Source organism: Desulfocicer vacuolatum DSM 3385 (assembly GCF_900176365.1).
Taxonomy (GTDB): domain Bacteria; phylum Desulfobacterota; class Desulfobacteria; order Desulfobacterales; family Desulfobacteraceae; genus Desulfocicer; species Desulfocicer vacuolatum.
In genome coordinates, this window is record NZ_FWXY01000002.1 from 1 (window position 1) to 57671 (window position 57671).

General features: G+C 48.9%; 60 protein-coding genes, 1 rRNA gene and 1 other RNA gene (1 of these 62 running past the window's edge). 20 read left to right on the forward strand and 42 right to left on the reverse strand.

The genetic code is table 11. From position 1 onward, the window contains the following. Positions 1-89, reverse strand: a 16S ribosomal RNA gene (locus B9A32_RS01895); the annotation flags it as partial. Positions 90-503: 414 nt separating this feature from the next. Here B9A32_RS01895 and B9A32_RS21490 point away from each other — a divergent pair. Next, the gene (locus B9A32_RS21490; RefSeq protein WP_212637583.1) at positions 504-800 is read left to right on the forward strand and encodes a hypothetical protein; all 297 of its coding nucleotides are present in this window, start codon (positions 504-506) and stop codon (positions 798-800) included. Between the two features lie 77 nt (positions 801-877). Here B9A32_RS21490 and tyrS read toward each other — a convergent pair whose 3' ends face one another. The 28 genes from tyrS to B9A32_RS02040 all read right to left on the reverse strand — a co-directional run bounded on the left by tyrS (position 878) and on the right by B9A32_RS02040 (position 31054). Then, complete coding sequence (tyrS, locus tag B9A32_RS01905) at positions 878-2158, reverse strand: tyrosine--tRNA ligase (RefSeq protein WP_084066698.1); 1281 nt, start codon at positions 2156-2158, stop codon at positions 878-880. Between the two features lie 99 nt (positions 2159-2257). Then, a complete protein-coding gene (rny, locus tag B9A32_RS01910; RefSeq protein ID WP_084066699.1) occupies positions 2258-3823 on the reverse strand; it encodes a ribonuclease Y in 1566 nt (521 codons plus the stop codon). Between the two features lie 485 nt (positions 3824-4308). Further along, a non-coding RNA gene (gene ssrS / locus B9A32_RS01915) (6S RNA) lies at positions 4309-4497 on the reverse strand. Between the two features lie 39 nt (positions 4498-4536). Beyond that, complete coding sequence (locus B9A32_RS01920) at positions 4537-4887, reverse strand: hypothetical protein (protein WP_139795675.1); 351 nt, start codon at positions 4885-4887, stop codon at positions 4537-4539. Positions 4888-4893: 6 nt separating this feature from the next. Next, positions 4894-5142, reverse strand: coding sequence for a cell division protein ZapB (gene zapB, locus B9A32_RS01925; protein ID WP_084066701.1), 249 nt, complete (start codon positions 5140-5142; stop codon positions 4894-4896). 53 nt (positions 5143-5195) lie between these two features. Beyond that, positions 5196-5960, reverse strand: coding sequence for a sugar phosphate nucleotidyltransferase (locus tag B9A32_RS01930; protein WP_084066702.1), 765 nt, complete (start codon positions 5958-5960; stop codon positions 5196-5198). Between the two features lie 117 nt (positions 5961-6077). Next, entirely contained in the window at positions 6078-6482 is a 405-nt protein-coding gene (locus tag B9A32_RS01935) for a F0F1 ATP synthase subunit epsilon (RefSeq protein ID WP_084066703.1), read from the reverse strand. Positions 6483-6497: 15 nt separating this feature from the next. Next, a complete protein-coding gene (gene atpD / locus B9A32_RS01940) occupies positions 6498-7916 on the reverse strand; it encodes a F0F1 ATP synthase subunit beta (RefSeq protein ID WP_084066704.1) in 1419 nt (472 codons plus the stop codon). A gap of 45 nt (positions 7917-7961) precedes the next feature. After that, entirely contained in the window at positions 7962-8858 is an 897-nt protein-coding gene (gene atpG / locus B9A32_RS01945) for an ATP synthase F1 subunit gamma (RefSeq protein WP_084066705.1), read from the reverse strand. A gap of 68 nt (positions 8859-8926) precedes the next feature. After that, positions 8927-10441, reverse strand: coding sequence for a F0F1 ATP synthase subunit alpha (atpA, locus tag B9A32_RS01950; RefSeq protein ID WP_084066706.1), 1515 nt, complete (start codon positions 10439-10441; stop codon positions 8927-8929). Then, on the reverse strand, positions 10441-10992 hold the full coding sequence (atpH, locus tag B9A32_RS01955; RefSeq protein WP_084066707.1) for an ATP synthase F1 subunit delta: 552 nt from the start codon (positions 10990-10992) through the stop codon (positions 10441-10443). The genes atpA and atpH overlap by 1 nt, the downstream gene beginning before the upstream one ends. Further along, positions 10992-11594: an ATP synthase F0 subunit B gene (locus tag B9A32_RS01960; RefSeq protein WP_139795676.1), complete on the reverse strand. Its 603-nt coding sequence runs from the start codon at positions 11592-11594 to the stop codon at positions 10992-10994. Before B9A32_RS01960 ends, atpH begins: the two co-directional genes overlap by 1 nt. After that, positions 11594-12019: an ATP synthase F0 subunit B gene (locus tag B9A32_RS01965; RefSeq protein ID WP_084066708.1), complete on the reverse strand. Its 426-nt coding sequence runs from the start codon at positions 12017-12019 to the stop codon at positions 11594-11596. The genes B9A32_RS01960 and B9A32_RS01965 overlap by 1 nt, the downstream gene beginning before the upstream one ends. Before the next feature lie 169 nt (positions 12020-12188). Beyond that, positions 12189-13295 carry a rod shape-determining protein RodA gene (gene rodA / locus B9A32_RS01970; protein ID WP_084066709.1) on the reverse strand — a complete coding sequence of 369 codons (1107 nt, stop codon included), beginning with the start codon at positions 13293-13295 and terminating at the stop codon, positions 12189-12191. 38 nt (positions 13296-13333) lie between these two features. Then, positions 13334-15181 (reverse strand): penicillin-binding protein 2, encoded by a 1848-nt coding sequence (mrdA, locus tag B9A32_RS01975; RefSeq protein ID WP_232367000.1) that lies wholly within the window; start codon positions 15179-15181, stop codon positions 13334-13336. Between the two features lie 2 nt (positions 15182-15183). Then, the gene (locus B9A32_RS01980) at positions 15184-15711 is read right to left on the reverse strand and encodes a hypothetical protein (protein ID WP_084066710.1); all 528 of its coding nucleotides are present in this window, start codon (positions 15709-15711) and stop codon (positions 15184-15186) included. Further along, positions 15708-16544, reverse strand: a complete 837-nt coding sequence (mreC, locus tag B9A32_RS01985; RefSeq protein WP_084066711.1) for a rod shape-determining protein MreC — start codon at positions 16542-16544, stop codon at positions 15708-15710. The genes B9A32_RS01980 and mreC overlap by 4 nt, the downstream gene beginning before the upstream one ends. A 4-nt stretch (positions 16545-16548) precedes the next feature. Continuing rightward, positions 16549-17598, reverse strand: coding sequence for a rod shape-determining protein (locus B9A32_RS01990; protein ID WP_084066712.1), 1050 nt, complete (start codon positions 17596-17598; stop codon positions 16549-16551). A 227-nt stretch (positions 17599-17825) separates the two neighbouring features. Beyond that, positions 17826-18995, reverse strand: coding sequence for a serine hydrolase domain-containing protein (locus B9A32_RS01995; protein ID WP_084066713.1), 1170 nt, complete (start codon positions 18993-18995; stop codon positions 17826-17828). Further along, positions 18996-19892, reverse strand: a complete 897-nt coding sequence (locus B9A32_RS02000; RefSeq protein WP_084066714.1) for a S66 peptidase family protein — start codon at positions 19890-19892, stop codon at positions 18996-18998. A gap of 20 nt (positions 19893-19912) precedes the next feature. Beyond that, on the reverse strand, positions 19913-20620 hold the full coding sequence (locus tag B9A32_RS02005; RefSeq protein WP_084066715.1) for a 16S rRNA (uracil(1498)-N(3))-methyltransferase: 708 nt from the start codon (positions 20618-20620) through the stop codon (positions 19913-19915). A 167-nt stretch (positions 20621-20787) separates the two neighbouring features. Further along, the gene (gene serA, locus B9A32_RS02010; protein ID WP_084066716.1) at positions 20788-22368 is read right to left on the reverse strand and encodes a phosphoglycerate dehydrogenase; all 1581 of its coding nucleotides are present in this window, start codon (positions 22366-22368) and stop codon (positions 20788-20790) included. 153 nt (positions 22369-22521) lie between these two features. Further along, positions 22522-23607 carry a 3-phosphoserine/phosphohydroxythreonine transaminase gene (gene serC, locus B9A32_RS02015; protein WP_084066717.1) on the reverse strand — a complete coding sequence of 362 codons (1086 nt, stop codon included), beginning with the start codon at positions 23605-23607 and terminating at the stop codon, positions 22522-22524. A 340-nt stretch (positions 23608-23947) separates the two neighbouring features. Continuing rightward, on the reverse strand, positions 23948-25540 hold the full coding sequence (locus B9A32_RS02020) for a peptide chain release factor 3 (protein ID WP_084066718.1): 1593 nt from the start codon (positions 25538-25540) through the stop codon (positions 23948-23950). Between the two features lie 213 nt (positions 25541-25753). Further along, positions 25754-26629, reverse strand: a complete 876-nt coding sequence (locus tag B9A32_RS02025; protein WP_212637586.1) for a DMT family transporter — start codon at positions 26627-26629, stop codon at positions 25754-25756. A gap of 8 nt (positions 26630-26637) precedes the next feature. After that, a complete protein-coding gene (ettA, locus tag B9A32_RS02030; RefSeq protein WP_084066719.1) occupies positions 26638-28320 on the reverse strand; it encodes an energy-dependent translational throttle protein EttA in 1683 nt (560 codons plus the stop codon). 71 nt (positions 28321-28391) lie between these two features. Next, positions 28392-30497, reverse strand: coding sequence for a DEAD/DEAH box helicase (locus B9A32_RS02035; protein WP_232367001.1), 2106 nt, complete (start codon positions 30495-30497; stop codon positions 28392-28394). 341 nt (positions 30498-30838) lie between these two features. Beyond that, positions 30839-31054, reverse strand: coding sequence for a hypothetical protein (locus tag B9A32_RS02040; protein WP_212637588.1), 216 nt, complete (start codon positions 31052-31054; stop codon positions 30839-30841). A gap of 112 nt (positions 31055-31166) precedes the next feature. On the opposite strand from B9A32_RS02040, the gene B9A32_RS02045 reads away from it, so the two are divergent. The 15 genes from B9A32_RS02045 to B9A32_RS02110 all read left to right on the forward strand — a co-directional run bounded on the left by B9A32_RS02045 (position 31167) and on the right by B9A32_RS02110 (position 44448). Beyond that, positions 31167-32471: an ArsB/NhaD family transporter gene (locus B9A32_RS02045; RefSeq protein WP_084066721.1), complete on the forward strand. Its 1305-nt coding sequence runs from the start codon at positions 31167-31169 to the stop codon at positions 32469-32471. Next, complete coding sequence (locus tag B9A32_RS02050) at positions 32468-33352, forward strand: IF-2B domain-containing protein (RefSeq protein ID WP_170923666.1); 885 nt, start codon at positions 32468-32470, stop codon at positions 33350-33352. The genes B9A32_RS02045 and B9A32_RS02050 overlap by 4 nt, the downstream gene beginning before the upstream one ends. Positions 33353-33504: 152 nt before the next feature. Beyond that, positions 33505-35487 (forward strand): peptidase U32 family protein, encoded by a 1983-nt coding sequence (locus B9A32_RS02055; protein WP_084066723.1) that lies wholly within the window; start codon positions 33505-33507, stop codon positions 35485-35487. A 133-nt stretch (positions 35488-35620) separates the two neighbouring features. Next, on the forward strand, positions 35621-36121 hold the full coding sequence (locus B9A32_RS02060) for a Na+/H+ antiporter subunit E (protein WP_084066724.1): 501 nt from the start codon (positions 35621-35623) through the stop codon (positions 36119-36121). Next, a complete protein-coding gene (locus B9A32_RS02065) occupies positions 36121-36402 on the forward strand; it encodes an MrpF/PhaF family protein (RefSeq protein WP_084066725.1) in 282 nt (93 codons plus the stop codon). The genes B9A32_RS02060 and B9A32_RS02065 overlap by 1 nt, the downstream gene beginning before the upstream one ends. Then, positions 36399-36716: a monovalent cation/H(+) antiporter subunit G gene (mnhG, locus tag B9A32_RS02070; protein ID WP_084066726.1), complete on the forward strand. Its 318-nt coding sequence runs from the start codon at positions 36399-36401 to the stop codon at positions 36714-36716. Before B9A32_RS02065 ends, mnhG begins: the two co-directional genes overlap by 4 nt. Positions 36717-36735: 19 nt before the next feature. Continuing rightward, the gene (locus tag B9A32_RS02075; RefSeq protein WP_084066727.1) at positions 36736-36981 is read left to right on the forward strand and encodes a Na(+)/H(+) antiporter subunit B; all 246 of its coding nucleotides are present in this window, start codon (positions 36736-36738) and stop codon (positions 36979-36981) included. Continuing rightward, positions 36978-37802, forward strand: a complete 825-nt coding sequence (locus tag B9A32_RS02080) for a Na(+)/H(+) antiporter subunit B (RefSeq protein ID WP_084066728.1) — start codon at positions 36978-36980, stop codon at positions 37800-37802. The genes B9A32_RS02075 and B9A32_RS02080 overlap by 4 nt, the downstream gene beginning before the upstream one ends. A 2-nt stretch (positions 37803-37804) precedes the next feature. Continuing rightward, positions 37805-38293: a cation:proton antiporter subunit C gene (locus tag B9A32_RS02085; protein ID WP_084066729.1), complete on the forward strand. Its 489-nt coding sequence runs from the start codon at positions 37805-37807 to the stop codon at positions 38291-38293. A gap of 5 nt (positions 38294-38298) precedes the next feature. Beyond that, positions 38299-39828 (forward strand): proton-conducting transporter transmembrane domain-containing protein, encoded by a 1530-nt coding sequence (locus B9A32_RS02090; RefSeq protein ID WP_139795677.1) that lies wholly within the window; start codon positions 38299-38301, stop codon positions 39826-39828. Between the two features lies 1 nt (position 39829). Then, positions 39830-41314 (forward strand): monovalent cation/H+ antiporter subunit D family protein, encoded by a 1485-nt coding sequence (locus tag B9A32_RS02095; RefSeq protein WP_332308487.1) that lies wholly within the window; start codon positions 39830-39832, stop codon positions 41312-41314. Positions 41315-41317: 3 nt separating this feature from the next. Further along, positions 41318-41452, forward strand: a complete 135-nt coding sequence (locus B9A32_RS22265; protein WP_269748992.1) for a hypothetical protein — start codon at positions 41318-41320, stop codon at positions 41450-41452. A 97-nt stretch (positions 41453-41549) separates the two neighbouring features. Beyond that, the gene (locus B9A32_RS02100; RefSeq protein ID WP_084066731.1) at positions 41550-41798 is read left to right on the forward strand and encodes a hypothetical protein; all 249 of its coding nucleotides are present in this window, start codon (positions 41550-41552) and stop codon (positions 41796-41798) included. Then, entirely contained in the window at positions 41791-43602 is a 1812-nt protein-coding gene (locus tag B9A32_RS02105) for a Na(+)/H(+) antiporter subunit D (protein WP_084066732.1), read from the forward strand. Before B9A32_RS02100 ends, B9A32_RS02105 begins: the two co-directional genes overlap by 8 nt. 351 nt (positions 43603-43953) lie before the next feature. Next, positions 43954-44448, forward strand: a complete 495-nt coding sequence (locus B9A32_RS02110) for a Crp/Fnr family transcriptional regulator (RefSeq protein WP_084066733.1) — start codon at positions 43954-43956, stop codon at positions 44446-44448. Positions 44449-44524: 76 nt separating this feature from the next. Here B9A32_RS02110 and B9A32_RS02115 read toward each other — a convergent pair whose 3' ends face one another. From B9A32_RS02115 to B9A32_RS21500, 7 genes are all read right to left on the reverse strand, one after another. Then, entirely contained in the window at positions 44525-45478 is a 954-nt protein-coding gene (locus B9A32_RS02115) for a transposase (RefSeq protein WP_232367002.1), read from the reverse strand. 64 nt (positions 45479-45542) lie between these two features. Continuing rightward, the gene (locus tag B9A32_RS02120; RefSeq protein ID WP_084066734.1) at positions 45543-46832 is read right to left on the reverse strand and encodes a nucleotide sugar dehydrogenase; all 1290 of its coding nucleotides are present in this window, start codon (positions 46830-46832) and stop codon (positions 45543-45545) included. Positions 46833-47050: 218 nt separating this feature from the next. Continuing rightward, positions 47051-48457 carry an O-antigen ligase family protein gene (locus B9A32_RS02125; RefSeq protein ID WP_232367003.1) on the reverse strand — a complete coding sequence of 469 codons (1407 nt, stop codon included), beginning with the start codon at positions 48455-48457 and terminating at the stop codon, positions 47051-47053. Positions 48458-48545: 88 nt separating this feature from the next. Continuing rightward, positions 48546-48833: a Txe/YoeB family addiction module toxin gene (locus B9A32_RS02135; protein WP_084066736.1), complete on the reverse strand. Its 288-nt coding sequence runs from the start codon at positions 48831-48833 to the stop codon at positions 48546-48548. Then, the gene (locus B9A32_RS02140) at positions 48830-49081 is read right to left on the reverse strand and encodes a type II toxin-antitoxin system Phd/YefM family antitoxin (protein ID WP_084066737.1); all 252 of its coding nucleotides are present in this window, start codon (positions 49079-49081) and stop codon (positions 48830-48832) included. The genes B9A32_RS02135 and B9A32_RS02140 overlap by 4 nt, the downstream gene beginning before the upstream one ends. Before the next feature lie 219 nt (positions 49082-49300). Then, positions 49301-49585 (reverse strand): type IV toxin-antitoxin system AbiEi family antitoxin domain-containing protein, encoded by a 285-nt coding sequence (locus tag B9A32_RS21495; protein ID WP_212637595.1) that lies wholly within the window; start codon positions 49583-49585, stop codon positions 49301-49303. Positions 49586-49646: 61 nt separating this feature from the next. Further along, on the reverse strand, positions 49647-49919 hold the full coding sequence (locus B9A32_RS21500; RefSeq protein ID WP_212637597.1) for a type IV toxin-antitoxin system AbiEi family antitoxin domain-containing protein: 273 nt from the start codon (positions 49917-49919) through the stop codon (positions 49647-49649). Positions 49920-50571: 652 nt separating this feature from the next. Between B9A32_RS21500 and B9A32_RS02150 the strand changes: the two genes are divergently transcribed. Further along, on the forward strand, positions 50572-50877 hold the full coding sequence (locus B9A32_RS02150) for a BrnA antitoxin family protein (RefSeq protein WP_170923687.1): 306 nt from the start codon (positions 50572-50574) through the stop codon (positions 50875-50877). A 385-nt stretch (positions 50878-51262) separates the two neighbouring features. After that, positions 51263-51679 (forward strand): type II toxin-antitoxin system HicB family antitoxin, encoded by a 417-nt coding sequence (locus tag B9A32_RS02155; RefSeq protein WP_084066738.1) that lies wholly within the window; start codon positions 51263-51265, stop codon positions 51677-51679. A 270-nt stretch (positions 51680-51949) separates the two neighbouring features. On the opposite strand, the gene B9A32_RS02160 is transcribed toward B9A32_RS02155, so the two are convergent. Next, a complete protein-coding gene (locus tag B9A32_RS02160) occupies positions 51950-53239 on the reverse strand; it encodes a nucleotide sugar dehydrogenase (protein ID WP_084066739.1) in 1290 nt (429 codons plus the stop codon). Between the two features lie 255 nt (positions 53240-53494). Here B9A32_RS02160 and B9A32_RS02165 point away from each other — a divergent pair, with 255 nt between their 5' ends. Then, complete coding sequence (locus B9A32_RS02165; protein ID WP_084066740.1) at positions 53495-53821, forward strand: type II toxin-antitoxin system RelE/ParE family toxin; 327 nt, start codon at positions 53495-53497, stop codon at positions 53819-53821. Further along, entirely contained in the window at positions 53814-54104 is a 291-nt protein-coding gene (locus B9A32_RS02170) for a helix-turn-helix domain-containing protein (protein WP_084066741.1), read from the forward strand. Before B9A32_RS02165 ends, B9A32_RS02170 begins: the two co-directional genes overlap by 8 nt. Positions 54105-54172: 68 nt before the next feature. Here B9A32_RS02170 and B9A32_RS02175 read toward each other — a convergent pair whose 3' ends face one another. From B9A32_RS02175 to B9A32_RS02195, 5 genes are all read right to left on the reverse strand, one after another. Further along, entirely contained in the window at positions 54173-55054 is an 882-nt protein-coding gene (locus tag B9A32_RS02175) for a transposase (RefSeq protein WP_139795678.1), read from the reverse strand. A gap of 139 nt (positions 55055-55193) precedes the next feature. Then, a complete protein-coding gene (locus B9A32_RS02180; protein WP_084066742.1) occupies positions 55194-56180 on the reverse strand; it encodes a HipA domain-containing protein in 987 nt (328 codons plus the stop codon). Further along, positions 56167-56493 (reverse strand): HipA N-terminal domain-containing protein, encoded by a 327-nt coding sequence (locus B9A32_RS02185; RefSeq protein WP_084066743.1) that lies wholly within the window; start codon positions 56491-56493, stop codon positions 56167-56169. The genes B9A32_RS02180 and B9A32_RS02185 overlap by 14 nt, the downstream gene beginning before the upstream one ends. After that, positions 56481-56786, reverse strand: a complete 306-nt coding sequence (locus B9A32_RS02190) for a helix-turn-helix domain-containing protein (protein ID WP_212637606.1) — start codon at positions 56784-56786, stop codon at positions 56481-56483. Before B9A32_RS02190 ends, B9A32_RS02185 begins: the two co-directional genes overlap by 13 nt. Positions 56787-57407: 621 nt before the next feature. Continuing rightward, positions 57408-57671: the final stretch of a polysaccharide biosynthesis protein gene (locus B9A32_RS02195; RefSeq protein WP_084066745.1), read on the reverse strand. It continues 1779 nt past the right edge of the window; the window shows 264 of its 2043 coding nt (coding positions 1780-2043); the start codon falls outside the window, past its right edge; its stop codon occupies positions 57408-57410.

Sequence of the window (57671 nt, forward strand, 5' to 3'; positions counted from 1 at the left end):
TCCTGCAAGCAGGAACTTTCTCGTTCGACTTGCATGTGTTAAGCACGCCGCCAGCGTTCATTCTGAGCCAGAATCAAACTCTCCAGTTATAATTCCTTTAAAATGTTTTTTCATGTGCTTGGCTGCACTTAAAACATCTTTTTACTCAATTCATTCACTAACCAGTTTTCAAAGATCAATTTCTTAATTTTTTCAAAAAGCCGCCAAAGCGACTCACAAAACCCGATCTTTATACGCCTCACAAAAAACATTGTCAAGCTTTTTTTTGGACCGTTCGAAATTAATTAATTTGGCCACAAAAAAACCTGCAAGGAACCGTCGGGCGTGTTCCCTGTAGGTGAGAACGATTTATATAGAAAGCATCCAAGCTTGTCAACTGATATTTTTATTTTTTTTATATGTAAAAGTGGGTGCCGGGTTCTATGTATTAGGTTCCGGGTGCTCACAGCAACTACTTTTTCATTATTCGTTGTGGCTGGTGTTTACAGCCATGTATGTTTTATATGAAATACTCTGCAAATCAGGGGCGTATTTCAAGCTTTGTTGTGGGCGAAACGGGATCAGAATACGGTCCGCCCGTGGCGGTTATATACAATGCAGCCGCCAAAGCAACCTCAGCAGAGCCGTCCCCCCGATGGGCAATCGGTACCGGACAATTGGGCTGTCTACAGTTCCGGTCCGGGACCATTGCCCGTCGGGGGGGGCGGCGGCAGAATACCATTTGGCATGCTTCATTTTCCAGTTTACACTTTTCAAAAAAATATACCCATTTCCCGGGAAAAATTGATCGAAAAGTGTAAACTACTATTGAGGTTGGTGAAGGATGCCTACCATTTTCTATATTCGTTGTGGGCAGAACAAGATTTGCCCGTGGCAGTTATTTTAAAATAAGTTTATGGTATTTCTTTTTACCGGCCCGCAGCAGAATCTCTCCATCTGTGGCATGGGAGGTTAAAATCAGTTGATCAAAGGCAGCAATGCGTTCATCATTGAGGTATCCACCACCCTGATTCAGTAGACGTCGGGCATCACTTTTAGATTTACACAGCCCCACTTCCGCAAAGATATCCACCGCAGCAATCCCCTTGTCCAGGGCAGCCCTGTCATAGGCAGTGCCGGGAACCGCATCTGCACCGCCCTTGGCACTTCTGGGAATGGTGGAAGAAGAAAAACAGGTGTCAGGGATTTCCGGGGCACCAAACATGGCGCAAGCGGCCTCATAGGACGCCTTTGCCGCATCCATGCCATGGGCAATAACTGTGGCTTCCCAGGCAAGGACCGCCTTGGCACTGTTTAGCATGGCCCCTTCCATTTTTTTGACCTGTTCTATCTCTTCCATGGGCAAAAAGGTAAAAAGGGCCATAAATCGTGCCACATCGGCATCATCACAGTTCACCCAGAACTGATAATATTCATAGGGAGGGGTTCTTTCAGGATCCAGCCATACAGCTCCCTTATGGGTTTTCCCCATTTTTATGCCACTGCTGGTGGTAATCAATGGAAAGGTTATGCCAAAGGCTTTTTTCTGTTGAGTTCTGCGCACAAGATCAATACCTGCCACAATATTTCCCCATTGATCGCTTCCCCCCATCTGCAAAAGACAGTCGTACCGTTGGGACAATTCCATGAAATCATAAGCCTGGAGCAGCATATAATTAAACTCAATAAAGGTCAGCCCCTCATCGGAATTAATGCGCATTTTATAACTTTCCGCCTTGATCATGCGGTTGACACTGAAATGGCGGCCAATATCCCTTAGAAAAGGAATATATTCAAGTCCCTTTAGCCACTCACCGTTGTCCAGAAGCAGGGCCTTATCTTCATTAAAATCAATGAAGCGGGCCAGCTGTTTTCGGATACCGGCCCGATTCACATCAACCTCTTTCTGGGTGATCACCTTACGCATTTCTGTTTTACCACTGGGATCACCAATGAGACCGGTCCCGCCCCCCACAAGCCCTATGGGACGGTGGCCGTTGCGCTGCATATGGGCCAATGCCATGATACAGACCAGGCTGCCCACATGAAGGCTTGAAGCTGTGGGATCAAACCCGATATAACAGGTGGCTCTTCCCCCGTCCAGATAGGCGCTCAATTCCTCATCATGGGTCACCGCCTCTACAAAACCACGCTCCTTTAATATTTCAAGAACCCCCATTTTCTGTATCACTCTCCTTTTTCCATATTCGTTGTGTTCCACCGGCCACGCCCGTTATAAGGCACCCGCCATACAGGGGCGTTTCTATTTTTACTACGATTATTTGTTGGTATATTCCACAGCCCGTGTTTCCCGGATCACCACCACCTTTATCTGGCCCGGAAAGGTAAGATTTTCCTCTATTTTGGATGCAATATCCCGACTTAACAACACAGCATCGGTATCAGATATTTTTTTACTTTCCACCACCACACGAATCTCCCGTCCGGCCTGGATGGCATAGGTGTTGGAAACGCCATCAAAGGAATTGGCCAGTCCTTCAAGCTCTTCAAGACGTTTGATATAATTTTCCAGGGTCTCTTTCCGGGCTCCGGGCCGGGCACCTGAAAGGGCATCTGCCGCCTGCACCAGAAAATCATACACAGTGGCGGGCATTTGATCTTCATGGTGGGCTGCAATGGCATTAATCACTTCGTTGGACTCTCCGTGTTTTTTGGCAAGTTTGGCACCGATCAGGGCATGGGGACCATCCACCTCATGGTCCACGGCCTTTCCAATGTCGTGCAGCAGTCCCATTCTTTTGGCAAGCTTCACATTCAACCCCAATTCCGCTGCCATGATGCCAGCCAGAAAAGCCACTTCCACGGAGTGCTGCAGTACATTTTGAGCATAACTGGTTCTGAATTTAAGTTTTCCAATCACCCGGATCAACTCGGAATTAATGCCATGGACCCCCAGATCAAAGGCAGCCTGCTCTCCGGCTTCCTTGATGGTGACATCCACCTCATCGGTGACCCTCTGCACCACATCTTCAATGCGGGCCGGATGAATTCTGCCGTCGGAAATCAAACGGGTGAGCGCAATTCTTGCCACTTCCCTTCTAACGGGATTGAAACCGGACAAAATAACAGCTTCAGGGGTATCATCAATGATCAGATCAATACCGGTGGCAGCTTCCAATGCCCGGATATTACGCCCCTCGCGTCCAATGATACGTCCCTTCATTTCATCCCCGGGCAACTGCACCACAGACACAGTGCGCTCTGCAATAAAATCTCCGGCATAGCGCTGTATGGCTGTGGAAATAATTTTCTTGGCCTCTTTGTCCGCTTTTTCCATGGCTTCGCTGGAAATACGCTTTACCAGCTTTGCCCCATCATGCCGGGCTTCGTTTTCCATGCTTTTGAGCAATATATCCTTGGCCTCTTCAGAGGTAAGGCTGGCCACTTTTTCCAGCTCTTTCCGGGCATCAGAAAGCAATTTATTGTAGTCGGATTCCTTTTCATCCAGGGATTTAAGCTGTTGTTGAATCTTTTTTTCCGTTCGCTTGAGCTCAACTTCCAGGATTTCAAACTGCTCCTTACGCTTGTCCAGTCGTTCGCTCTGGTTTAATACACGACGCTCTTCTGTTTTCAGCTCAGCCCTGGCCTGGTCGGTTTCGGCATCAAAGGCCCCCTTCATCTCAAGCAGACGACTTTTTGCCTCCAACTGAGCCTCTTTAATCAGGTTACCGGCTTTTTTCCGGGCATCGTCAATCAATGCCATCTGCTCTTTTTCAACCTCTTCGATTCGGCTTTCAAGTTTTTTCTGGGTTAACCAGTAGGCCAGCCCGAAACCCGAGGCAGTTGAGATCAGCAGTGAAAAAAACAACACAGTATATTCCATTAATGACTCCCTTCAATATTTGGTATCAGATAATTATTATAACCGCCACGGGCGGACCTCATTGTGACTTCAGTCTGCCCATAACAAATCTTCAAAATCCGTTGGGTCTGCCGGAATTTTCGAGCAAAAGCATAACACCCAGCATCCAGCTATTACATGACAACAAAACCACAGGATGCAGCAATTATAAATTCCCGGGACGTATTCCATTTTTCCGGTTGAATGCTTCACCGGCATGACAACAAGAATGAATGGATCAAACATCACAAGATAGCCTATTTAACACGTAATGCAAGAAATATTATTTTGGAGGGGGACAAAAAAAGGAGGGGATAAGAGTAAAGCGGTGATGACGGCAAAAAAACCACCGGATAAGCGCCACGGCAGAGCTTATTTTGATTCAGCTCTACCCACAGCAAGAAAAAAACCATGGCGTCTGCCGTGGTGTTTTTTCCCGGAAGGGGAAATCAGAAATAAAATCAGATACAGCCCCCACAGCATACCGTGTTGCCCATGTCTTTGAACCAGTAGTTCAAAAGGTCGGGCGCCCATATAATTAGCACCTTCAGGCTTTTCCATGCAATGTGGAACTTGCACACCGGCACCAGGGTGGGCTCCCTTGTATATAGCGTTAGGCAAAGCACTCTAAGCAATCACAAGTAGCGCAGGGGTGTTTCTGTTTTTATTTATGTGCAGGATAATCCTGTGTGGTATCACCCTGCATTTGAAGCAAATGCATTTAATTTATTCAGCAGCGCAGTGGATTTATGGTCAACACATTCATGGAATTCCAATAATTCAGATTCCGATGCAGCAAGGTCATTTGCCATATTCATACCGGCCAAAAGCAGTACAACCAAGGAATTTTGCACTGAAACAGAACCTTCCATCCCCTGTTCCGCCCGGGCAACATACTGCTTTAATTTTTCAACAACCTTTCCGGGGTCATCAAGGGCATCATCTGCCCGGAACTGAAATTGTCTGCCAAACAGGTCTATACTGACAATTTCTTCTGATGTTACATCTTTATTAATATCCGGAACTCCATTTTCCACTGGGTTCATTCTGTTTTAAGACGTCTCTGAAAAGGTGTTCAGTTTAGTCAAAAGACCATCAATCTTTGATTGAACAGCCGCCTCTTTTTTTGCAAAGTGCTCTTCAGACAAATCCTTTTCAGCAATCTGACCTTCAAGGGTCTTTACCTTGCCCAGCAATTCCTCATTTTCCTGTTGAAGTGTCTGACAAAGCTCTATTAAAAAATCGACTTTCTCGTCAATATCTTTAAACTTATCTTCTAACAACTCATGCTCGTTTTCCATTCCCTGAACCTCACAATATTTAGCTTAACTATAGTTCATAATATTTAACAAAGTCAAGACAATTCATTCGGCTTTTCAGCCATACAGCAAGCCACCCTATGGAGATCTGCCGGGGTATTGACGCCCATGACCTCAACGGCACTGTGTCCAGAAAGAGAGCCTGCCTTTCCACCCCGTGACACAGCAATTTTCACAATATCTGTCAAGTAATACTCCTGCTGGGCATTGTCACAATCAATTCCTTCAATAGCATCTATCAAAAATTCTTTATTTATGCAATAGATGCCTGAATTGATCCGCGTATTTTTTCGCTCAGCATCGGTTGCATCCACCTCTTCCCGAATACATGTGAGCTGGTTGTTTTTATCCAGTATCACCCGACCGTACCCCGTGGGATTCTCAAGGTGTACGGAAAGCACAGACACATCATTTTGTTCACGCCGATGAAATTCAATGAGACCGGCAAGGGTCCGGGGCTGGATCATGGGCACATCCCCACATAAAACAAGCACATGTGCCACTTTTCGGGGCAGTACGGGCAATGCGGACTTAACGGCATCACCGGTACCCAGAAGGGCTTCCTGGCGGGCAAACAAAACATCAAAATCCCGGGAGACTGACTTTTGAACAAGGGCGGCAGCATGTCCCACCACCACCACCACCTGCCTGCCCAGCAATGACACCGCACAGGAGAGCACCGAATAAATCATGCTTTGCCCGTTAATTTCATGAAGTACCTTTGGCAAATCCGATTTCATGCGACTTCCCTTACCGGCTGCCAGCACAATGGCTCCCACATCACTGTAATTATTTTTCATATTCAACCCCGAGTTTTAAAGACAGACGCTCAAAAAAAGGGGGTGCCCCAAACCACACAGAGCACCCCTTTATTCGATCATATATGTCTTAACAGACTATGTCATGCAATCACATCATCACATGGATGCAATATCCAGTCGATGCAAGGCCCGCCTTAAAGCGGCTTCGGCCCGGACAAGGTCAATGTCATCGGAAGCGGCAGAAATTCGCTTTTCAGCTCTATCCTTTGCCTGCCTGGCCCGATCCACATCAATGTCTCCCCTGCGTTCAGCTGATTCAGCAAGCAGGGTCACCTTGTTGGGCAGTGCTTCGGCAAATCCACCGTTGACAAAAAGATAACGTTCTTTGCCTGATGCGTCTTTGTACCGAAGTGTGCCAACCTTCAAGGAGGTCAGAAAGGTGGTGTGGCCACGAAGCACGCCAAATTCACCTTCCGTACCCGGAGCAACCACAATCTGAGCTTCTTCGCTGACCACCGCCTTTTGGGGGGTGACCACTTCCAGAAATATATTCTCAGCCATTTTATCCCCCTTGAGTTAGTTATCTGAACTCATTTTAGCAGCTTTCTCAACGGCCTCTTCAATAGAACCCACCATGTAGAATGCTGTTTCGGGAAGATCGTCATGTTTACCTTCAATGATCTCTTTAAAGGATCTTACAGTGTCTTCAACCTTTACAAACTTACCGGGCATACCGGTGAAGGTTTCTGCCACATGGAAGGGCTGGGACAGGAATCTTTGCAGTTTACGGGCTCTTTGCACCGTAACTTTATCCTCATCGGAAAGCTCATCCATACCCAGAATGGCAATGATATCCTGGAGCTCTTTGTATTTCTGCAGGGTCTGCTGCACGGTGTTGGCCACAAGGTAGTGTTCTTCACCGATGTAGGCAGCATCCAGAATCCGGGAGGTGGAGTCCAGGGGATCCACCGCAGGATAGATACCAAGCTCTGCAATCTGACGGGAAAGTACAACCGTACCGTCAAGATGGGCAAATGTGGTGGCAGGGGCAGGGTCGGTCAAGTCATCTGCAGGTACATATACACACTGTACCGCAGTGATGGAACCCTTATCTGTTGAAGTAATACGCTCCTGGAGCTCACCCATGTCAACGGCCAGTGTGGGCTGATACCCAACAGCGGAAGGCATACGACCAAGGGTGGCTGACACCTCTGCACCGGCCTGGGTGAAACGGAAAATATTATCAACAAAGAGAAGCACGTCCTGGCCTTCTTCATCACGGAAATATTCCGCACATGTCAGCGCGGAAAGAGCCACCCTTGCACGGGCTCCCGGAGGTTCTGTCATCTGGCCGTATACCAGGGCACATTTGGGAAGAACGCCGGAGTCTTTCATCTCATGGTAAAGGTCATTACCTTCACGGGTTCGCTCACCTACGCCGCCGAACACGGAGATACCACCATGCTGCATGGCAATGTTGTTTACCATTTCCATCATGATAACGGTTTTACCAACACCTGCACCGCCGAACATGCCCATTTTACCGCCACGGGGAAAGGGAACCAGAAGGTCGATAACCTTAACACCGGTTTCAAGTACCCTTACTGTGGTATCCTGGTTGATAAATTCAGGAGCTGCCCTGTGAATGGGAAGCGTTTTGGAGCGATCAATATCGCCCAGACCGTCAACGGGTTTTCCCACAACATTGAGAACCCGGCCAAGGGAGGCTTCACCAACAGGCATCATGATGGGAGCGCCGGTGTCCTTTACTTCCATTCCCCGCTGGAGACCGTCGGTGACGTCCATACCGATACATCTTACCACGTTGTCACCCAGATGTTGGGCCACTTCAATGACCAGATTATCTTCGCCTTCACCAATAACGGGGTTGGTCAGCGTCAGGGCCGTAAGAAGGGGGGGAAGCTTTCCAGGTTCAAATCTAACATCAACAACAGCACCCAGCACCTGTGCTATTTTTCCTATATTTTCAGCCATGTATTCCTCCTGTTAAAGCTGTTTGCTTTTTTATATTTGGTATGATTATCCGTTGAGCGCTTCAGCACCGCCGACAATGTCCATGAGATCTGCTGTAATACCTGCCTGACGTGTCTTATTAAAGATGGTCTGCAGTTCATCAATCATGTCTTCGCATGCCTTGGTTGCGTTCTCCATGGCCCTCATCCGGGAGGCATGCTCACTGGTTGAGGTCTGAAGCAGCGCATCATATATCTGAATAAAGATATTCTTGGGCAGCATCTCCCCCAGCAATTCATCGGAAGAGGGCTCGCAGATATGTTCTGCCAGATAGACACCGTCATCCGTTGCTGCACTTCCGTCTGTTTCCTCAACTTCTATGGGAGGGATGGGAAGGATCTGCTTTACCACCGGCTCCTGACGGGCCAGGGATTTAAACTCAGAACATACCAGATATACTTCATCAACAGCTTCTTCAAGAAAATTATTAATCAGTTTCTGTCCAGAAGTTGATGCCACACTGAAATCAAATTGTCCGCCCACAACATCGAGATATTCATCCTCAATGGTCATGCCGGATTTCCGGGCCCAGTCACGGCCCCTTTTGCCAAAACAAGTAAAAGACACTTCTTTATCCTGAAGGGACTCTTTGATAAACTTGTCTGCTTTTTCAATGAGATTTCCATTAAAACCACCGCAAAGGCCCCTGTCTGAAGTGCACAGGATGATGTTCACCTTTTTGGCTTCTTCCCTTGGAACAAGAAGGGGGCTGGCATCTTCACCGGCCTTACCTGCAATGCTCCCCAGTACTTCGGAAAATTTGGACGCATAGGGCTTAAAGGCCTCCATACTCTCCTGGGCACCGCGAAGTCGGGAAGTGGCGACCATTTTCATGGCAGAGGTGATCTGCTTGGTCTTTTTTACACTGCCTATCTTTGTTTGGACTTCCTTTAACGTTGCCATAATATTTCCCTTTTACACCTGTTTATAAATGATATTCATTTTACACATGAAAAATATTAAGGATGCTGTTATACCGCAGCCTTAAATTCTTCATCATAGGCGTCAAGGGCTTTTTTCAGCTTGGCTTCAATGTCGCTGGTGATGGCCTGTTGTTCCACAAGGTCTGTGAAAATCTCGGGAAATCTGTTTTCAATAAAGGGATAAAGACCGGCTTCGTACTTATCCACGGCTTCCCTTGGATATTTATCAATGTATCCTTTGGTACCGGCAAACAGAATCACCACCTGTTTTTCCATGGGAAGGGGATTGAACTGGGGTTGTTTCAACAGTTCAACCAGACGTTCTCCACGGGTGAGCTGACGCTGGGTGGCGGCATCAAGGTCACTGCCAAAGGCGGCAAAGGCTTCCAGTTCACGGTACTGGGCAAGATCCAGACGCAGGGTACCGGCCACCTGTTTCATGGCTTTACATTGGGCAGCACCACCCACGCGGGATACAGAAAGACCAACGTCAATGGCAGGACGAACACCGGAGAAGAAAAGGCCTTTGTCAAGATAGATCTGACCGTCGGTGATGGAAATAACGTTGGTGGGAATAAAGGCAGATACGTCACCTTCCTGGGTCTCAATGATAGGAAGGGCCGTGAGAGAACCGGCGCCCAGATCATCAGACATCTTAGCAGACCGTTCCAGCAGACGGGAATGGTTGTAGAAAATATCGCCGGGGAACGCCTCACGTCCCGGAGGACGTCTCAGGAGCAGAGACACCTGACGATAGGCGGCAGCCTGTTTGGAAAGGTCATCATAGATAATCAGAGAATGCTCACCCTTGTCACGGAAATACTCGCCCATGGCGCATCCGGCATAGGGAGCCAGATACTGCATGGCAGCAGACTCAGAAGCAGAGGCCACAACAACGGTGGTGTATTCCATGGCACCATGCTCTTCCAGGGCTGCAACCACCTGGGCCACGGTGGATTTTTTCTGTCCACAGGCCACATAGATGCATTTCATGTCTGTGTTTTTCTGGGCAATGATGGCATCAACGGCAATGGCTGTTTTACCGATCTGACGGTCACCGATGATCAGCTCACGCTGGCCACGTCCCACAGGGGTCATGCCGTCAACGGCTTTACTTCCGGTGTAGCAGGGTTCATGCACAGATTTACGGGCAATAACACCGGGAGCCACAAGTTCCATGTTCATGGTGATGCTGGAATCAATGGGACCTTTACCGTCAATGGGTTCACCTGTGGTGGAAACAACACGACCCAGAACCGCTTCACCAACGGGAACAGATGCAATGCGGTCGGTGCGTTTTACAACGTCGCCTTCCTTGATTTTTTTATCTTCACCCAGGATGGCAACACCCACGTTGTCTTCCTCAAGGTTCAGTGCCAGACCCAGAACGCCGCCGGGGAACTCCACAAGCTCCATGGCTTTTACTTTTTCCAGGCCATATACACGGGCAATACCGTCACCCACTGACAGCACCACCCCGGTCTCGCTGAGCTCAACCTCTTTGTCGAAATCTTTAATCTGCTCTTTTATAATCTGGCTTATTTCTTCAGCTCTTATTTTCATTAGACTCTCTCACCCCTTTTTAATGATTCTCTCATATTGAACAGTTGAGTTTTAACGCTGCCATCCAGCACAAGATCGCCTATTTTGGTCACAATTCCGCCAATGAGCTCGGCATCCTGCTCAACATCCAGAATAATCTCTTTGCCGATTCGTTTTGCAAGGCCCTGTTTAATTTTCTCTGTGGCCTCGGCGGACAACTCTGTGGCCGATACCAGGGTGGCATGAACCACGCCGTTCAGTTCGTCTGCCAGTTTCTTATAAAACTCACTGATATCCCGCAGAAAAACGATGCGCCGTTTATCAAACAACAACACCAGGAAAGATTTCATCACCTGGGAAAAAGAGGTCTTTTCCAGGATGGAAATCAATACGGTTCTCCTGTCGTTCTTGTCAAACAAGGGATTACTTACAGCTTTTTCAAGTTCAACATTGGTGTCAAAGAGTTCCACAATCTCATCCAGCTCTTTGCGATACTGATCTGCATTGCCGTCCTCTTCGCCGATAAGCATCAATGCTTTGGCATAGCGCCGTGAAATAGATAGATTTTTCATTATGCCACCACCTTGTCCAGATACTCATCAACCAGACGATCCTGATCCTCGGAGTTAATTAACTCTTTTACCAGGGTTTCTGCCTGTTCAAGGGCCTTTTCAGCAATTTCCTGCTGCAGGCTTAACTTTGCAGCCTTGAACTCCTGCTCAATGTTTCTCTTTGCAGATTCTTCAAGTTTGGCAGCCTGGGCTTCGGCCTCGGCAAGAATCCGTTGTTTTGCCACCTCGCCCTGTTTGACATAGGTTTCAACGATTCTCTGGGTTTCCTGGTCAAGCGTTGCCATCTTTTCGGCATATTCGGCAAGACTTTTTTCCGCAGCAGCTTTTTTCTGTTCAAGCTCGGCAAGCTCGTCTTTGATTGCCGTTACCCGGGAAGAAAAAAACTCAGCAACAGGTTTGCGGGCAATGAAAAACAGTGCAATCATGAGAACCGCAAAGTTCATCACCTTGTAGGTGTCAGTAACCACCCAGCCTTTGGGGGCTGCCGCACCATGATCTCCACCGCTTGAGGCCATGGCAATTCCGGCAAAAACAAAAAGGAAGGTCCATGCTGCAGGAATGATGGTCTTGGAATGTTTCCTCATAAACCGTACAATCTTCATCAGCACGCCCTCCCCAGTATTTTTTCACCAATCGCCTTGGCAAAAGTATCAATCTCCTGTTCAAGAGCAGATTGAGCCTTCCGGGTCTCAGTAACAACCTGACTACGAATTTCAGCAAGGTTGGCCTGAGCTTTTTTGTTGATCCTTTCAATGATCTCTTTTTCTTCCTGGGATGCTTCTTCGACAAAGGCGTCTTTTTGTTTCAGACCCTCTGCCCTTGCACCCTTCAACCCTTCCGCATACTCTTTGTCCTTAAGGACCGCTTCGGATGAAAGACTTTCAACGCCCTGTTGAAGTCCATCAACCTTGGCCTTTCGATCCAGCAGAATTTTGCGAACAGGCTTGAACAGTACCCGATTGAGCACGTACAAGAGAAAAAGGAAATTGATGATCTGAATAAACAATGACCCATCAACACTAACCATACATTTCCCTCCGCCAGTTAATAATTAAAAAAAATACACTAACCTATATTCCACACAGTTGCCCGGTGCCGTCACCGGCAACTTTAAATACAAAGAGAATCGAAATTTGAGTACCACCAAGATGGTTTTTTGTCAACATCCAAATAATTCTACCCTTGACAGCTCCGGGTCACCCGGAAAGAAATCGCCGCATGCTGATATTCATCAACAGGCCGATGCCCACCATATTGGTGATCACCGAAGAGCCGCCGTAACTGATCAAGGGAAGGGGAACACCCACCACCGGCATCAGGCCCATGACCATACCGATGTTGATGAATATCTGCCAGAAAATCATAATGGTAATACCAAAGGCAAGAATGGAACCAAACATATCCCGGCAGCCGTAGGCGATGTTAAATCCCCACAGCAAAAAGAGGAAATAGAGGATGAGCAAGACGCAGCACCCCACAAACCCCCACTCTTCGGCCAGCACCGAAAGAATAAAGTCTGTGTGCTGTTCCGGCAAAAAGGACAAGGCATTCTGGGTCCCCTTTAAAAACCCCTTGCCGTACATCATGCCGGAACCAATGGCAATCTTGGATTGAATAATATGATACCCGGCCCCCAGGGGATCACGATCGGGATTAAGAAAAGTTAAGATCCGGGCTTTTTGATATTCCTTTAAAACAAAAAACCACAAAAGGGGGGCGGCCCCCGCTGCCAGAGCGGCACAGGAAAAAAATACTTTTTTCTGCACATGAACAAAAAGCGTCATGGAGGCGGCAATGAATAAGATCAGCATGGCCGTGCCCAGATCGGGCTGCTTAAGGATAAAAAGAAAGGGCAGAACCAATAATCCCACAGGTTTTAAAAGCCCGTGAAATCCAAGGCCCTCTTCTGTGACACAGGTGGAATACACCGATGCCAGCACAATGATCATGGACAACTTCATCAATTCCGAGGGCTGCACAGTAAAAGGCCCCAGGGCAAGCCAGCGGGTGGAGCCCCCGGCATTTCGTCCAAAGATAAGCACCGCTGCCAGCAGGGCCACACAGATGAAATAGATCAGAAGACTGGCCTTGTCTATGAACTTATAGTGGACCAGAAACGAGGAAAACATGATAAAGAACCCTGCCCCCATCCATATCATCTGTTTTTTAAAAATCACTGCCATTCCCTGGACTTCAGCAGCGTTGACCGCACTGTACAACACCCCCAGCCCCAGGCCGCAGATGGAAAGGGTCAACAAAAAAAGGCCCCAGTCAAAACATTCTAAAAGTCTTCGATCAAACATCACACATCTCCAGGAAAAATGGGATCACACCGGCCCCATTACTCTTGTTTATCAAAGTAACCAATGCGATCCAGCCATGTCTTCACCACCTGGCTGGCCACAGGGGCCGCAGCAGTGGAACCGTGCTCACCGTGCTCAATGAGCACAGACACCGCAATGACGGGATTTTCTGCCGGGGCATAGCACACAAACCATGCATGGTCCCGCAGCAGATAATCCAGGGGTTCATCCTTGCTGCGCTCCCGGTCTTTTTTTTTCATGCTGAACACCTGGGCTGTACCGGTTTTTCCTGCCATGGTGATCCCGTCTATTTTCACGGCCCTGGCGGTGCCCCGCTTTCCATGGATCACCCGTCTTAATCCTTCCCGCACAATGCGAAGGGTCTCCTTTCCTGCGGGCAGTCCCCCGGTGATTTCCGGTGGCTGCGGCACCGGGGTTTCCCCCTGGCGGAGCTGAACAGCATGCAATATTCTGGGGCGGTACAGGGTGCCTTCATTTCCCACTGCGGCAATGAGCACCGCCATCTGAAGGGGGGTCACCAGGTTAAACCCCTGCCCAATGGCAATGGACAGGGTTTCCCCCCCCTGCCAGGAGACACCAAAACGCCTCCGCTTCCAGGCAGCCGTGGGAATCAATCCGGGGCGTTCCTTTCTCAACTCAATGCCCGTGGGTTTGCCCAGCCCACATCCCCTGGCATACTGGGCCAGGGTATCCACCCCCACATCTTCCCCCACCCGGTAATAAAATACATCACACGATTTTTCCAGGGAACCAAAGATATCCACATCGCCGTGGCCCCATTTTTTCCAGCATCGATAAATTCTATTGCCATACCTGTGGCGACCCGAACAGAACCGGGAGGTGTGGGTGCTCACCACGCCTTCTTCCAGCCCGGCAATGGCGGAAACAATCTTGTAGGTGGAGGCCGGTGGATATTCACCCTGTATGGCCTTATTGGTCATGGGACGTCCGGGGTTTTCTTGAAGTGCCCGCCATTTCTTATGGGAGATACCGCCTATGAAATCATTCTGGTTATAGGCAGGGCTGCTGGCCATGCACAACACATCGCCGGTGGCAGGATCAAGGGCCACCACAGCCCCGGACCGCCCCTGAATCAGCGCCTCTGCAGCCTGCTGAAGCTCAAGATCAATGGTCAAAAAAATATTTTGCCCCGGCACCGGGTCCACGGTGTTCAGCACCCGCACCAGTCGACCTGTGGCATCCACCTCCACCTGTCGCCCCCCCCGTTTTCCGTGGAGCAGTGATTCAAACTCTTTTTCCACCCCGTCCCGGCCAATGGAATCCCCGCTTCTCACATCGGGAAAATTCCCTTTTTTAAGCTCTTGCGCATTAATTTCACCCAGATAGCCCAGAACATGGGCCGCACATTTTTCATGGATATAATTTCGCCGGGGCTCCACATCAATGATCACCCCGGGCAAATCAAATCCATGGGCTTTTACCACGGCAAGCTGGTTTCTGGAGATATTTCGCTTTAACAAAATGGGCTTGAATTTTGTCCGCCGGGATTTGCTGTCAATTTTCTCCCGGAGCTCTTCAACAGGCACCGCCATTAACCGGGCAAGGCGGGAAAGGGTTTGGTCCACCGGAACGGCATCCTTCAGGACAATTTTAAGGTCAAAGGAGGGACGATTATCCACCAAAAGGGCTCCGTTTCTGTCATAAATCAAGCCCCGGGGAGCTGGAATGCTTTGCAGTCGAATACAGTTATTGGCCGACAAATGATGATACCATTCCCCCTTGATCACCTGGAGATAAACAAAGCGGGCAAGAAGAATGGAAAAGGCCACAGCCACACACAGGGTGCCGCCCATCAACCGTTTTTTAAGCCATTCCCTTCCCGGTGGTTTCACATATTGAGACACCCCTACCCCCTGATTCCCATTTTTCTTCCTGTCACACGCTGGATTTTTTTATCCCAGCCTTTTTTACATTTATTAACCACCACCAACAACAGGGGAATCATAAAAAAACCAACCACGATCTGTTTACCCATGAACACAATATCTGCGGTGGAAAAAAACCAGCCGTCCTGTTTCACCAGAAGGGTAAAAATCAAGAACCCATGCTCCATGGCAACGGCCCCGGCACTGATCACCGGGATAAAAATAAAATTCCCCGCATGAATCACATGCCTGAGCATGAATACAAAAAGATAAATCCACACATATGAAGAGATATAAAAACCGGAAGGAACACCGGACAGGCAATCCATGGTCCAGCCCAGGGCCACCACATAAAGAATAAAAATACCATGGGAGGTGAACAGGCTGACATAAAGAACATTAACAATGAGAAGGTCAAAACAGCAGTTTAAAAAAGCAATTTCAGGGACCAGGGTGGTTTGAACAATCACCAGGAAAAGGGAGAGAAACAGATAAAAAAGTGCATTCATGGGCGAACATCTTCTGTGGGTCCGGTTTGCTTTACAAACACCAGCACCTCTTCCAGGGTATTGAAATCCACACTGGTTTTCACCCGGACATGCTGGAACAGATCAGAATTTTCTTTTTTCACATCCACCACTTTTCCAATGCTAACCCCCTTGGGAAAAATTTGATCCAGGCCGGAGGCCACAATGTCATCCCCAACGGTGACGGTCTCTTTTCTCAGGGCATAGTCAAAAAAACAGGTTTCTGTGTTATCTCCCTGGACAATTCCCCGGGCCCGGGTACTTTGCACCAAAGCATCCACTGAACTGTTGCGATCGGTGATGAGAAGGACCCGGCTGTATCGTCCGGCCACAGCCACCACCTGCCCCACAATGCCCTGGGCCGCCACCACAGGAAGCCCCTTGCACAGCCCGTCCTGGTTTCCCTTGTCTATCATCATGGTGCTGAACCACGGGGAGGGGTCCCGGGCAATCACCTTGGCCGCCACCATGATTTGTGCTTCAGCTTGTTTAAAGTAAATAAATTTTCTCAACCGCTGGTTTTCCAGGGCAAGCTCCCGGCATCGGTTCTGATCCGCCGTGGCCAGGGCCAGGGCTTTTTTTAACATTTTATTTTCCCTGGCTGCGGACACCGATGCAAAATACACGGCCCACACATCCTGCACCGCGTCTGTTGTGCGGGTCACCGCCATTTGAAAGGGTGCCACCAGGGCAATGGTGAGGCGCTCAAGACGGCTCACCGGCACACCGCCTTTACTGCCCACGGCCAGATACACAAGGTTGGCCAGGACAACAAAAACAGCAAGAATCAAAAAGACAAATCGTTTTGAAAACATGGCATCAGTCGATGACCACCTCTCTGAGAATTTCAAGGGAATCCAATGATTTTCCACACCCAAGTGCCACCGTGGTCAAGGGGTCTTCCGCCACAATGATGGGAAGACCACTCTTTTCCCTGAGCAGTTTGTCCAGGTTTTTCAAAAGGGCTCCCCCACCGGTGAGGACAATGCCGCTGTCCACAATGTCCGCGGCAAGCTCCGGTGGTGTCTGTTCCAGCACAATTTTAACGGTTTCCACAATGGCTTCAATCTGTTCGGAAATGGCAAGGCAGATCTCTTCGGAATCAATGGTGAGAATTTTGGGAATACCGGAAATCAGATCCCGGCCCTTTACCTCAATGGTCTCAATACTGTCCGCCTCAGGATAGGCATTGCCGATGGTGGTTTTAATGGTTTCAGCGGTTCTTTCACCAATGAGCAGGTTGTATTTTCGTTTAATGTGCTGGCGGATGGAGGTGTCCATCTTATCCCCGGCCACCCGGATGGATCGACTGTAAACAATACCGGCAAGGGAGATCACTGCCACCTCGGTGGTGCCCCCGCCAATGTCCACGATCATGTTACAGGTGGGCTCTGTCACAGGCATACCGGCCCCTATGGCCGCTGCCATGGGCTCTTCCAGAAGAAACACTTCCCTTGCTCCGGCAAGCTCTGCGGATTCCCGTACAGCCCTTTTTTCCACCTGGGTGATCCCCGATGGTACAGCAATGACAATCCGGGGCCGGACCATGGTTCTCCGGTTGTTGTGAACCTTTCTGATAAAGTGCTTGAGCATGGCTTCGGTGACCTCAAAATCGGCAATCACCCCATCCCTCATGGGTCGGATGGCGGTGATGTTCCCCGGAGTTCTGCCCAGCATGTTCTTGGCCTCCAGCCCCACGGCAAGGACCCTGTTCTTGCCCACCCTTGGATCGTTGCGCACAGCCACCACAGAGGGTTCGCTGAGTACAATGCCTTTACCTTTAACATATACAAGTGTGTTGGCAGTTCCCAGATCAAGGGCCAGATCACTTGAGAACACGCCCAGAACAGAATCAATTATCAGGTTCATATTACCTCTTCCCCATGGATATATATTTTAAATTGAATTCACATGTAAAAATCTCGTCAGTCATAAGCTCTCCAGTTTGATGCCACATAATGTGTTTCTTTGAAATTGAACATATCCCATGCGGTATGAGAAATGAGAACTTCGGACTCATGAGTAAAAATAAAGATTAACCAATACCTGCTAACAGAAATAGCAACAATTTACAAGGGTAACTTCACTGATTCAAATTATTTAACCGTTTCCATAACCGCATCGTGGAGTCGGGGACGAAATTGTCTTATTTTAATATTGTTCCGGCAGGGGTGGACCCGGTTGGTGAGCAGCACCACAATAACGGAGGAGTCAGGCTCCATCCAGAAGGAGGTGCCGGTGAAGCCCAGATGACCCAGGGCCCCGGGGGAAAAGCCGGTACCGGCCGAGGACCCCCTGGGAGACGGGGTGTCAAATCCGGCCACCCGCTCTGCATGGGATTCTTTTTTTACAAATTCCCTGAGAACCCTTCCGGGGATGGGGGAAAATGGATGTTGGGTTCTGGGTTTTGGGTTCTGGGTGCTGGGTGCCGGATTTTGGATTCTGGGTACTGGGTGCCGGGTTTTGGGTGTCGGGAGGTGTGGGATGGATGTATCTTTAAGGGCCGCCAGGATGTAAACCAGCAGCTTTCCCACGGCCCGGGCCGTGCCAAAAAGCCCGGCATGACCCTCAACCCCTCCCACGGCCCAGGCATTGTCATCATGGACTTCGCCTGTGAGTATGCGGCCCCGCCAGGGACATTTTTCTGTGGCGGCAAACCGTTGCTCCGGCCCCGGAGAAACATCACTCTCCCCCAGGGGCCTGAAAAACAGATCCAGCCCCAGGGGGTCAAAAAAAGTATCTTTCACGAACCGATCCAGGTGCAACCCGGTGATGGACTCCACAACCCATGACAATACCATGTACCCAAGATCGCTGTATACCTGTCCGGCTCCGGGGGGATGAATCAGCGGCTCTGCCATGATTTGCTGTCGCAGGGCCTGCCTGCGATGGGTCCGGGGCATTTTTACAAGTGATAAATAAAAGGGACGATGGGCCGGAAAGCCGGCGGTGTGGCGAAGCAATTGATCAATGGTGATCACTTTTTTATGGTCATCTTTGCCGCAATCCACCAGGGAACCCAGGGGGCGGTCCGGAAAAAGACAGCCCCTGTCCACAAGGGTGGCCACGGCAAGGGCCGTGGCAAGGGGTTTGGTCAAGGAGGCCAGGTCAAAAAAAGTATCCAGTGTCACAGGATCATGGGTAAAAAGGCTCTGTTGGCCATAGGCCCTGTGGAAAAGCAGTTCTTCCCCCCGGGAAACCAGAAGCACGCCTCCGGGAAACACACCCTCCCGGACACCGGCCCTCATAAGCGCATCAATGGCCATCTATCCCCTCCCTGCCCAGGAAAGACAGTGTTTATCCGCATCCATTAAAACAGGCACCCCCATGGGCAGGGACAAATTCACAGCATGGTGCCCCGAGGGCATTCCGGCAAGCAGGGGCAGGTGCCCCAGATGTTCATGGCAGATTTCATGGACAATCTTTTCATCCCCGCAGTTTTGAAACTGCCCCAGCACCACCCCTTTTACCCCCCGAAAAAACCCGGCCAGGGCCATCTGTGTCAACATGCGGTCAACTTTGTATGGGGGTTCATTGATCTCTTCCAGAAAAAGAATTGTTGCGGCCAAATCCGGTTGAAACGGTGTACCGCACAAATGGCACAGGGTGGCAAGATTGCCTCCGTAAAAAAACCCTTGGGCACTCCCCGGGGTCAAGGTAATACCATTTTTCAGCGCAACGGGGAAAAGCCCATGCCAGGGGGTGGTTAACACCCCAAAAAGGGATTGCCGGGTGGCAGGTGCAGCCGTGGCAAGGGAGGTGACCACCGGACCGTGGATCACCGGGAAATTCACCCGTTGCCCCAGGGTGACAAGGGCGGCGGTGACATCACTGAATCCCACCAGGGGCCTGGAACATTCCCGGAGCTTGTCAAAATCCAGAAAGGGCAATACCCTCATGGCCCCGAACCCTCCCCGGGCGCACATGATTGCCTTTATCCCCTTTCTGGACACCAGGCCATGGAAAATATCTGCCCGGTGTTCATCGTCACCGGCAAGATATCGTTTTGAGGCAAAAAGTTCCTGGGGCACATGCACCTTGAACCCCATCTGTTCCAGCACCTTTACCCCCCGGGCAAAAATATCGGGATCAAAGCTCCCTGAAAGGGCACAAACACCAATGGTATCCCCCGGCAACAGAGTAAAAGGCGATGAAATGCTCATTTTAAAACGGGATTCCTTTTTCAATAAAGACGGGAAATGATATAGGGCACCGCAGTTTCAAGGCGCAAGATACGCTCCCCAAGACTCACTGTTTTAAAGCCGATGTCCAAAAAAGTGGCAACCTCCCGTTCAATGAATCCCCCTTCGGGCCCCATGGCAAGTACGCAGGGCTTGGAAACAGAGCGGGGGCACACATCCCAGGGACCGGGATGGGCTGTGAAGGCCATCTTTCCCTGGATAATTTCCGGTAACTCCCGGGTAACAAAGGGTTTAAACAACCGCCGAAGATGCACCTTGGGCATGACGGTGTCCCGGGACTGCTCCAACCCCAGGACCAACTCATTTTCCAGGCGGTCCGGCTCCAGCAGGGCACTGGACCAGAAGGATTTTTCCACCCGCCAGGTGTTGATAAGATAAATCTCCTTCACCCCCAGGGAGGCCACAGTCTGCAAAATCCGCCGGAGCATCTTGGGCCGGGGCAGTGCCAGCACCAGGGTCAGGGGCAAAGGGGCCGGAGAAGGCGTGTCCAGGATCACAGCCATATCCACATAACCAGGGGCTGTTTCCAGAACCCTTGCACTTCCCATATCTCCATTGATCATCCCCACGGTGAGCATATCCCCCACCCCGGCCCGGTGAACCTTTTTTATGTGGGTCATGCGACGGCCCCCAAGGCGCACCACTCCCGGCTCGATATAATCTTCTTTAAATAATAAAATAAGGTTCATAAATGGGGGAGAGATCCAGGATGCCCGTTATATGAAATACTCCGTGAATCAGGGGCGTATGTAAGCTTTGTTGTGGGCAGACCGAGATCACAATACGGTCCACCCTTGGCCGTTATTTTAAAATAACATGTCAGGAAGCCGGGCATGCGCCCACCTTAAGGGCCTGCTTAAAGTTCAAAATTGATGATGGAGTGCACCTTGTCAAGGGCGCTTAACTCCTGGCACACATTTTCCGGAACCGGTGTATCTGTGCGGATAAAAATGATATTGCGATCCCCGTCATCCTCTCGACCCACCATCATCCGGGCAATGTTAATGTCATGTTCCCCAAGGCAGGTACCAATGCTGCCGATGGCCCCCGGCACATCCTTGTTGTGAATCAAGGAGAGATAACCTTCCGGGATCACCTCCAGGCGAAACTTGTTGATGCGGATGATTCTGGCATCATCTTTACCAAAAATGGTTCCGGAAATCAAATTGGTATCATTTTCGTACACCACCCGGATGCGGATCAAATTAATGTAATGGGCACTTTCCTGGCTGGCAATCTCGGAAATTTTAATACCCATATCCCCGGCAATGGCATTGGCATTCACAGAGTTAACCTCATCCGGCACCATGGGAGAAAGAATTCCCTTCACCGCTGCCAGGGTCACCGGCTTAAGATCCAGATCCAGAAAATTACCGGCATATTCAACGGAAATTTCCTTGATGGGACCCTTGGCCATGGTGGCATGCATGGCACCGATCTTTTCGGACAGGTAGAGATAGGGCTGTAGTTTTTTCAGCAGCTCACCGGTGACAGAGGGCACATTAACGGCATTGATGACAGTGTTGTGCTTAAGATAGGCAATGATTTGATTGGCAACCGCCACAGCCACGTTGGTCTGGGCCTCCTGGGTGGAAGCACCCAGATGGGGAGTGGCAATGACCTGGTCCAGTTCCAGCAACGGGTTATCCACCGGCGGTTCCACCTCAAACACATCAAGGGCAGCCCCGGCCACTTTGCCGGACATGATGGCATCATAGAGATCCTGCTCCTGGATGATACCGCCCCGGGCACAGTTGATCACCATGACACCGTCCTTCATCATGGCAAAGGTCTCTTTATTGAGAAGATGGGTGGTGCTTTCAATTTTGGGCACATGGATGGTGATGTAGTCAGAGCGTTTGTAAAGCTCTTCCAGGGAAACACTTTCAAACCCTTGCTTTTCAATGTGCTCTGCTGTCACCGCAGGATCATAGATAATCACCTGCATCTTCAATCCCTGGGCAAGGCTTGCCACGATGGAACCGATATTACCAAATCCGATGACGCCAAGCACCTTATTGAACAGCTCCCGACCCTGGAGATTTTTCTTTTCCCACAATGACCCCTTAAGGGTGGATGTTCCCCGGGGGATATTCCGGGTCAGGGCCATCATCATGGCAATGCTGTGCTCGGCGGTGGTGACGGTGTTGCCTCCGGGGGTATTCATCACGGCAACGCCGTGTTTGGTGGCGCTGGGGATGTCCACATTGTCAAGGCCGATGCCTGCCCGGCCCACCACCTTTAAATTGGTGGCAGCGCCCAGGATTTCATCGGTTACCTTGGTGGCACTTCGAATCACAAGGCCGTCATACTCTCCGATTATGGCTTTGAGTTCATCCGGGGCAAGACCGGTTTTTACATCCAGCTCAATGCCCTCTTCATTCCTGAAAATATCAAGTCCAGCTTCCCCCAGTTTATCACTTACAAGAACCTTCATCTCAATGGTTTCCTTTTCACATGAAAGTGCAGGCAAACCTGCGCATGCTTTCATGGTTCGTTAAGGGCAGACCGAGGTCAAAATGCGATCCGCCCGTGGCGGTTATATGCGTGATGGCGTTCCCACCGTTTTTAAGGTGGAGAGCCTCATGATTTATTGTTTTTTCTTAAAAGCAGTCATGAAATCGATCAAGGCCTCCACAGCAGCCATGGTGGTGGCGTTGTAGATGGATGCCCGGCATCCGCCCACGGAGCGATGACCCTTAAGCCCCCCCAGTCCCTTTTGGGTGGCTGCCGCAATGAACTCTTTTTCCAAATCTTCGGTGGGCAGACGGAAGGTGACATTCATCAAAGAACGGCTGCCCTTTTCTGCCGTGGCCCGGTAAAAATCACTGCCATCCATGAATTCATAGAGCATGGCCCCTTTCTTTTCGTTGTGGGCCTGCATTTTTTCCAGTCCGCCCATCTCCTGTTCCAACCACTTAAGCACCAGCTGGATGGTGTATACCCCAAAACAGGGCGGGGTGTTGTACATGGAATTTTTAGATACAAAGGTGTCATATTTCAGCATGGAGGGCAGATCTTTCTCTGCTGTGGCCAGAAGGTCATCCCGGACAATGACCATGCAGGTACCGGACGGCCCCATGTTTTTCTGGGCACCGGCATAGATCATGCCGAATTTATCCATGGGAAGGGGACGGCTTAAAATATCCGAAGACATGTCCGCCACAATGGGCACGCCGTTGGTGTCGGGAAAGCTTTCCCACTGGGTTCCCTTGATGGTATTATTGGAGGTGATGTGAACATAGGCGGCATCGGCATTAAAGGAGATGTCATTGGGAATGTAGGAAAAATTCTTATCCTCGGAGGAGGCAACCACATTGTGGGCCTTGTTAAGTATGGCAGCTTCCTTGATGGCTTTGGTGGACCAGGTACCGGTGTTCACATAGTCGGCAGATTTACCCTCCCCCAGAAAATTCATGGGGATCATGGCAAACTGGAGACTGGCGCCGCCCTGGAGAAAGAGCACATGATAGCGCTCATCCAGACCCAGCAGGCGTTTGGTGCGGTCAACAGCATCGTTGATGACATCATCAAACCATGGGGAGCGATGGCTCACCTCGGTGATGGACATGCCGCTTCCCTTGAAGTTAAGAAAAGAGGCCTGGATTTCCTGGAGCACCGGCAGGGGCAGGGCTGCAGGCCCTGCATTAAAGTTAAAAATTCGTTCTTCGGTCATGACACAATTCTCCTTAGGTTTTTCATGGGTTATAAGTCCTCCGATTGCGTTGCTGTGGCTTTGGTTAACCCATGGAAATAATTAAAACCAGATCCCAAAAATTAATTTTATGGGAACCAATTATTTTAAATGGTTATAACTGCCGTGGGCAGACCTTATTCTAACCTCGGTCTGCCCACAACGAATATTGAAAACGGTAATATGCCGCCCCCCGACGGGCAATGGGCCCGGCCGGAACTGTAGACAGCTCAATGGGCCGGTTTCCATTGCCCGTCGGGGGGCTCTGCTGAGGATACTTGAACACTACCTTTTCATATCAAAAAACTTCAAGACCCTTGAATTAGTTATATTCACGTGTTTTATGAAACTGTATATCAGGCCACGCTTCCATGGCAAACCCCAGCTGATACTCGCTGGTGGTTAAAAAGGCCACCCACCCTTCTGAATCCACGGCAATGCTGCCGGCATTTTGATTAATAAACTTTTTCTTCATCTCTTCATTGTCACAGGTGATCCACCGGGCCACGGAAAGATCCACCGGCTCAGATCCGGCGTCCACCCCATATTCCGCCTTTAAACGGGCCATGGTGACATCAAACTGCAGCACCCCCACCGCCCCCATGATATAATCGTTGTTAATGCGGGGCCGGAACACCTGGATGGTTCCCTCTTCTGCCAGCTGGGTGAGCCCCTTTTGCAATGCCTTGGTTTTCATGGGATTTTTTAAAATCACCCGCCGAAAGTGTTCCGGTGCAAAGCTTGGAATGCCCGTGAATTTAAGCTCCTCTTTTTCAGTGAAGGTATCCCCGATCTTGATGGTCCCATGGTTATGAATGCCAATGATATCACCGGGAAAGGCTTCATCCACATTGCTGCGCTCCTGGGCCATGAATATGGTGGCATTGGAAATGATCACATCCTTTCCTATGCGGTGGTGACGCACCTTCATACCCCTTTTAAATTTACCTGAACAGATCCTGAAAAAGGCAATGCGATCCCTGTGGGCCGGGTCCATGTTGGCCTGTATTTTAAAAGTAAATCCGGAGAATCCCGGTTCTTCGGGTTTTACCTCCCGGGTAAGGGTCTGTCTTACCCCGGGTGGCGGGGCCATTTGAACAAAGGAGTCAAGCATCTCCCGGACCCCGAAATTGTTAATGGCACTGCCAAAAAAAACAGGGGTCTGGGACCCCTTGAGATAGTAATCCATGTCAAAGGGATCTGCAGCCCCCTGGATCAGGTCCACATCGTCCCTTAATTCCCGGGCCTGCTCCCCCAGCTCCCGGTCCAGGATGGGATCATCCAGGTTATCGATCACCACTCCGTCCCCGTCCCGGGGGGAGTAACCCGGAGAGAAAAGCCCCAATTGTTTTGTATCAAGGTGATACACGCCCCGGAACCTTTTTCCCATGCCAATGGGCCAGGTGATGGGGGTGCATTCAATCTGGAGTTTTTCTTCAATGTCGGCAAAGAGATCCAGAGGCTCCATGCCCTCTCTGTCCAGTTTATTAATAAAGGTAATGATGGGGGTGTTGCGCATGCGGCACACCTCCATTAATTTCCGGGTCTGGGGTTCCACCCCCCTGGCACTGTCAATGATCATCACGGCGCAGTCCACGGCCGTGAGCACCCGGTAGGTATCTTCGGAAAAATCCTTGTGACCCGGGGTGTCCAGAAGGTTGATCTCAAATCCTTTATAATTGAACTTCATCACCGAGGAGGAGACACTGATTCCCCTTTCCTGCTCAATGGAGAGAAAATCACTGGTGGCCTTGCGCTCTGTTTTTCTGGACTTCACAGCCCCTGCCTGCTGGATGGCCCCCCCAAAAAGCAGCAACTTTTCCGTGAGGGTGGTTTTTCCGGCATCGGGATGGCTGATAATGGCAAAGGTGCGGCGTTTTGCCGTCTCCTTTGCCGTGTGTGGATCTGTTTTCATGGATTCCTCAAAAATGTTGTATTGTAGAACCAAGCCCGTTTATATAGTCCATAAGCGGGCTTTTTTCAATAAATTAATTCTTTTAATTTCCAGGCCGCCACGGAATTCATCAAACCTGCAACCCTTTGGCTTATAAGGATATAATTCATAATTTTGGTGATTATAAAAGTTTTTCCATCCAAAAATTGATGTTTTGCGCAATTAATATCCCGTTTAATCACGACCTGTCATGGCCACCAGGGTGGCTCCGATGATAATAACGCCCCCCAATGCGGTGCGCCATCCGGGAATTTCCCCCAGAAAAATCATTGCCATTAAAATGCCGTACAAGGGTTCCAGGGCTGTGATCACCCCGGCGGTGCGGGTTTTAATGTGCACCAGGGCCTTTATAAACAGCGAATGGGCAAGGGCCGTGCACACCCCACCCAAAAGCATGAGCAGCATCAGCTCCCCGGGGGTGGGAAAGGAGATGCCCGGCACAAACCACACGGTCCAGGGCAGCAGAAACAATGCCGCAAAAAAATTTTGATAAAAAGAAACAGCAATGGGCGACACTGATATTACATTTTTTCGATTCACCAGCCCCAGAAGGGCAAAGGTGAACCCCGATGCCACCCCCCACATGGCCCCTTGCACAGGCTCCCGGGAAAAATCAAAACTTGGGATCACAAGGACCAGCCCCACAAACACCACAAGGGATATCACACAATTTTTAAATGCCAGGGTCTCCTTGAAAAAAAAGGGCTCCATAAAGGTGACAAAAAGGGGAAAGGTGGAAAAGGTTAAAAGCCCGATGGCCACGGTGGAAATCTGAATGGAGATAAAAAAGGTGCACCAGTGAAGGGCCAACAGCGCCCCCTGGGCCAGAAACATGACCATGGGCACGGTATTATCCCGGCGGATTCGGAGAAAAAAAGGCAATAAAAAAAGGGATGCAAACACTGTTCTGCCAAACACAATGAGCACCGGACTGCACAGGAGAAACTTCCCAAACAGTCCGGAAAACCCAAACAGAAAAACAGCCAGGTGCACATCCCGGAGCCCCGGCTTCACCATGGGGGCCAGGGCTGATTTTATGGAAAAGGACACCGGATGTCCTACCGGGTGAGCTGGCGGTATTTAATTCTCTGGGGCTGATCCCCTTTTATACCCAGCCGTTTTTTTCTATCTTTGTCATAATCGGAATAACTCCCCTCAAAAAACACGGTCTGACTGTCCCCTTCAAAGGCCAGTATATGGGTGGCGATTCTGTCCAGAAACCATCTGTCATGGCTGATGACAATGGCGCAGCCTGCAAAATTTTCCAGGGCCTCTTCCAGGGCTCTCATGGTGTTGACATCCAGATCATTGGTGGGCTCATCCAAAAGCAAAAGGTTGGCCTCTTCTTTTAGCATCCTGGCCAGGTGTACCCGGTTGCGCTCGCCTCCGGACAGTACCCCCACTTTTTTCTGCTGATCGGAACCTGAAAAATTAAATTTGGACACATAGGCCCTGGAGTTGATTTCCCGCCCCCCCAGAAGCAGGGTGTCATTGCCCCCGGAAATCACCTCCCAGATGGTTTTATCCGGATCAAGGACATTGCGTTCCTGGTCCACATAGGCGGGTTTCACAGTTTCTCCCAGCTCCATGGTACCGCTGTCCGGTGATATCTTGGCGGTGATCATGTTAAACAGGGTGGACTTTCCCGCCCCATTGGGTCCCACCACCCCCACAATACCCCCCGGCGGGATGATAAATTCCATATTTTCCACCAGAAGTTTCTCCCCAAAGGCCTTGGAAATACCCTTTGCCACCACCACCTTGTCCCCCAGACGGGGTCCCGGGGGAATAAAAATCTCAAGATCCCGTTCCCGGTCCTTGGTGTCCTGCTTTAACAATTGATCATAGGAACTCAGGCGGGCCTTGGATTTGGAACGCTTGCCCTTGGGGGACATCTTGATCCATTCCAGCTCCCGTTCCAGGGTTTTTTGGCGTTTGCTCTCCTGCTTTTCCTCGTTTTTCAGACGATTGCCCTTTTGCTCCAGCCAGGAGGAGTAGTTCCCCTTCCAGGGAATACCCTCCCCCCGATCCAGCTCCAGAATCCATCCGGCCACATTATCAAGGAAATAACGATCATGGGTGACGGCAATGACGGTGCCGGGGTATTGACCCAGATGGTGCTCCAGCCAGGCCACGGATTCGGCATCCAAATGGTTGGTGGGCTCATCCAGAAGAAGAATATCGGGCTGCTTGAGCAACATGCGACAAAGGGCCACCCGGCGCTTCTCACCACCGGAGATCACATTGACCGGCATATCCTCCGGAGGACAGCGAAGGGCATCCATGGCCATTTTAAGACGGGCATCCAGATCCCAGGCATCCAGGTGATCCAGCTGATCCTGGAGTTCCCCCTGGCGCTGGATGAGTTTATCCATCTCATCATCGGACATGGGTTCGGCAAACTTCTCACTGATGGCCTCGTATTCGTTCATGAGATCCACGGTGTCCTGGACCCCCTGCTCCACAATTTGGCGCACTGTGGCATCTTCGTCCAAAAGGGGCTCCTGCTCCAGATACCCCACGGAAAAACCCTTGGAAAGGATGGTCTCGCCATTGTATTCTGTGTCAATGCCTGCCATGATTTTCAAAAGAGAACTCTTACCCGACCCGTTAAGACCCAGAACCCCGATCTTGGCCCCGTAAAAATAGGACAGGCTGATATCTTTCAGCACCGGTTTTTTATCATAAAATTTACTCACTCTGATCATGGAGTAAATGACTTTTTTTGTATCTTCCGACATAACGTTAAACTCCTATATTAATCTATATTTTTCTTATATACAAAGTAGGTGCTGGGTGCTGGGTACCCAGTCTAATAAATAACAGGCTCCCGAAAAATCATGTCAATGGCCTCCCTGCTGTTTTCTGCAATGCGGGGAAAGGTGTCACTGACCCCGAAAAGCTGTCGCAAATTTTCTCCGGTTCTTAAAACCAACCGGGCAAGATCCCCTTCGGCAAACACCGATTCTTCCACCACCTGGTCCCAGGGAACCCCCATGGCCCAGGAAAACACGGGAAGGGCCGGCTGAAGATAGAGATTGGGGGCGGAAAACCCACCCTCCAGCAACCGTTCTGCAAAGGGGGAGAGCTTTTCCCTCAGCTTTGCAAATTCCCTGGTTAAGCGTTTGGGAACACGACGGCTTGAGGCAAGATCATCATCAAACACCTTTTCGTTGACAAAGGCTGCCATCACTGCGGCCAGCATCACCGGATCTTGATCCGGCAACAATCCCTGGCGCAGACACTGGGCCACCATCAAAGGTTGATCCATGCGCAGCTGGGAGGTCCACTCCCCGTCTTCGGTGAGGGTGCCTTTTTCTGTGACAAAGCCCTCCTCCTTTAGAAAGGCCAGATGGGCCAGAAAATCCTGCCACAAAAATTTCAAATCATAGCCATACTCTTTTCTGGCCCGGCGACCCTGTTTCCCCAGGGAGATCTGATAGGAGGCAAAGGATTTTTCCAAAAGCTCGTGGATCTGGGGGGGGGTGTGGGACAACAACAGGTTGAGCACCATGGAAAAATCTATTTTTATCTGGCTGCTCACATCCATGGGGGGAGCTGTCACCATCTTTGCAACATGTTTAAGGTCCATGAACTTACCGGGCAGAACAATGGCAAACCCGATATTGTCCATGCCCCGCCGTCCGGCCCTGCCGGTCATCTGCTGGAACTCACTGGCGGTCAGGGGAAGAAAGGATGCCCCGTTGAATCGATCGGAATTTAAAATGCACACACTCCTTGCGGGAAAATTCACCCCGGCGGCAACGGTGGAGGTGGCAAACATGGCATCCAACAGCCCTTCGGACATAAGAGTTTCCACCACCACCTTCCAGGCGGGCAACTGACCGCTGTGATGGGAACCCACCCCGAATTTTTCCATGTGCATGCGCTGTTCATGGTCGCAAAGATGGGGATTATCCCCAATGAGTTCATCAATTCTCCTGGCAAGAAGGGCCTTTCGTTTGGGATCCTGGCGGAGCACCTTTCCATTGCAAAGCCCAATGGCACCGTCACAGTCTGCCCGGGATTTTAAAAAGAAAATGGCGGGCAACAGATCATGGGCCCTTAGCACCTTTAAGATTTCACCAAACAGGGGCAGACGCCCGGGCCTTGATATGGCTGGAAACTGCCCGGCTTTGATGTACTCCATGACATTTCTGTGCACCATGTTTTTGGCCCGGGACCCTTTTTTCTTTAACAGGGGGTGCAAGGTGCCCGACGGATGAAAAAACAGCGGAAATAACGGCACCGGGCGTTTGGTTTCCTGGATCACCCGGCACTGTTTTCCCCGCATGGATTCAAGCCAGCCTGCAATGTGATCTGCATTGCCGATGGTGGCGGACAACAACAGCAAAGAGACCCGCTGGGGCATATAAATAAGGGTCTCTTCCCACACCACCCCCCGTTCGGCATCCCCCAGATAGTGGGCCTCGTCCAGGATCACCAGGCTGCAGGAAATATCCTCCCCTGTGTGCATGGCATCATAGAGTTGATTTCTTAATATTTCTGTGGTGCCGATGATGATATCGGCATCCCCGTTCTCTTTTTTATCGCCGGTGAGTATTCCCACCTTATCCCGGCCAAAGGCATCTATAAACTGGGCATAGATGGTGTTGGTCAACGCTTTAAGGGGCGTTGCATACCACACCCGCTCTCCTTTTTCCAGGACCGCCCGGGCAGCGCTCTGGGCAATCCAGGTTTTTCCGGCCCCGGTGGGGGCTGTGACCAGACAATCCCATTGGGCAATGGCATTTACTGCTTCTTCCTGAAAGGGGTCCGGGGTAAAGGGGCGGCTCGGGGGTACACCGATTTTTTTAAATACCGGTTTAAGTGAGCTGTCTGCCCCGGGCTTCATGGGGCCAAAGCCGCCTCTATTATTTTTTCGTTTTTTTCCACGATGATATCTTTTTTTTTCCATGGACAGGATAAAACCACAATTCATCCAAGTATGCAAGATTCCAGCATGTTTTTTTTAACCCCACAGGGCTGCTTCCAAGCAGATAAAAAGCTTTTTTAAAACTACACACCAACACTGGGATTTAATCCCGGCCCTTACCTTGGCGGCGTCTCATAAAATAAATCATCCTCATCATTGCATTTAACTTTTTTTTAGGCTATAGGGTTTCCCGGTGTGGGCATCTGAGGCTGTTTTACATTATGCTCTTACAGCTCAAATGCTCTGCCACGGTTAATGTACTACGAGGAAATTTTTACAATATTCGGCCACCATGAATCTGGGTCAGAAATCGTGGGCCGGGCTTATTTTATCTGGTGGCCGGGGTGTTTACCCGGCACCACGCTTTTGGCATACGCTTCCATACCGGGATTGACATGGACAAAAGCACAAAAATCAAGCCCCCCACCGCTGCACTTTTCTGCACCCTTGCGGGATGCTGCCCATATTGCGATGAATCCCTCCAACTTCTGTTTTATTCGATGATGCGTTTTCCACACAGAACCAACGGTTCCGGGCATTATTTTTTTAAACGTACCATTGAATTTCACTCAACGGTTTAACCACCTCTAACTGACTGTTCTCCACAGCGGCAGATTGCCTCTGGGGGGAATTTTCAAAAAAGGAATTGTCATGGAAGGTGCAACACTACCCATCATTGTGTTTCTAATTGTTTATGCCCTGATAACCTTTGAACTGGTTAACAAGGCAGTATCTGCGCTTCTGGGCGTCATGGTTCTCTTGATCATGCACGTTGTGGATGAGCACCATGCGGCAGCCCTCATTGATTTTGAAACCATCATGTTGTTATTGGGCATGATGTCCATTGTTGCCGTGCTCAGAAAATCAGGGTTCTTTTCCATCCTTTCTGTAAGAATTGCAGAGATGACCAAAGGAAACCCGCTGAAAATTTTAATCCTGTTCTCCGTTGTAACAGCAGTGCTTTCTGCATTTCTGGACAATGTCACCACGGTGCTCATCATCATTCCCATCATCATTGAGCTCACCCGGGGCATGGGACTGGACCCCAAAATATATGTCATCAGCCAGGCGGTGATTTCCAATGTGGGCGGCACGGCAACACTCATTGGTGATCCGCCGAACATCATCATTGGCTCCAAGGTGGGATTGACCTTTAATCAGTTCATCGGCAACCTTATCATCCCTGTGATAATTTCCTTTTTTGCCACCCTGCTTTTCATGTGGTTCACCAACCGGGATAAATTTAAACCCATTGACAATAACCTTGCCAAGCTTTTTTCTGTTCAGCTTTTGCTGGAAAAAATCAAGGTGGAATTTCTCAACACCCGCATTGATCAAAAACTTCTGGTCAAAGGATTGAGCTGTCTTATCATTGCCATTTTACTCTTTGTCACCCAGACAGTGACAAAGATGTCCCCGGGTGTTGTGGCGGTTTTCATGGCCATGGTATTGTTCACCATCTCCGGTGTGGATGTGGAACACATGCTTGAAGAGGTGGAGTGGAGCACATTGCTGTTCTTTGCCGGTCTTTTCATCCTGGTGGGTGTTCTGGAACACAAGGGCGTCATTGAATGGGTGGCCCACAAGGTATTTTTACGCATTGGCGACAATCCATATATCATGGTGTTAACCGTATTGTGGGTGTCCGGCATTGTATCGGGTTTTCTGGATAACATTCCCTTTACCATCACCATGATCCCCATTGTTCACCTCATGCTGGAAGTGAACCCCATTCCCAACAACATTCTGTGGTGGGCACTGGCCCTGGGGGCGTGCTTTGGCGGCAACCTCACCATGATCGGGGCCTCGGCAAACATTGTTTCCGTGGGCATGGCCAAACAGGCAGGTGTGCACATAAGCTTTCTTGAGTTCATGAAGGACAGTGCGGCCATCACCATCATCACATTGATGATTGCCTCTGCATTTCTCACCCTCTATCTATGGATATCCCTATGAATGATAAAAATAGACAAAACATGTACAAACTGCTCAGAGAACTTGGCGATGTACAGGGTATTGCCCGGATGACAGTGCTGTCCTTGAACAGCTTCATTGAATCCATCCGCCAGCTGCAATGTACAAAGCAAGAACTGCAACCCCTTTATTTTGAACTGGCCGAGGCCCTGAAGAGCTCCCAGCCCAAAATCATTCCCCTGATACATCTGCTGGAACAGTTTGAGGAGGAAATGGAAGCGGTTATGACACCGGAAAAGAGTCTGGAAGAGATCCGGGAAACCGCCATTAAAAGCCTTGAAGATAAAATCCGGCAGTTCCAGGACAATGCGGCCAAGGTAACGGAAAACGGCTTGAAATTCATCAATAACCACGATGTGGTCATTGTCCATTCTGCCAGTTCCGTGGTGACCGATATCCTTGTCCAGGCCAAGGAAAAATGGAACAAACGTTTTGAGGTGGTGATTCTGGAGCACAACCGGGACAGAACCCGCCAGATCATCCAGGCCCTGCGGGACAACGACATTGACCACATTGTCACCCCGGCCTATGACCTGAGCCATCACATTGACCGGGCCACCAAAATGTTTGTGGGGGCCTTGACCATCACTTCGGATCGAAAAATTGTGGCACCATCGGGTACGGCGGGCACTGTGAGTCTGTGCCACTTAAACGGCATCCCCGTGCATCTGTTTGCCAATACCCTGCACTACTCCCACCGGACCTCAACAGATCAGTATATCTATGAGGCAGAGGAAGACACCCACAGTGCAAACATGGATTTTTCCATCACCAGCCACTCCCATGACCTTGTGAGCCTGGACCTTATCAATCACATTGTCACTGAAAACGGTGAAACCTCAAAGGATGCCACTGCCGGCTGATACCGGTGAAGGTCACACCAATGATCAAAATACCCGCGCCGCAATTTTGTGGCACGGGTATTTTTTTAAATAAAATCATTGATTATTAAAGTCAAAACAGGTAAACTCCAGGTTTTTCACATGAACCTTAAACAAACGGCAAAGGGCATAAAATGAGCAAAAAGAACAAACCCCTGATTCTGGCCCCTGCCGGAGATGAAAACACCTTTTTGGCGGCCGTTGCCGCCGGTGCTGATGCGGTTTACTGCGGCCTTAAAATTTTTTCCGCCCGCATGGAAGCCGGCAATTTCAGCATGGAAGCCCTTTCCCGCTTAAATGCCCTGGCCAGAACCAAAGGTGTCAAGGTCCATGTGGCCTTTAACTCCCTTGTGAAACATGCAGAAGAAGACAAGGTGCGGCGCCTGCTAACCAAGCTCAATAAATATGTGCACCCCCATGCCCTGATCATCCAGGACCCGGGGGTGGCGGCCATGGCTAAACAGATCGGTTTCAAAGGAGAGTTGCACCTGTCCACCCTGGCCAACTGCACCTTTCCCGGGGGACTTGAAGCGGCAAAAAAAATGGGTATTTCCAAGGTGGTGCTGCCAAGGGAGCTCAGCATTGATGAAATCAAGACCATGGCAAAAAACACCCCTGAAGATCTGGACCTTGAAACATTCATCCATGGGGCCCTGTGCTACGGGGTGTCAGGAAGATGCTATTGGAGCAGCTGGTTCGGGGGACGCAGCAGCCTCAGGGGACGCTGTGTACAACCCTGTCGACGCATGTACCGCCAGGGAAATAACCGCCAGCGCTATTTTTCCTGTTTTGACCTTTCCGCAGATGTGCTGGTCAAGGTGTTAAAAGAGATTCCCCGGGTGACCACCTGGAAAATTGAAGGCAGGAAAAAAAGTCCCCATTATGTGTTTTACACGGTGAAAGCATATAAAATGCTCCGGGACCACGGCCATGATCCCCAAAAGAAAAAAATTGCCCTCTCCTTTCTTGAGTATGCCATGGGAAGACCTGCCACCCATTACAATCTGTTGTCCCAGCGACCCCAAAGCCCGTTGCAAAAAGACACAGAAACCGGGTCCGGTCTGTTCATCGGCCGGGTGAAAAAAGGGGAAAACATCCATTTTATCACAAGAGAGCCCCTGTTACAGGGGGATCTGCTGCGCATTGGATATGAGGATGACCGGGGACATTTTATCCAACGCGTCACCCGTTCCATGCCCAAAAAAGGCAAACTGGTGCTGAAACCGGGCAAAGGGATCAAGCCCGGCAAAGGCACACCGGTGTTCATTGTGGATCGCCGGGAACCCGAAGTCAATGCGCTGATCCGGGATCTATCCACCACCCTGGAAAAATTCAGCTCCCCGGACATATCCCCCATGATCGGGGATGCCGGGGAAAAATCCACCCCCCAACGCAAAAAAAATCAGCCCCCGCCGGACCGGCCCCGGGAAATTTTCCTTTTTCGCTCCCCACCCAAGGGGCGGACCCAGGGAACCCCTGCCCGGTGGCTCACCCTCCAGGCTGTGAAAAATGAAACCGGTAAAAAACTCAAACAGACCTGGTGGTTTCTTCCTCCGGTGCTCTGGCCCGAAGAGGAAACAGAGCTGAAACAGGCCATTGAGATTGCACAGCAACGCCATGCCCGGCATTTTGTATTAAACATCCCGTGGCAGATTGCCCTTTTTGATACCCCGGCCAAACTCAATGTCTGGGCCGGTCCCTTTTGCAATATTGCCAATGGCTCCCACCTGGCATGGCTGGAAAAAATGGGCTTTTCCGGTGCCGTTGTCAGCCCGGAACTGACCCGGGAAGATTTTTTGTGCCTGCCGGCTGTGACATCCCTTTCCCTGGGGGTGGTCATTGAAGGCAACTGGCCCCTTGCCATATCGCGGATTATTTCCCCGGATATTTCCCCGGATTCACCGTTTTTAAGCCCCATGGGGGAGTCATCATGGATTTCCCGCCGGGAAAATAACCATTGGGTTTTTCCCGGCTGGCGATTAAATTTAACCCCGGTGAAAGAGACATTATACCAGGCAGGATACCGCCATTTTTTCACCATGGAAGAGCCTGTAAACAAAGAAATTTCATTAAAGAAACGGCAGGGATTGTGGAACTGGGACCTCACACTTCTGTGATGATTTTTTAAAAAAATGGTTGACCTTTCGGTAATTTTTACATATGCATAGAGCATCATTTTTTCTATGTTGATAAGTAAGTAATTCCGCTTCAGTAATCCGGTGCCATAACCCCATTAAATGGAGCTTTACTTTGAAAAAAACACGACGCAAATCAATTGTTTTTACGAATTTTCTCATCTTGTTCTTCTTCTGGATGATTTTTTCCGGAAAATTCGATGCCTTTCACCTCACCCTGGGGGTTCTTTCCTGTAGCCTTGTGGCGTGGATGGCCGCTGATTTTCTCATCACGGCCCCCAGCTTTGCCACCATTGCAAAACAATGGATTGGGTTTTCCAAGTATATTCCATGGCTTCTATGGCAAATCGTCCTTGCCAATATCCATGTACTCCGCCTGGTCTTAAGCCGTGATATGAACAGTCGAATCAATCCCCAGATCATCAAATTCAGAAGTACCATCAAGTCTCAAATGGGGCTGGTCACCTTTGCCAACTCCATCACACTGACCCCCGGTACCATCACCGTCGCCGCCACCACATACGGCGATATGGCGATACACGCCATTGACAATGAATCCGCAGCCCCGCTTCCCGGCGACATGGAGAAACGGATTGCAAAAATTTTTGGTGAATAATGGACAATTTTATTCTTTTTTCAGCCATGGTACTCACCATATTAATGGTGGTACCGCTTTACCGGGCCGTCATGGGCCCCACCATCCTGGACCGATTCATGGGTGTCAATGCCATTGGCAGCAAAACCACGGTTCTTTTGATCATGATAGGCTTTATCTTTAACCGGGTGGATATGTTCATTGACATCGCCCTTGCCTATGCATTGCTCAATTTTATCGCCGTTATTGCTTCTTCACGATATTTTCACAAAAGAAAAGGTTTAGGCGAGGAGATGAAATGATAATCTGGATATCTGCTTTGTTGATTATTATCGGTTTTGTCTTTTTTTTAGGTGGTTCCCTGGGAATGATCCGCCTGCCCGATTTTTACTCCAGGCTCCATGCCGCAGGCATGCTGGATACCATGGGCGTTTTTCTTTCCATGGCAGGTCTTGCCCTGTACGTGGTCCACGATTTTACCCTGGGAAATTTCCTATCTGCCCTTAAAATCATTCTCATTGTGGTGTTTGTATTCATCACAAGCCCCACAGCCACCCACGCCATTGTGGACGCAGGGGTTCGTGCCGGCCTGAAACCCTGGACCAAAAAAAATTAAACCGCATAGGTGATATCCCATGATCTGGCAAGTTGAATTGATTATTCTTATACTGATTATCATATGCGCCTTTGCAGCCATCAAAGTAAGGGACCTGTTAAGTGCGGCCCTGCTTCTGGGGGCTTACAGTTTTCTCATGTGCCTTGCGTGGGCCGTGATGGGGGCTGTGGATGTGGCCTTTACCGAAGCCACAGTGGGCGCCGGCGTCAGCACGGTTTTTTGTGTTGCTGCGGTATTTCACACAACAAGGAGGACCAAAGATTGAAAATTCTTGGGAAACTGACCATACTGCTTTGCGGGGTGCTTCTCATGGTTTTCGCCATGGAATTCCCCAACTGGGGGGACCCGGAATCCCCGGCATCCACCCATTTATCCCCCTATTTCATCCAGCACACCATGGAAGATACAGCCGTACCCAATATCGTCACTTCGGTCCTGGCAGACTACAGGGGCTACGACACCATGTTTGAAACCACGGTGATTTTAACGGCGGGGCTGGCCTGTTTTCTTTTGTTGCGCATTGAAAGGAAAAAGATACCCCATCGATATTATCGCCATGAGCCCACCGGGGTGACTCTTCGCATGGAAGGGGAAAAATATCCAAAAAATTCCGCTGTATTCCAACGCATGGACGCCAACTGGGTTCCCTATGACTTTGTCATCAGCCGCACCTGCCGCCTGATCATCCCTTTTATCCAGATTTTTGCCCTCTATGTTGTGGCCCATGGCCATCACAGCCCCGGGGGCGGATTCCAGGGGGGGGTCATCATGGGAGCGTCGGTGATTCTGTTTGCCATTTCCCATAACTTAAGAACCTCCATTAAAAATTTCAGCGAAAAAACAGCAGCCCTTTTCAGTGTCACCGGGGTCTTTATCTATGCCGGTACCGGCGCCTTGTGTCTGCTGTTTGGCGAGGTTTTTTTAAACTACAGCGCCCTTGCACCCATTCTGGGCGGTGATCGTGTAATGGCCCGGTCCCATGGTATTCTGGTGGTGGAAATCGGTGTTGCCGTTGCAGTGACTGCGGTGATGATATGGATCTATTACAACCTGTCTTCCGCCGGAAAACAGGATGAGGGACTCTGATTATGGAATCAATATTTTCGCTTGTCCTTGCCAAGGCAAATTATGCAGCCTACATCATCCTCATGATGATAGGGCTTTATGCCATGATTGCCAAAAATAATCTCATCAAGAAAATCGTTGGAATGAGTATCTTCCAGACCGCTGTGATCCTGTTTTATGTGTCCATTGGGTGTAAAAAAGGCGCCACCATTCCCATACTGCGCCACCATGGTCATCCGGAACCTGTGGGCCACGCTGCGGAGAACGCAGGCGCCCACGCCATGGATGCGGCCCACGGTGCAGAAAAAGTTGTGGCCCATGCCGTGGATGCGGCCCACAATGCGGTCCATGTTGCAGACTATATCAATCCCCTTCCCCATGTGCTCATGCTCACGGCCATTGTGGTGGGTGTTGCCACCCTTGGTGTGGCCCTGGCCCTGGCCATACGGGTTTACAACACCTATGGCACCCTGGAGGAAGATGAAATTAACCAACAGCTGAGGAGCGGATAAAACCCATGACCCGTCATCTGCCTGCGTTAATCATTGTGATCCCCCTTTTGTCGGCCCTTGTCACCTCCGGTTCCGGTTGGTTCAACCAGAAAGCCCCGTTTCGCATTGCCGTTTCAGCGCTGTTATTATCATTGCTTTGTGCTGTTCTGATGTTGATACAGGTGGTCACCACCGGTATTGCCATGGAGTACAGAATGGCCGGCTGGGCCGGTCCCATGGGCATTGTGTATGTCATTGATCACTTAAGTGCCATTGTGCTTGTGGTGATCACTTCGGTGTCCTGCCTTAATCTTGTGGCCCAGAGAAAAAACATCCATGCGGAGTTCAAGGACAAACAAGGTGCCTTTAATGCCCTTTATGTATTGTTCACCGCAGGGCTCATCGGCATGACCGCCACCGGGGACGCTTTTAACCTTTATGTACTTCTGGAAATTGTCTCCCTGTCCGGTTATGCCCTCATCGGCCTTGGCAACACCCGGGCACCCCTTGCCACCTTGAACTATCTGTTCCTTGGCACCATTGGAGCCACCTTTTATCTGCTGGGTGTGGGGTACCTTTACATTGCCACCGGTACCTTGAACATGGCGGAACTGACCACCATGATTCCAAAGCTCATGGACTCCGGGGTGATTTTATTTGCCTTTATCATCTGTGTCACCGGGCTTTTTGTTAAAATGGCCCTTTTCCCTGTGCACGGCTGGCTTCCCGATGCCTATTCCCAGGCAACACCGGCGGCGGCAGGGCTCATTGCGCCGTTGACCACCAAGGTCACGGTGTATATTCTGATCCGCATCTGCATGACGGTGTTCACACCGGAGTACACCTTTGACCATCTGGATATCAGCGGGTTTATTGTGCTTGTGGCCGTTGTCACCATTGTGTTTGGTTCCTTATCAGCCCTGGCCCAGAAAAACGTTAAAAAGATGCTCACCTATATTATCATTGCCGAGGTGGGATACATGGTGGGTGGATTTTTTCTTGGAAATCGTCTGGGAATATCCGGAGCCATTCTCCACATCATCAATGATGCGGCCATGACCCTGGCCCTTTTTCTTGCTGCGGGCATATTTATCTGGAAAACCGGTGGAGAATCCCGCAGTGATCTCAAGGGACTGTTTGCCAAAATGCCCTTTACCATGGCAGGATTTGTGCTGGCGGCCCTGTCCGTTGTGGGGGTCCCCCCCACCTGCGGTTTTTTCAGCAAATGGTACCTGATTTCCGGCGGGGTCCAGGCAGGCAACTATCTGTTTGTGGCGGCCCTGATCTTCAGCTCCCTTGTCAATGCGGTTCTGTTTTTCCGGCTGTTTGAAATTGCCTATTTTGAACCCTTTGGCGAAGACGAAGACCATGCACATGGCCATGGAAACAGCCACGGAAGTCACCACCATGTGGGGGCCCTTGCCATTAAGGAGGCCCCCTTGGACATGCTGGTGCCGTTTCTGGCGGCCTGCATGGCCCTTATTGTGCTGGGGCTCTATTCAGGAACAATAATTACCAATATCATTCAATTTGCCATACCGACAGGGGTGATCTAATATGCCAATGGAAACCGTCTTCTCTGTAAAGCCCTTTCTGGCCGTTCTTGTTTCTCTGATTGCCATACCCGGTATTATCTCAAGCCGATCACAGAATATCAGGGAATCATGGACCTTTGCTGCGGCAGGCATCAAGCTTGTCCTGGTATTATCAATGCTTCCTTTGGTACTTAACAAAGGGGTGGTGGAATACACGGTGTTCCAGGTGTTTCCCAATCTTGGAATCACCTTTCGGGTGGATGCCTTTGGCATGCTCTTTGCTCTGGTGGCATCTTCTCTGTGGATCGTCACGTCCATCTACTCCATCGGGTACATGAGAAGTCTTGATGAACACAGCCAGACGCGGTATTTCTGCTTCTTTGCCGTGGCATTGTCCGCCACCATCGGGGTTGCCTTTTCCGCCAACCTTTTAACCATGTATCTTTTTTACGAAATGCTCTCCCTTGCCACCTACCCCCTTGTCACCCATCACCAGGACAAAGAGGCCAGAAGCTCGGGTAGAAAATATCTGTTTTACATCCTTGGCGGCTCCATCGGGTTTGCCCTGCCTGCCATGCTCATCACCTACCACTTCACCGGAACCCTGGATTTCACCGGTCATGGAGTGATGGCGGGCCATGTGACATCGGGCACGGCCCTGGTGCTTAGCCTTATGTTTCTCTTTGGATTTGCCAAGGTGGGTATCATGCCCATGCACTCCTGGCTGCCGGCGGCCATGGTGGCCCCCACTCCGGTGAGTGCCCTTCTCCATGCCGTTGCCGTGGTCAAGGTGGGTGCCTTCAGTGTGGTGCGGGTGTTCACAGGCATTGTGGGCACCGGGGTGCTGGCCGATTATAATATCAGCCTTGTTGTGTGTGTCATTGCCTCTTTCACCGTTATTGTGGCCTCCATGATTGCCCTTTCCCAGGATGAACTTAAAAGGCGGCTGGCCTTTTCCACCATTGGCCAGCTTTCTTACATTGTTCTGGGTGTGGCCCTTTTATCAAAATCGGGCATGACCGGCGGCATGCTCCACATTGCCATGCATGCCTTTGGCAAAATCACTTTGTTTTTCTGTGCCGGGGCCATTTTCTGTGCCACGGGCATCAAGTACATCAGCAAAATGAAGGGCATAGGCAGACGCATGCCCATCACCATGACCGCCTTTTTGATAGGCTCCTTAAGTGTGGTGGGGCTTCCCCCCTGCGGCGGATTCATCAGCAAGTGGTATCTGGTGCTTGGCACCATTGAAGCGGGTCACATCGCCTTTTTGTTTGTGCTCTTGTCCAGCTCTTTTTTAAATGCCGCCTATTTTTTCCCGGTGTTTTACAACGCCTTTTTCTGCAGCCCGGAGGAGATGCTGTTTGAAGATAAAGTAAATGAGGCCCCATTGTGGTGTGTGGTGCCCCTGGTTATCACGGCGGGTATTTCCGTTGTTCTGTTTTTCTATCCCCAGCCCTTTCTCAACCTTGCCAAACTTGCTGTCCAAAATGTACTGGGAGGATAAATAATGGAAGAAAAAAAAAGACACAAAGAAAAAATGGAACTCAAACACGATGCCGTGCCGGGATATAAACCTGTATTTCTGGTGGTTTTCACCTTAAGTGTCCTCTACCTTGGCATGGTGTTCCTAAGCTCATTTTAAAAATCTGTGGGGTCAGCCCTGGGTCTTTGTCGTCTTGTGTTGTTAGTATGGATAACACCGGTGGGGCCGGGGCCCGATATTTAAGGATTCATTGATCATGAAAAATGAAAAAAAGCATATGTTTGACAATCCCAAAAATGTGAAAAGGCTCCTGGCCATTTTTTTCACCTCTGTGGTGATTCTCTTTATCCTGGATTTTTTTGTTCATAAACATGCCCACTTTCCCTGGGAAAACTGGCCGGTTTTTTATGCCATTTTCGGATTTGTGGCCTGTGTTTTGCTGGTGCTGGTGTCACGGTTTATCCTGCGGCCCCTGGTGAAACGAAAGGAGGATTATTATGAATAACGTCTGTATCCCCCCGGCATTCATATTCATCATCGGTGCATTTCTCATTCCCTTTCTCAGTGGAAAGGCGCGCTCCGTCTATGTGGTGATTTTGCCTGTGCTGGGGTTTATCAACCTGCTTTCCATTCCCATGGGCACCTTGATGACTGTGCCGTTTCTGGATTACACCCTTACAATTGTGCGCATAGACCGCTTAAGCCTTGCCTTTGGCTATATTTTTCACATCGTCTCCTTTATCACCATTATTTACATCCTGCATGTGAAAAAGAACCTTGAATATGTGGCAGGGTTTGTCTATGCCGGGGCTGCCCTTGGCACCATATTTGCCGGGGATCTGTTCTCGTTTTTTGTTTTCTGGGAAACCCTCACCGTGGGCTCTGTGATGCTCATCTGGGCCAGGGGCACCAAGGCCTCTGCTGCTGCCGGGTTTAGATATTTACTGGTCCATGTCACCGGCGGGTTGAGTTTGCTGGCCGGTATTGTGATGATGGTGATGAAAACAGGTTCCATTAAATTTGGATTTATTGGACTCACCGATGCAGCGTCCTGGTTTATCTTCATGGGTATCGGGGTCAACTGCGCCTGGCCGTTTCTTCACACCTGGCTCACCGATGCCTATCCCGAAGCCACCATCGGCGGCACAGTGTTTTTAAGTGCCTTTACCACCAAAACCGCTGTTTATGCCCTGGCAAGGGCCTTTCCCGGCACAGAGCTTCTCATCTGGATCGGGGTGGGCATGGCCGCCTTTCCCATCTTTTTTGCTGTGATTGAAAATGATCTTCGCCGGGTACTGGCATACAGTCTGGTAAACCAGGTGGGATTCATGGTGGTGGGCATCGGCATTGGATCGGAGCTTGCCATTAACGGGGCTGTGGCCCATGCTTTTAATGATATTTTATTTAAGGGCCTTCTTTTCATGTCCATGGGGGCTGTGATGTACCGCACCGGAAAAATCAATGCCACGGACCTTGGGGGACTTTATAAATGCATGCCCTGGACCGCTGCCTTTTGTATTGTGGGGGCCGCCTCCATATCGGCTTTTCCCCTTTTCAGCGGGTTTGTCAGTAAATCCATGGTGATGTCTGCGGCCGGTAACCACCACATGATTGCTGTGTGGCTGGTGCTGCTTTTTGCATCTGCCGGTGTGTTTCACCATGCCGGTATCAAGATTCCGTTTTTTGCCTTTTTCGGCCATGATGCCGGGCATAAGGTCAAGGAAGCGCCCACGCACATGCTCATTGCCATGGGTCTTGCAGCGTTTTTATGCATCTTTAACGGCACCTTTTATAAACCGCTTTACAGCATTTTACCCTATGCGGCCACTTATGAGCCCTATACATTGTCCCACATTGTCACCCAGACAGAGCTGTTGTTTTACTCTGCCCTGGCCTTTACTCTGTTGTTACTGTCCGGGATTTATCCGGCGGAAATGCGGGCCATCAACATAGATTTTGACTGGTTTTACAGAAAACCCCTCAAGGGGCTTGAGGCTGTCTGTGCCAGGATTTTCAACGGTATCAACACAGTTTGTGACCTTATTTTTGTGAAAACATTAACCGTTAAAATCAATGAATTTGCCACCAATGCCACAGTGAAGCTGACCGGTGCGGTTTTATATCCCATATTGCGCGCCAATGGCGGTAAGCCCATTGGCAGCGGCAAGGATCAAAACGGGGCATCCCCGGATGTGGCCAATGCATCAGGTCCGGATGTGGAAAAGGCCTTTAACACCGGTACATCTCCCATTGGCATTTTTGCCGCCTGTGCGGGCTTGATGATTGTGGTGTTTTACTTTTTTGTATAACCCACATGTCCTGCCGGACACAACAAATATAGGGTCGTAGACGCGGAGCCAAATGGTATTATACCGCCGCCCCCCCGATGGGCAATGGTCCCGGACCGGAACTGTAGACAGCTCAATTGTCCGGTTCCTATTCCCCATCGGGGGGGCGGCTCTGCTGAGGTAAACTTAAAGGCTACTGCACACTCAAAGCTAATGTTTAGGATTGAGCATGACCCAGCGAATTACAATTATGGAATATTTGAAAGATAGATGGCTGTGAATACCAGCCACAACAAAGTTTGAAACTCCCATGATTACAGAATTTTGAACGGAATTTCATATAAAAAAATATCATAACAATGTGGAGAGCATATGATAACCAAGGCTGAACTCAGAAAAGACCAATTCCTGGAATCTCTCACAGATGAAATGCTTGAAAAATTTGTACCCGTCACCGAAGAATGGAGGGTTGAAGCCGGTGAAATCATCTTTAATGAAGGAGATCCGGCTGATAATTTTTTCATGGTAAAATCAGGAAAAATTCTGCTGGAGCAGAAAATATCCGAGGACATCATTGCAACGGTGGGTACGGTGGACCCGGGGGAATCCTTTGGCTTGTCCGTTCTATTATATGCACCCCGACGGGTGATGACGGCCATCTGCAGTGAAAGTGCCATTGTGTATGCCATACACAAAGACGTCCTGCTGGACCTCATGGACAATGACCACTCCATGGGATACTTCATCATGAAACAGGCTGCCCGGGTTCTGAACACCCGCGTGATCCTCAGAACCGAACAGTTTCTGAGATCCATGCACAGCCACCCCGACATCCACGAACTGGAAACGGATGACACCAAGGTCTGATTTATTTATCCTTCTTAAAAACGGAAAACTTGAAAAACAGCTTTTTGACCCCTTACGGGGTAAACCCAAATGGGGGTCAGGCTTCGCTTATTGCGGTTATTCGTTTTTTGATACATTCTATTTTTTCATGCATTGACCGATTTTTTGTAAGACGGGTACGTACATCCTTCACCAATCTGCTCATTGATGGCATATTCCGGTTAAAATAGTGCGCAAAATCTGACAACAAAAAATCAAAACAATCCATACCGATCAGTGCAATGACGGCTCTTGCTTCTGCCGGATGCCTTGCACGACTGGCACTTGTCAGTTCCATCGGTGAAACTTGATATACCTTTGCCACAACATCCACTATCTGCTCAATGGTAATCTTCGTTGAAATCTTTTCCTTATTTTGTTTCAGTGCTCCTTTAATAAAATCTTCACTGCCGAGTATTCGACCCTGCCCGGTGCCATGGCGAAGCTGCTCCAGAAGCTCTTTTTCTGTGGTTTGTCCCATAAAATGCAAATAGGCAGCCTGTGCAGCAATTTCTGTTTTGCCAAATTGTCCCAGCCCCTTATCAACGGTTAACCAACCGGGTGATTTCACACGCCCGGTGTATGCAGCATGGCTGCTCAACGGGTAATCAATTGGATCGCTCACCAGATTCGATCGCACCGGATTAAGGTGAATATATCGGATCAACTCCGTGAAATAAGCATCTTTGTCCACAAGAATGGCTTTATACCGCCCCTGGAAAAGATGCCCCACCCGGTCATACCGCTTATTGAACCAGTATGTATAACGCTGGGAGATATTTTGCATCAATTTTGAAAGTGGTTTATCTGTAACCTGCAATGCCATGTGAACATGATTTTTCATCCAGCAGTACGCATGCAATATGAGCGAATGTTGCTCCAGCCCCTGGGCCAGAATATCTTCAAAATACCGATATTCTTCGTCACCATGAAAAATAGGCTGCTTTGCGTTTCCCCTGATCATCACATGATAAATTGCGCCTGGGTAGTGTATCCGAGGTTTTCTTGCCATAACTATTTCCATACCATGAATATGTCCACAATACAATAACCACAATAAACGAAGCCTGACCCCATTAGAGGCGCCAGAAGTTTATGCCGGTTTTGTTGACGGCATCCATGTCCAGCATGGACTTTACGTCTATGAGGCAGCCTTTATTATTCAGGCAGGCGGTGAAGTCTGATACGGATAATTCTCTGTACTGTTGGTGGGGCACGGCAATGATCAAGGCACCCAGATCGGTCATTTTTTCCCAGGGCTGTAGCTCCACACCATAGTAGTTAAGGGCTTCCGCCCCATCGGCCATGGCATCATGCACCAGCACCTCAGCACCATAATCTTTTAGTTCATCAATGATATCAATAACCCGGGTATTTCGTAAATCCGGGCAATCCTCCTTAAAGGTCAGGCCCAACACCCCCACCCGGGCGTTCTTGATATTCTGGCTGGAATTAATCATCATTTTCACGGTTTTTTCCACCACAAACCGGCCCATGTTGTCATTGATGCGCCTGCCTGCCAGGATCACTTCGGGATGATACCCCTCGGATTCTGCCTTGAATGTCAGATAATAAGGGTCTACCCCAATGCAATGGCCCCCCACCAGACCCGGTGAAAACTTCAGAAAATTCCACTTGGACCCTGCCGCCTCCAGCACATGTTTGGTATCAATGCCCAATCGGTCAAAAATCAGGGCCAACTCGTTCATCAGGGCAATGTTCAAATCCCGCTGGGTGTTTTCAATCACCTTGGCGGCCTCGGCTTCTTTAATGGTAACCGTGCGATGCACCCCAGCGGTGACAATGGATTCATACAATGCCGCCACCCGTTCCAGGGTGGGTTCATCATCCCCGGATACCACCTTGGTGATCTTTGTTAACGTGTGCTCTTTGTCACCGGGGTTGATGCGCTCGGGGGAATACCCCACATGGAAATCTTCCTTCCATTTGAGTCCCGACTCCTGCTCCAGAATGGGCACACACAAATCCTCGGTCACCCCGGGATACACCGTGGACTCAAAAATCACCAGCGCCCCTTTTTTCATGTGTTTTCCAACGGTTCTGGAGGCCCCTTCCACGGGCCTTAAATCCGGACGTCTGGCGCGATCAATGGGGGTAGGCACGGCCACCACAATGTAATCGGCATCGGACAGCATGGCAGGATCGCAGGTGGCTGTAAACCGAACTGCCCGGGCAAACTCCTCCCGAGACACCTCACCGGTGGGATCTTCCATAATTCGGCAATTTTCAATGATACTCTCTTTGAGGTCAAACCCAACCGTATCAAATTTTTCACCAAAATGAATTGCCAGGGGAAGCCCAACATAACCAAGCCCAACAACAGCTATCTTAGATTGATCATTCATCAATTTTACCTTTTTAAATAAAATGGGGGTCAGGCTTCGCTTATTAGCGTTATTGTAAAACTGCCGATACTTTTCCCCCTAAATAACCACAATAAGCCAAGCCGGACCCCAAATCAGATTGCTTAAATGCCCCTTTTGGGCATCAAAAAGTGCACGCTAAGGCCGTTTTGACTCATATTCAATCAAACATTTCATATAAAAACAAAAACTTAACGGGGTCAGACCCGCTTAAAGACCATGGCGGTTAAGACTGTGAATAGGACGATATTGGCGGGGATGTGAAGATTGAAGTCGGAAAAACTGTGGATTAGAATGGCTACCATGGACGCCATACAGCCCAGGGTGATGCCCATGGTCTGGCGGCTTCGGCCATTTAGTTTTCGAAAGCCCTCCCGGAAAAAGAGAAACAGCAGCCACAGCACCAGCGGGATAAAAAAGATGCCGGTGTCGGCCATGAACTGCAGATAATCCTGGTGGGCATACAGCGGCAGCACGGCCATGCCCGGGGCTTGATAGGCGGGAAACGCCTCGGCATAGGTGCCAGGCCCTGTGCCGGTGTAAAGATTGTCTTTAATCAGGGTTTCCGTCCCGTCCCAAAAGGTAATCCGGCCGATAAGATTATCATCTAATTCCACCTTTGTCAGGGTTGTAATCCTCTGCACCACCGGCGTACTGGCAAGAATAATTGCCCCCACCACAACCACGGACACGGCAATACCCGCAATGAGCCTTTTTTGCTGAAACCCCTTTTTCAGTAGCAGCACCACCATCATGAAAACCAGGGCCCCCACGGTGGCGGTCCATCCCCCCCGGGAAAGTGTCAATGCCTGGGCCACAATTAAAAACAACACCAGGCAGATCATACCGGTGCGCACTTCAATACTCCGGGATCGGGTGAGAAACAGCCCCAGCAACACCGGAATAGACATCTCCAGAAAACCGGCCATATGATTACGATTCACATATACGCCTGACAGGGAAAGCCCCCTGCCCCCCTTTCCCAGCTCTTCGGAGTAATCCCACCAGGGAAACACCAGCAGATCAAAACGCTTCAGCATGCCAATAATGGACAAAAACAAAGCCATGCCCACAATAACCCCCACCAGAATACGCTGCTCCTTTCTGGTTCGCACCACATCACAGGCAATGTAAAACAAGGCCAGATAGGTCACCAGCATGATCATGCCTTCCATGGCAAGGCTACCCTGGCGGGAAAAAAAGGTGGCCCACGCCCCCAGCAAGGTGCAGGGAACCACCACCAACCAACCTATCTGCTTTGCCGAAAGCCCTAAACCTGCCCCTCTCCCGGAAGATTTAGTTATTCTTGAACCGGACGAGCCCATGGAACGACTGACCTTTTCCGAATCTATCCGCCCTTTTGAACGCCTTTTTGTTACCCCTGGGCCCTGGATTTCCGCTGTCGGGACAGCCTCTGATGGATCCCTGGATAACAACTTCCCCAGAAAAACAAACAATCCCCCGGTCAAAACCAGCATCTGAATCACAGTCTCTGCCCACAAGTGCACAGCCCCCCTGAACATGGGCGTCAACACCACCAGTGAGCATACCACCAAAAACCCGGAATTTTTAAATACTGTTTTAAATACTGAATGAACATCGTCCATTATAATATCCTCACGCAATGAGGGGGTCACAATGAGGGGGTCAGGCTTCGCTTATTAGCGTTATTGCACAACCGCCGATACTTTACACTCAATAACCACAATAAGCGAAGCCTGACTCATAATGCGTCCACATCCTGAGCACATGTACAATCCGGGCTGTTTTATCAATATCATAAACCAGCCGATGTTGAATATTGATACGTCGGGAGTAAAAGCCATTGAGGTTACCAACCAATTTTTCATAAGCTGGCGGTGACTGAAGGGGATTTTCTGAAAGTAGGAGAAGCAATCTTTCCGTCTGGGGTTTAAGTCCTGCGGATTTGATTTTTTTTGAATCTTTAACGGCTTTTTTTGATAAGATAACCTTCCAGCTCACCAGTCCAGGTCCTCAAGGGCGGTACCCTCATCCAAAGATTCTGCCGCCGCATCGTGAATACTTTCAACAAGACCGGCAAACTGATTCAGGTACAAAGTTTCCTCAATTGCTTTCCAATCCGATTCACTGAGAACTACAAAATTCTGTCCATTGCGACGATTGATCCTCAAAGGTTTATGATTTTCAATGGTCATATCCACATAATATTTCAGTTTCTTTCGAAACTCATTTGCTGTTGTCTCTTTCATTTCATTTCTCCCCGTTTCCAGATGATTCTCACACAACAGTACCGTATTGAAGTACTGCTGTCAAATATAACGCCCTGTCGGGAAAGCTCCCAAAGGGCTTTCTAAAATTACGCAACAGATCTCAGGGCAGATAAAAGCCGTATACTTTACCCCCCAATAACCACAATAAACGAAGCCTGACCCCACGTTTCACCGAAGCGGATATGTTTTGGCGAGATGTCATATATTTGCCTCCAAATAAGGGAGCACAATTTTATTCACGCGGCAAATCCTGGCGTACTCCAGAATTTTTTTATGATCGAATTTCATTCTGCTTTTATAGAGTTTCAGAGCCTCAAGCACGACATCCATTCCAATTTTGTTCCGAAACTTAAAGCAGTCTGCCAGTGTTTTTTCCGGACTGTAAACCTTGACGGTAACGCCGTCAATTTGATGACTCTCAACGCCGGCCTGAAACGACCCTGCAGAAAATTTATGAAATTGCATTGGTGGATAGTGGATCACAGGAGGTTTGCTATCCTGTGGTATTGCGACAGAAACTTCGTGGGGAATTTGTGTTGTAATTTCATGGAAGGACAGTGCATATAAGGCAGATGACCGAAATGGGAATTCTGGTGGCAACAATAACAAGATCGGGGCTTGAAACGGTTTCAATCTCCGCCAGTCGGTAAATCCCTCTGGAAATCTGCTCGAGATCTCCCATATCCCGCAGCTGATAAAGCGTTCTGGGATGTATTCCGGCCTGAATCGCCTCGGACGTTTTAATCATCCCTCCGCCTTCACGAATGATCAGCCTGGCCTTTTCACAGGCGTTGCTCTTATTTTTCTTTTTGATCATGGATAATAAGTTCCCTATATATTTACAAGTAGGGTAAATACTATCCTTTTCAACAAAAAAAGCAAGTTAAACTACAGGAGTGTGGGGTCAGGCCCAACTCACAGTTGAACTTATAACAACAACAAATCATAAAAATTTAAAAAAACACCTATAAAAAAGAGGATCAACATGTTAACAGCAGAACAGGTAATAAACGAAATCTACCTCTTTACAAGGCCGAAGGTCGGCAGAGCATATTCATTGGATCTATCAGCGCTGTACTTTACCCCCCCAACAACGCCCATAAGCCAAGCCCACTATGCCCTTGCTTAAAAGCCCCTTTTGGGCATCAAAAAGTGCACTCTAAGGCCGTTTTTGGCCATACTTTAGACAACATTACACATAAAAACAAATACTTAACGGGGTCAGACCCGGCCTATAGACGTTGCTCTCAAAGGCATCATTTACATATTGCTGTTCAAGAGTGCCCAAGTGTGGAGGAGATAAGAATATTCGATCTTTCATGGGTTTATGGGTTATCTTTTCCATTTTTTGTACGCTTCACGATATTTGAGTTTGATCAATTTTCATAGTCCTGGCTGGGCCACCTAAAATAAAAAACCTGATTGACAATATGCATAACAATATGCATAACAATATGCATAATATCAAAATGAACAAAAACTCTATTTCAGAAACCTTTATGGACGATGAATACCCCGAAGTTACCCAGGCAGATTTTGACAAGGCTGTTTTCCGCAGGGCTTTGAAGCCTTTGAAGAAAAAACAGCGGATCACCATCATGCTTGACGCCGACCTCGTCAAGTACTTCAAAGCCAAAGCCGGTAAAAGAGGCTATCAAACGCTGATCAATGACACCTTGAGACGCGTAATCTCAACGCCGTCACACTCCGCGCCTGATATGGAAACAATGCTGAGACAAATCATCAGGGAGGAGTTATCCGCAGCCAGGGAATAACGGTACCCGATGGTTGCACCCATTAATCATCAAGGCAAGCTCTCAACCTGAACGTCACGGTGGCGCAGCCGCCGTGAAAGAAAGGACTATGCTTTGCCCCCTTGCGCTTAGGGACAAATTTTTAAATCTGTCCCCGCCCCCCCCCAAAAACACCAATAAGCCAAGCCTAACCCCAATAGGCCCTTGCTTAAAAGCCACTTTTTGACCTCAAAAAGTACACGCTAAGATCATTTTTGCCCATTTTCAAGGCAATATTCTTTATAAAAACAAAAACTTAGCGGGATCAGACCCGGCCATAGAACCCGGCCATAGGTAGCCACCATTTATTATCCATAGGAAGTGACCTGTTAAAGGCAATCGAAAAACAAACAGGAGTAAAGCTAAAATGAAAATCGAATATCCGGTACAGATAACTGAAGAAGAAGACGGCATCTTCTTTGTTTCATTTCCCGACATCGAAGAGGCAATGACCCAGGGAGAAACTATGGAGGAAGCACTTTTTAACGCTTCTGAAGTTCTCACTCTCACCATGGAGTACCGCCTTGATGAAGAACAGGAAATTCCAGAACCTTCCAACATAACCGGTAAAAATATTTATTTAATTTCTCCCGACGTGAAGGTTCAGGCGGCTCTGCTTGTTCGCAGGGCGCGGAAGGGCAAATCATTGGCAGAGTTGGCCCGCGCCCTTGAAACTTCATGGCCTTCGGTCAAACGCCTTGAAAATCCCCACAATTCGCCGACTTTGAAAATGATTGATAAGGCTGCTGCCCTTGGTAAAAAGCTTGTGTTAAGTTTTGAATAATTCCGGTGCCGGTCAACGTACCCACGCTATCTTGTCAATGAGCAGAGCAATCAGATAATAAACAACATAGCCCAAAGGGCCAGGCCTGTAACAACTAAATAATCTCGGTACTGAACGGCGTGGGCTGTCCAGCCCAGGACCCTGTTCAGGCGCGGAGCGCCGGGACAAGGTGCTGACGCAGTCAGCACTGCGATTCACGGTGGCGCAGCCGCCGTACAAAAGGAGATACTTTACCCCCCAGGGACGACAACAACGCAGGCCTGACCCCAATTACAGGCGCCAGAAGTTTATGCCGGTTTTGTTTACGGCATTGACGTCGAGCATGGACTTTACGTCTATCAGGCAGCCCTTTTTATTGAGGCAGGCGGTGAAGTCTGAAACAGGCATCTCTCTATACTTGCGGTGGGGTACGGCAATGATCAAGGCACCAAGATCGGTCATCTTTTCCCAGGGCTGCAGATCCACACCATAGTAATTATGGGCCTCGGCGGCATCGGCCATGGGATCATGGACCAGCACATCAGCACCATAATCCTTTAATTCAGAGACAATATCAATTACCCTTGTATTACGCAGATCCGGGCAATCCTCCTTAAATGTCAGGCCCAAAACCCCCACCCGGGCGTTCTTGATATTCTGGCTTGCATTAATCATCATCTTCACCGTTTTTTCCACCGCAAACCGGCCCATGTTGTCATTGATGCGTCTGCCTGCCAGAATAACCTCGGGATGATACCCCTCGGATTCCGCCTTGAATGTCAGATAATAGGGATCAACCCCAATACAATGCCCCCCCACAAGCCCCGGTGAGAACTTCAAAAAATTCCACTTGGAACCCGCCGCTTCCAGCACATTTTTGGTATCAATGCCCAGTCGATCAAAAATCAGGGCCAGCTCGTTCATCAGGGCGATATTGAGATCCCGCTGGGTGTTTTCAATCACCTTGGCTGCCTCGGCCTCCTTGATGGTAACCGTGCGATGCACACCGGCAGTGACAATGGATTCATACAATGCAGCCACCCGTTCCAGGGTGGGTTCATCATCCCCGGACACCACCTTGATGATCTTGGTCAGGGTATGCTCTTTGTCACCGGGGTTGATGCGCTCGGGGGAATAGCCCACATGGAAATCTTCCTTCCACTTGAACCCAGACTCCTGCTCCAGAATGGGCACACAAAGATCCTCTGTCACCCCGGGATACACCGTGGACTCAAAAATCACCAGAGCCCCTTTTTTCATGTTTTTCCCAACGATTCTGGATGCCCCTTCCACCGGCCCCAGATCAGGACGTCTTGCGCGGTCAATGGGGGTGGGCACGGCCACCACAATGTAATCGGCGTCGGAAAGCATGGCAGGATTACAGGTTGCCGTAAACCGAACGGCCCGTTGAAACTCCTCTTGACTCACCTCGCCGGTGGGATCTTTCATCTCCCCACAATTTTTGACAATGCTCTCCTTGAGATCAAATCCCACAGTATCAAATTTTTCACCAAAATGAATTGCCAGGGGCAGCCCGACATAACCGAGCCCGACAACAGCTATCTTAGATTGATTATTCATCAATTTTACCTTTTTAAATCAAAATTCAATTGGGGTCAGATTTGGCTTAAACGCCCCTTTTTGGCATCGAAAAGTATGCGCTAAGCCCTTTTTTGCCCATATTTTAGATAACATTATGCATAAAAACAACAACTTATCGGGGTCAGACCCGGCTATAGGGAAAAACAAAAACTTAACGGGGTCCAGAAACCATTATCCCGACTAAAAAGACTAAAAACCTTTACAGGTGTTATCAAATTTGATAACTTTCAACTTATGAATTGGAGAATAAAATTTTATAATGATAAGGTCAAAAAACAAACATTAGAACTCCCCGCCGGTATTGTTGCCAATTTGATCCGAACATTTGAGCTTATTGAAGAGTTCGGGCCGGATTTGGGCAGGCCGCACACCGCGCCGCTGGGGAAAGGGCTGTTTGAGATAAGAGCAAAAGGACGTGAAGGTATCGCAAGGTCGTTTTTTTGCGCCATTGAAGAAAAGCAGATCGTCGTCTTGCACTCAATAATCAAAAAAAGTATGAAGCCGCCCAAAAAAGATATGAGCCTTGTCGTTAAAAGAATGAAGGAGGTTAAAAATGGATGATCTCAGTTTTGAAAATTTTAAAGATGAAGCATTGAAAAATACAGCAGTAAAAAAAGAATATGACGCCCTTGGACCGGTGTTTGAACTACGACGCAAATTAATTAAGCTAAGAACAGCCAAAGGTGTAACCCAGGAACAACTTGCCCGGATAATGGGAACCAACAAAAGCAATATCTCCAGGCTGGAATCCGGTGAGAATATTTCCTATCCCACATTTAAAACAATCTCAAAATATGCAGCTGCCCTGGGCTACAAGGTTGATATTGAATTCAGGCCTGTTTGAGAAACCAATCATATTAGTGTAGTGCTTTTAGTGCGGGTCTGACCCCGATAAGTATCTATAATTGATAATTATTCTTCCCAAACAACAGCATTTTCACCTCTTAAAACCCAGTTTTCGGGGGCAAAAACAGCATTGTAAGAACTTTGGTCTTCATAAATTGCATAATCTTCCCGGGAAGTTTCAACAGGGGGAGGCACAACTCCATCCAGGTCGGGGATAAAATCAGCCCTGTCCCGACATCGAATCTGCCCATATCGTTTCACTGGAAATGAGGGTGCCTTCACCCTTTGAATTTTGTGGTTTCTTCCAAATTTTTCACCATTGCTTTCAATATATCTGCGACTCCCCACAGCCAGGCTACCGGTCCATATGCTTTCTCGCTTCAAACTGCCATAATTCAAGGTATATCCCACCAAGTCTTTGTAATAACTTTTAAATTCATCTTGATCAAAAATACCGGAACAGGAATAAAGCGCATCGTGATCAATCAATCGATACCGCTCCGGGGGATCTAAAATTTCATTATACCCGCAGTATTCCCAGTCCTTGGGATGTTTCACCCTGCCGGCGCGCACCATGTTCATCTCAATATAGGCCATGCACCGCAATAAATGAACACCGTTTTCAATGGCAGTTGTGTAAAATCGATCCTCCCAAAAAGCGCCTTTCCTGTTTTTCCGGGCATTGTACGCCTGCCCCGTGTTGCCGGACACCAGCTGCATACTCTTGGAAATTACGTCTCTGCCACTGTCCGCGGCCAGCAGATGGATATGATTGCACGTGACCGCATAGGTCAACACCTTTAGTCCAAACCGTTTTTTGGCTTCAAAAAGCCAATTGCGCCAATTTTTTCTGTCCTTGTCAAACTTGAGGAGATGCTCTTTTTTATGACATCTGTGGGTGATATGCCATAAAAATCCTGGAATATGTAGTCTTTTTCTACGTGGCATTTTGGTCACCTTAAAATTTTAAAAAGCTTAAAAGCGCCTTTTTGGCATCAAAAAGTATACTCTAAGTCCATTTTGAGCCATATTTTAGCAAACATTTTCTATAAAATCAAAAACTTATCGAGGTCAGACCCTCACAGCCTCACAGTATTCCAAGCGCCTTTATTCTTTCAGAAATTATAACGCCTGCTTTTTCTTTCATCTTTTCAGGCATGACGCTGCATTTGATTAAATCAATCAAAAGGGTTCTTTTTTTTATCATAGTATTGATAAGGGTTGTAATCGGTTTTTCTCTCAGACCCAGCCTGCTGCCTAATATTTTGAAATCATGTCCGGTATAAAATCCATATTTTTCATAGACTTTAGAGAATATCCCATTTTTTTCTTCTTCGAGAAGATCAATCGCCAGGAAATCAGAGCTGGAACCAGTGTCAAAGGCAGTTGTAAAAAGACAATCATAATTGGGTGTCATCCGATCATAATACAGCCCGGTATTCCCAGGAAATTTTTGTAAACTTATATTTTTCAAGTGCATGTCATCATTACCAATGATGTATGCATGAACGACACGATGAAAAAAATCAAAGACAACAGAAGCTTTGCCATTGGTCATGGTATTGATGAGTTTACCGGCCGCTTCATAGCTGTGTGAATATTTGTCTTCACTTTTCATTCCAAAACCCTGAACAAGATCTTCCTGATGAATTTTATCATCATCTTTGCGGTCAAATCGTTTTGTAATATAGACAAGTTCGCCATCAGAAAATGAGATCAGACCACAAGCTGCTGTATCAATTCCAAGCAGTTTGCCGGTTAACATGGCACAATGTTCATTTTCTGAAGCATGGGGAAAAATTTCAGGGCTGGGTTTAAGAATATACTCACCATCAGTGGCGGTTATTTGCAGTTCTTTGTTTGAATCAATTTTAACGGACAGTTTCTGCTGAACCCCGGAGATAGAAATGCCTTTGGATTTAATCGGACTTTGTCTGAAAAAATCTTTTCGTGTAAATGAAAGCACAGGATCAACCCTGAGGCTTTGAAATAATTTTCTAAATTCAGAATCTAAATAACCCGGATATTTTGAATGTGTTTTGATCGGTTTAAGGCTGATTCTACAATATTCCATTGCTGTTCCTTAAAATCATTACCGCACCTGTCAAGTCTTTTCCATTCTCCAGAATCAGGCCGAATTTATCAGTTTTATTAATTTTTTGAGTCTTTGTCTGTACCTTTTTAAGCCACCCTTCAGCGGCCAGGTTATCAAAAAAAGAAAACAGCTGATCGCTCACAAAAGGATCTTCCTGCAATGGTAGATTAAAGCTTAAGGGCGTTCCTTCGGCAAGATATGACCGATCATAGGTAAAGCTGTATCCTGCCCGGGTCTGTTTTAAAATCCCGGCCAGCTGTTTATTGAAAAAAACCTTAGCTATCCTATCCATAGATTAAGTCCCAGGGTTTTTACAATTTTCATCATAATATCCAAACGGATTGAGACCGAACCGGTTTCAACCTTATTGAGTGTACTGTATGATACACCACTTAATTGGCACAATGCCTTCCTGGTCAGCCCTTGAGACTTTCTCGCCGCTCTGACAACTTCACCTGTTTTTTCAATGCTGACGGCATCCTTCAACGTTTCGGATTGGTGAAGCCTGCCGGCAAGATGATTGTACTTCTCCTGAATAATTTTCAAGTGCTCATCAATGCTCATAAATCGCTTATCTTCAGGCATGTTCATTTTTTAACAACCAATCAAGTAAAATATTTTATAAAATTATGACTATCGCATACAAAATATCATAATAGTATGCATTAATGCAATATTTTTTTAATTTTACAGATAATTGTATGTGGAATTGCGAATACAAGCGGCTCATATTAAAGGCCTGATTTTTTAAACAGACTTTGATTCATGTTTTTCACTCAGCAACGGAATCAGACATCGTAACGAAAACTCTGATACAAGCAAAACACACACCGACACTTTATTTTACCAGCAATAAGCCAAGCCTGATCACACGTAGTTTGATGCTTAAAACCACTTTTTCAGCACCCAAAAGTACACTTTAAGACGATTTTGACCCCAAATTTAGAGCATATTTCTTATAAAATCAAAAAATTATCGGGGTCAGACCCCCATATTACGAGAATATTTCCTATCCCACATTTAAAACAATCTCAAAATATGCAGCTGCCCTGGGCTACAAGGTTGATATTGAATTCAGGCCTGTTTGAGAAACCAATCTCGGGGTCTGATCGAGGGCTGTCCAGGCGCGGAGCGCCGGGACAAGGTGCCGGACGAAAGTCCGCACCCCCCCCAATAACCACAATAAACGAAGCCTGACCCCGTCGGTTAAAGGACGCAGGTGCTGTCCTGGACATCAAATTCAGGGACAATTTCCTGCATTTTTTCCCGGATGGCGCAGATGTCATGGGAGTCTGCTGCGGCATAGAGCTCGTTGAGGCGCTCCATGAGCCAGTTCTGGAAATTTTCCCGGGTGCCGTACCCGTTCCATGCGTCTTTGTCTTTGAGCACCAGGATCTTTTTGTGGGGCGTGGGCACAATGCCTTCGCCTTCAGTGATCAGCTCTTCATAGAGCTTTTCTCCCTGGCGCAG

What these genes read in the sequence shown, in the direction of transcription:
- B9A32_RS21490 (WP_212637583.1), top strand. Translation starts at nt 504, where the DNA reads ATGAAATACTCTGCAAATCAGGGGCGTATTTCAAGCTTTGTTGTGGGC.
- tyrS (WP_084066698.1), bottom strand. Translation starts at nt 2,158, where the DNA reads ATGGGGGTTCTTGAAATATTAAAGGAGCGTGGTTTTGTAGAGGCGGTG.
- rny (WP_084066699.1), bottom strand. Translation starts at nt 3,823, where the DNA reads ATGGAATATACTGTGTTGTTTTTTTCACTGCTGATCTCAACTGCCTCG.
- B9A32_RS01920 (WP_139795675.1), bottom strand. Translation starts at nt 4,887, where the DNA reads ATGAACCCAGTGGAAAATGGAGTTCCGGATATTAATAAAGATGTAACA.
- zapB (WP_084066701.1), bottom strand. Translation starts at nt 5,142, where the DNA reads ATGGAAAACGAGCATGAGTTGTTAGAAGATAAGTTTAAAGATATTGAC.
- B9A32_RS01930 (WP_084066702.1), bottom strand. Translation starts at nt 5,960, where the DNA reads ATGAAAAATAATTACAGTGATGTGGGAGCCATTGTGCTGGCAGCCGGT.
- B9A32_RS01935 (WP_084066703.1), bottom strand. Translation starts at nt 6,482, where the DNA reads ATGGCTGAGAATATATTTCTGGAAGTGGTCACCCCCCAAAAGGCGGTG.
- atpD (WP_084066704.1), bottom strand. Translation starts at nt 7,916, where the DNA reads ATGGCTGAAAATATAGGAAAAATAGCACAGGTGCTGGGTGCTGTTGTT.
- atpG (WP_084066705.1), bottom strand. Translation starts at nt 8,858, where the DNA reads ATGGCAACGTTAAAGGAAGTCCAAACAAAGATAGGCAGTGTAAAAAAG.
- atpA (WP_084066706.1), bottom strand. Translation starts at nt 10,441, where the DNA reads ATGAAAATAAGAGCTGAAGAAATAAGCCAGATTATAAAAGAGCAGATT.
- atpH (WP_084066707.1), bottom strand. Translation starts at nt 10,992, where the DNA reads ATGAAAAATCTATCTATTTCACGGCGCTATGCCAAAGCATTGATGCTT.
- B9A32_RS01960 (WP_139795676.1), bottom strand. Translation starts at nt 11,594, where the DNA reads ATGAAGATTGTACGGTTTATGAGGAAACATTCCAAGACCATCATTCCT.
- B9A32_RS01965 (WP_084066708.1), bottom strand. Translation starts at nt 12,019, where the DNA reads ATGGTTAGTGTTGATGGGTCATTGTTTATTCAGATCATCAATTTCCTT.
- rodA (WP_084066709.1), bottom strand. Translation starts at nt 13,295, where the DNA reads ATGTTTGATCGAAGACTTTTAGAATGTTTTGACTGGGGCCTTTTTTTG.
- B9A32_RS01980 (WP_084066710.1), bottom strand. Translation starts at nt 15,711, where the DNA reads ATGAATGCACTTTTTTATCTGTTTCTCTCCCTTTTCCTGGTGATTGTT.
- mreC (WP_084066711.1), bottom strand. Translation starts at nt 16,544, where the DNA reads ATGTTTTCAAAACGATTTGTCTTTTTGATTCTTGCTGTTTTTGTTGTC.
- B9A32_RS01990 (WP_084066712.1), bottom strand. Translation starts at nt 17,598, where the DNA reads ATGAACCTGATAATTGATTCTGTTCTGGGCGTGTTCTCAAGTGATCTG.
- B9A32_RS01995 (WP_084066713.1), bottom strand. Translation starts at nt 18,995, where the DNA reads ATGGCCATTGATGCGCTTATGAGGGCCGGTGTCCGGGAGGGTGTGTTT.
- B9A32_RS02000 (WP_084066714.1), bottom strand. Translation starts at nt 19,892, where the DNA reads ATGAGCATTTCATCGCCTTTTACTCTGTTGCCGGGGGATACCATTGGT.
- B9A32_RS02005 (WP_084066715.1), bottom strand. Translation starts at nt 20,620, where the DNA reads ATGAACCTTATTTTATTATTTAAAGAAGATTATATCGAGCCGGGAGTG.
- serA (WP_084066716.1), bottom strand. Translation starts at nt 22,368, where the DNA reads ATGAAGGTTCTTGTAAGTGATAAACTGGGGGAAGCTGGACTTGATATT.
- serC (WP_084066717.1), bottom strand. Translation starts at nt 23,607, where the DNA reads ATGACCGAAGAACGAATTTTTAACTTTAATGCAGGGCCTGCAGCCCTG.
- B9A32_RS02020 (WP_084066718.1), bottom strand. Translation starts at nt 25,540, where the DNA reads ATGAAAACAGATCCACACACGGCAAAGGAGACGGCAAAACGCCGCACC.
- ettA (WP_084066719.1), bottom strand. Translation starts at nt 28,320, where the DNA reads ATGTCGGAAGATACAAAAAAAGTCATTTACTCCATGATCAGAGTGAGT.
- B9A32_RS02035 (WP_232367001.1), bottom strand. Translation starts at nt 30,497, where the DNA reads ATGGAAAAAAAAAGATATCATCGTGGAAAAAAACGAAAAAATAATAGA.
- B9A32_RS02040 (WP_212637588.1), bottom strand. Translation starts at nt 31,054, where the DNA reads ATGCCCGGAACCGTTGGTTCTGTGTGGAAAACGCATCATCGAATAAAA.
- B9A32_RS02045 (WP_084066721.1), top strand. Translation starts at nt 31,167, where the DNA reads ATGGAAGGTGCAACACTACCCATCATTGTGTTTCTAATTGTTTATGCC.
- B9A32_RS02050 (WP_170923666.1), top strand. Translation starts at nt 32,468, where the DNA reads ATGAATGATAAAAATAGACAAAACATGTACAAACTGCTCAGAGAACTT.
- B9A32_RS02055 (WP_084066723.1), top strand. Translation starts at nt 33,505, where the DNA reads ATGAGCAAAAAGAACAAACCCCTGATTCTGGCCCCTGCCGGAGATGAA.
- B9A32_RS02065 (WP_084066725.1), top strand. Translation starts at nt 36,121, where the DNA reads ATGGACAATTTTATTCTTTTTTCAGCCATGGTACTCACCATATTAATG.
- mnhG (WP_084066726.1), top strand. Translation starts at nt 36,399, where the DNA reads ATGATAATCTGGATATCTGCTTTGTTGATTATTATCGGTTTTGTCTTT.
- B9A32_RS02075 (WP_084066727.1), top strand. Translation starts at nt 36,736, where the DNA reads ATGATCTGGCAAGTTGAATTGATTATTCTTATACTGATTATCATATGC.
- B9A32_RS02085 (WP_084066729.1), top strand. Translation starts at nt 37,805, where the DNA reads ATGGAATCAATATTTTCGCTTGTCCTTGCCAAGGCAAATTATGCAGCC.
- B9A32_RS02090 (WP_139795677.1), top strand. Translation starts at nt 38,299, where the DNA reads ATGACCCGTCATCTGCCTGCGTTAATCATTGTGATCCCCCTTTTGTCG.
- B9A32_RS02095 (WP_332308487.1), top strand. Translation starts at nt 39,830, where the DNA reads ATGCCAATGGAAACCGTCTTCTCTGTAAAGCCCTTTCTGGCCGTTCTT.
- B9A32_RS22265 (WP_269748992.1), top strand. Translation starts at nt 41,318, where the DNA reads ATGGAAGAAAAAAAAAGACACAAAGAAAAAATGGAACTCAAACACGAT.
- B9A32_RS02100 (WP_084066731.1), top strand. Translation starts at nt 41,550, where the DNA reads ATGAAAAATGAAAAAAAGCATATGTTTGACAATCCCAAAAATGTGAAA.
- B9A32_RS02105 (WP_084066732.1), top strand. Translation starts at nt 41,791, where the DNA reads ATGAATAACGTCTGTATCCCCCCGGCATTCATATTCATCATCGGTGCA.
- B9A32_RS02110 (WP_084066733.1), top strand. Translation starts at nt 43,954, where the DNA reads ATGATAACCAAGGCTGAACTCAGAAAAGACCAATTCCTGGAATCTCTC.
- B9A32_RS02115 (WP_232367002.1), bottom strand. Translation starts at nt 45,478, where the DNA reads ATGGCAAGAAAACCTCGGATACACTACCCAGGCGCAATTTATCATGTG.
- B9A32_RS02120 (WP_084066734.1), bottom strand. Translation starts at nt 46,832, where the DNA reads ATGAATGATCAATCTAAGATAGCTGTTGTTGGGCTTGGTTATGTTGGG.
- B9A32_RS02125 (WP_232367003.1), bottom strand. Translation starts at nt 48,457, where the DNA reads ATGGACGATGTTCATTCAGTATTTAAAACAGTATTTAAAAATTCCGGG.
- B9A32_RS02140 (WP_084066737.1), bottom strand. Translation starts at nt 49,081, where the DNA reads ATGAAAGAGACAACAGCAAATGAGTTTCGAAAGAAACTGAAATATTAT.
- B9A32_RS21500 (WP_212637597.1), bottom strand. Translation starts at nt 49,919, where the DNA reads ATGATCAAAAAGAAAAATAAGAGCAACGCCTGTGAAAAGGCCAGGCTG.
- B9A32_RS02150 (WP_170923687.1), top strand. Translation starts at nt 50,572, where the DNA reads ATGAACAAAAACTCTATTTCAGAAACCTTTATGGACGATGAATACCCC.
- B9A32_RS02155 (WP_084066738.1), top strand. Translation starts at nt 51,263, where the DNA reads ATGAAAATCGAATATCCGGTACAGATAACTGAAGAAGAAGACGGCATC.
- B9A32_RS02160 (WP_084066739.1), bottom strand. Translation starts at nt 53,239, where the DNA reads ATGAATAATCAATCTAAGATAGCTGTTGTCGGGCTCGGTTATGTCGGG.
- B9A32_RS02165 (WP_084066740.1), top strand. Translation starts at nt 53,495, where the DNA reads ATGAATTGGAGAATAAAATTTTATAATGATAAGGTCAAAAAACAAACA.
- B9A32_RS02170 (WP_084066741.1), top strand. Translation starts at nt 53,814, where the DNA reads ATGGATGATCTCAGTTTTGAAAATTTTAAAGATGAAGCATTGAAAAAT.
- B9A32_RS02175 (WP_139795678.1), bottom strand. Translation starts at nt 55,054, where the DNA reads ATGCCACGTAGAAAAAGACTACATATTCCAGGATTTTTATGGCATATC.
- B9A32_RS02180 (WP_084066742.1), bottom strand. Translation starts at nt 56,180, where the DNA reads ATGGAATATTGTAGAATCAGCCTTAAACCGATCAAAACACATTCAAAA.
- B9A32_RS02185 (WP_084066743.1), bottom strand. Translation starts at nt 56,493, where the DNA reads ATGGATAGGATAGCTAAGGTTTTTTTCAATAAACAGCTGGCCGGGATT.
- B9A32_RS02190 (WP_212637606.1), bottom strand. Translation starts at nt 56,786, where the DNA reads ATGCCTGAAGATAAGCGATTTATGAGCATTGATGAGCACTTGAAAATT.